Origin of the sequence: Burkholderia perseverans (assembly GCF_022870505.1) — a bacterium.
GTDB classification, from domain to species: Bacteria; Pseudomonadota; Gammaproteobacteria; order Burkholderiales; family Burkholderiaceae; genus Burkholderia; species Burkholderia plantarii.
In genome coordinates this window covers 872,738-928,109 of sequence record NZ_CP045094.1, presented here as the reverse complement: position 1 = coordinate 928,109, position 55,372 = coordinate 872,738, and the positions used below count along the sequence as shown (strand labels likewise).

The window sequence follows — 55,372 nt, the reverse complement described above, 5'->3', positions numbered from 1 at the left end:
AACACCTCGTCGATCGAGGCGCCGGGGCACGGCACCGCCGCCTCGCCGAAGTAGGCGCGCACCGCGTCCTCCGAATAGGTGCCGGCAGGCCCGAGGAACGCGATCTTGCCGTGCGTCTGCAGCTCGCGGCTGGCGCGCATGATCGCCTGCCAGATCGCGTCCACCTGCCCGTCGGCGAGCGGCCCGCCGTTCAGCGAGCACAGCCGCTCCACCACCTGCCGCTCGCGCTCGGGCTGGAACGTCGCCGCGCCGCTGCGCGCCTTGACGCGCCCGATCGCGAGCGAATAGCCGGCCCGCCGGTTGATCAGCGCCACCAGCTGCTCGTCGACGCGATCGATCTCGTCGCGCCAGTGGTCGATGTGATCGCCGCCATCGGCCACGGATACAGAAAGCACGTCCATCCTCTCCCCCGTCCAGGTTCGCCGTCGAAATCGCCGCGGCGCCTAGGCGCGCGCCGCTCCGTTTGCGCGCGCATGCAGCCGCTGCATCTGGTTGAAGATGTTCTTGCGGTGCATCTCCTCGGTGCCGCCCACGCTCGCGAAGCCCAGCGCGTCGCGCGCCAGCACCGCCAGCTCGCCCTCGTGATAGCCGGTGCTGCCGCGCAGCCGCACCAGGCTGATCGCCGTGTCGATCAGGTCGTTGGCGCCCACCAGCTTCGCGATCGAGCAGAGCATCACGCTGCCGTCGCGCCGGTTCAGCAGCTGGTCGAGCGCGGCGTAGGCGAGCCAGCGCGTGCGCTCGATGCCGATGCGCGCGTCCACCACGCGCTTCTGCACGTACTGGTGCGCCGCCACCGGTTCGCCGAAGCTGGTGCGCGCGGCCACGTAGTCGAGCGCCTCCTCGACGTAGGGCTCGGCGATCGCGGCGCTGACCAGGCCGTAATAGAGCCGCCCCAGCGAGATGATGTCGATCAGCTGCTGCAGGCCGCGGCCCGGTTCGCCGAGGATCTGCTCGCGACTCACCGGCGTGTTCTCGTAGCGGATCGGGCCGGTGGGCAGCGCGCGGTTGCCGAACTTCGTGTCGGGCGGCCCGGCGTGGATGCCCGGTGCGTCCTTGTCGAGCATCACCAGCGTGACGCCTTCGCGCGCCGCGCCGGTCAGCTTGGCCACCACCAGCGAGAAGTCCGCCACCGGCGCGTGGGCGATGTTGAACTTGTCGCCGGACAGCACGTAGCCGTCACCGTGCGGCTCCAGCACGGTGCCGATGCTGCGCACGTCGGTGCCGGTGGTGGGCTCGGCGATCGCGGTCACGCCGAGTTCGCCGCGCAGCAGCGCGCCGAAATACTTCTCGCGCTGCGCGGGGCTGCCGTATTCGGTCATGGCGCGGATCAGGCCGGCCTGCGCGATCACGGAGAGCACCAGCGCCGGCGTGCGGATGCCGCTCGCCAGCCCTTCCAGCGCGGCCGTGAACGCCCACCAGCCGCGCTCGTCGCCGCCGAACGCCTGCGGAATCGCGATGCGCCAGAGTCCCGCGTCCTTCAGCCTGCGCCAGCCGTCGTGATCGAACGCGTCGATCGCGGCGCCCTGGCGGGCCTGCGCGATTTCCGCGCCCAGCTTGCGGTAGCGGTCGTGCAGCTGCCGCTCCTCGTCGTTCCATCCCAGTTGCATGGGTCGCCTCCAGTTGCCCGGCGCGCGGCGCCGTTGCGGTGTCGGTGGGTGTCGGTAGATGGGTTCGGTGGTGGCCGGCCGGCGCTCAGACTTCGCCCTGGTAGCCGATGATCTTCTGCTTGAAGTCCTCGGGCACCGGCGTGGTCTTGTTGGTCTCGTAGTCGAACATGACGTGGGTGGACAGGCCGCGCGCCACGATCGTCTTGTCGTCGCGCTCCATCAGGTGCTCGATCTCGAAGCTCTTGGTGCCGAACTTGATGACGCTCGACTTGACCGTCAGCTTGTCGCCGAACAGCGCGGGCGTGACGTACTCGCACTGCGTCTTGACCATGATGTGCGGCAGCTTCTCGCTCTTCGGCAGGTCGAGCAGGTCGAACATGTAGCTCAGGTAGGAATGCTGAAGATAGTCGTAGTAGACCGGGCTGCTCACGTGCCCCATCGAGTCGGTGTCACGGTATTTGACGACGATGGGCGTTTCGTAATGGCGCTTGCTCATGTGGATCTCCGCAGGGTGGGATCAGGGTCTTGGCGCGCGGCGCCGGATGCGCCGCGTGCCGCTCGGTTGTCATCGACGGGATGAACGTTAAGGCCGAACCCGAATCGCAATCCACTGGCAAAGTTCTTAGTTGCTGCTGCGCACCATCTTTCGTATAAACGTCGCATTGCCAAGCAACTTCGCCCACGCCAAGGAGTGCGTCATGGAAAGCGCAACATCCGGCCGGTCGTCCGCGCGACGCCTGCCCTCGCCCGCGGAAATCGCCGCGGCCTGCCCCACCACGGCGCGCGTGCGCACCGTGGTGGAAAACGGCCGGCGCGCCATCGTCGACTGCCTCGAAGGCAGCGACGGCCGGCTCGCCGTGATCGTCGGTCCCTGCTCGATTCACGATCCCGATGCGGCGCGCGACTACGCGCACAAGCTCGCGGAGCAGCGCGAGCGCCTCGCCGACGATCTCGAGATCGTGATGCGCGTGTACTTCGAAAAACCGCGCACCACCACCGGCTGGAAGGGCCTCATCAACGACCCCTGGCTCGACGGCAGCCACGCCGTGGAGACCGGGCTCGGCATCGCGCGCACGCTGCTGCGCGACGTCAACGAACTGGGGCTGCCGACCGCCACCGAGTTCCTCGATCCGCTCACGCACGGCTATTTCTCGGACCTCGTGAGCTGGGGCGCGGTGGGCGCACGCACCACCGAATCGCAGACGCACCGCGAAGTGGCGTCGAGCCTCGCGATGCCGGTGGGGTTCAAGAACGGCACCGACGGCAACGTGCGCATCGCGGCCGACGCGATGATCAGCGCGTCGCGCGCGCACCATCACCTGTCGATCGACGGCGACGGCGCGATCTGCAAGACCGTCTCGCCCGGCAACCCCTACGCGCACATCGTGCTGCGCGGCGGCAGGCAGCCGAACTACGACGCGGCCAGCGTCAACGCCACGGGCTCGCTGCTCGAGAGCGAGAACCTGCGCGGCCGGCTGTTCGTGGACGCGAGCCACGCCAACAGCGCGCGCAAGCATCGCAACCAGATCGCCGTGTGCGGCAACATCGGCGCGCAGCTGGCCGACGGCAGCCGCTACATCGCGGGCGTGATGATCGAATCGAACCTCATGGAAGGACGCCAGGACCTCGGCAACGGCAAGGGGCTCGAGTACGGCAAGAGCGTGACCGATGCCTGCCTGTCGTGGGAGGACACCGTGGAGGTGCTGTCCCAGCTCGCCCGCTCGGCCGGCAAGCGCCGCAAGCTGGCGCGCGCCGAGCCGAGCGGGCTCGCGACGGCCTGAACGCCGGGCCCGCGCACCACGCGCGGGCCCGGTCCGCTCGCGCACGCGCCGCCCGGCGCGCTGAGGCCGCGTGCCTGCCGTCACGCGCGCCGGCTCCGGCCGGCAGCCGCCTTCCCCTCACGCTTTCCCGCCTCCATGCCGCCGGCATGGAGGCCGTCTTCGTTGATCGCGCGCCGCGCGGCAACCGCTTGTCGATCAAACCTGGGCCACCCGCCTGCCCCGCACGCCTCGCCCTCGCGCCCCACGGCGCGCCACCGCGCGAACCGGCCCGAAGCCGGTAAATCCGCCAATCCGCCCAATCCGGCGCCCGCATCGCCACTGCCGCGCGAATGAATTCACAGTGTCTTTTTCTGAACAGAAAATAATTTTCGCATTTCAAATTCGTCAAATTTATATGCCGGATTCAGCATAAAATTACGACGCGTTTTTCTGAATCTGCAATACTGTCAATACTTCACATTCATCATTCCATAGGCTCCACGCTATCGATCGGCACCTGGAGGAGACACCTGGGACAGACTGCGTGCCATGAGCTGCAAACCGCAGCCGCATTGGCTCCGCGCGCTTCTTTAAATGCTTTTCCGCGGGGATGAAGATGGACAGCTGGCGAGAAGATGTGATGTTGCAGCTCGAGCGCGCAACGGATGCCGCGCATGCGTTTTCCATTATTGCGAAAATTGTCGCAAATCTGGGATTTGAATATTGTGCGTTCGGCATGCGAATTCCCATTCCGCTTTCGCGGATGCCGGTATATATGCATAACAATTATCCGATGCAATGGCAGCTCAACTATCGCGAGCAATCGCTGCTGCGGCTCGATCCCACCGTCGATCGCGGCATGCGCTCGACGCTGCCGTTCCTGTGGCCCGCGCTGTCGGCGCACGGCAGCGCGTTCTGGGAGCAGGCCTGGTCCTACGGGCTGCGGCACGGCTGGGTGCAGTCGGCGCGCGATCCGTCGGGCGCGATGGGCATGTTCAGCTTCGCGCGCAGCCATACCGCGATCGACCGGCTCGAACTCGACGCGAAGGAATCGCGCCTCGAATGGCTGTCGCAGATCTCGCACGCGACGATGGCGCGGCTGCTGCTGCCGCATACGCTGCCCGAGGTCCGTCACCAGCTCAACGCGCGCGAGCGCGAGGTGCTGCTGTGGAGCGCGGAAGGCAAGACTTCGGTGGAAATCGCCACGATCCTGAATCTGGCGGAGAGCACGGTGAACTACCACGTCGCGAACGCGGTGAAGAAGCTGCGCGCCTCGAACAAGATGCACGCGGTGGCGAAGGCCGCGATCCTCGGGCTGCTGTTCAGCGACGTCGCGGTGGTCAATCCGCTCGTCGAGCGCGACGCGCCCTCGCGCGAGCCCGCGCCGGGTCATGCGCGCGCGGCCTGCCTCGTGACCGAGGACGACAAGGGCTGATACGCGCGGCTACTTGGCCGGCTGCGCCGCCGCGCGCGGAGTGCGGGCGGCGCCTGGCGCGCGCGGGGTGCGCGGCGTCCGTGTCGCGCGTCCGCGCGGCGTGCGCTCGACGGGCGGCAACGAGGCCGCCTGCAACGACGACGCCAGCGCGGTCGGCGCCGGCACGTGCAGGTCGAGCTCGCGCAGATCGAGCAGGGATGCGTGGCCGTCGTCGGTCATCGGCCTCGACGGCCGGGCCGCAACCGCGTGAGCATCGTTCAGGATGGTCCAGCGTGCTTTCATCGTCGACTCCCGGATAGCTTGCAAGTGAAATACCAGGGCGGGACGCCGCGCTTCGCGCGGTGCCGCGTCGTCGCCCTGCCGAAGACGGCCGCCGCCGGTGGCGGCCGGTGTTCCCCGTGCGCGACACGCGTGCGCGGCCGCGGTCGTGCTCAGCCGGCCCGGGGCGCGGGCGCGCCGCCCGTCGCCGCGGTGCCGGCGCGGCTGCCTGCGTTCGCGCCGACGCCGGAGGCGGCGGCCGGCATGCCGGCCGCGCCGGCCTGCGCATCGGCGGCCGGGAAGGTGGTCTGCCAGCCGCCGCCGAGCGCCTTGAACAGGCCGATCAGCGACACCAGCACGTCGGTGCGGCTCACGGCCAGCGCCTGCTGCGTGCCGAGCAGGTTTTGCTGCACCGTCAGCACGTTAAGGAAATCGGTGGCGCCGGCCAGGTACTGGCGGCGCGCGTTGTCGAGCGCGAGGCGGTTCTGCTCGACGGCCTCGGCGAGCGTGTCGTGCTGCTGCTGGCTGGTGCGGTAGGCGCTCATCGCGTCGTCCACCTCGTGCCACGCGTTCAGCACGGTACGCCGGTAGCCGATCGCCGCCGCCTGCTGCTCGGCGTTGCGCAGCGCGAGCTGGCCCTTGAGCCTGCCGCCCTCGAACAGCGGGATGCTGATGGCCGGCCCCACCCCGAACGCGCGCGAACTCCAGCTGTCGAGATCGCCGAAATGCATGGCCTGCAGATCGAGATTCGCCGACAGCGTCACGCGCGGATAGAAGTCGCCCACCGCCACGCCGATCTGCGCCGTGGCCGCGTGCAGCGTGGCCTCGGCCTCGCGGATGTCGGGGCGCCGCTCGGCAAGCTCCGACGGCAGCCCGACCGGCACCGCCGGCGGCACGGGCGGCAGCGGCGCGGCCTGCCGCAGCTCCGCCTCGAGCGTGCGCGGCGGCGCGCCGAGCAGCAGGCTCAGCGCGTTCACGAGCCGTGCGCGTTCGTGGTCGAGCGGCGGCAGGCGCGCCTCGATGGTCTTCACCTGCGCGTCGGCCTCGGCGAGGTCCAGCTGCGTCGCCACGCCGTCGCGCAGGCGGATCCGCGTGAGCCGCGCGTTGTCGCGCGCGGTGTCGAGATTGCGCCGCACGATGTCCTGCTGCGCCTGCACGCCTCGCAGGCGCACGTAGCTGCCCGCGGTCTCGGCCAGCATCGACAGCAGCACCGCGCGCCGCCAGTCCTCGGCAGCCTGCAGCGACGCGTCGGCGGCCTCGATCCGGCGCCGCACGCGGCCCCACAGGTCGAGCTCCCACGACACGTCGAGGCCGGGCTGCCAGAGGTTGTAGTCGCTCTTGCCGTTCAGGCCCGACACGTCGATCAGCCCGTTCTGGCTCGAGCGCGCGTGCTGGTACGCGGCGCTGCCGTTCAGCGCGGGCAGCGCCTCGGCGCCCGTCACGCGGCGCGCGGCACGCGCCGCGGCCACGCGCGCGCCGGCCGCTTCGACGTCGAGATTGCCCGCGCTGGCGCGCTCGATCAGCGAACTCAGCTCGGGATCGCCGAACTGCCGCCACCAGTCGACGTCGAGCGGACCGGGCACCGGGCGGCTCGCCACCGGCGCTTCCGCGCCACCCGCATCGTGCGCGGCCGTGGTCGAAGAAGCCGGGACGGCGGCCGAGGCACCCGCCGGCGCGACGGCCCCGTCGCCGGTCCAGCTCGCGGGCAGCGCCGCCGTCGGGCGCTGGAAATCGGGGCCGACGGTACAGCCGGCCAGCAATGCGCAGGCGCCGCACAGCAGCGTGATGGCGGTCCTCATCGCGCGGCCACCGCTTCGCCGGCGTTGCCATGCACGTCGTCGGTGCTGATCGACGCTTCCACCGACATCCCCACGCGCAGCCGTTCGAGCGACGGCTGGCCCGGGTCGAGCACGATCTTGACCGGAATCCGCTGCACCACCTTCGTGAAGTTGCCGGTCGCGTTGTCCGGCGCGATCGCGGCGAAGGTCACGCCGGTGGCCGGCGCGACGCTGTCCACCTTGCCGCGCAGCACCACGCCCGGCAGCGTATCGACCTTCACCTCGCTGCGCTGGCCGGGCCGCACGTCGGTCAGCTGCGTTTCCTGGAAGTTGGCGACCACGTAGGCGCGCTGCAGCGGCACCACCGCCAGCAGCGGCGTGCCGGCGCCGACCCACGCGCCCACCCGCACCGAGCGCCGCCCGACCATGCCGTCGATCGGCGCCGTGATGCGCGTCCAGCCCAGGTTCAGGCGCGCCGTCTCGAGCGCGGCGCGGGCCCGTTCGAGCGCCGCCTCGGCGTGCTCGCGCGTGCTCTGCAGCACCGCCACGCGCTGCTTCGCGGCGGCGAGGCTGGCCTCGCCGCGCGTCACGTCGGCGCGCGAGGCGTCCACGCGCGCGCGCGACTGCTGCGCGTTCTGCACGCTGCCGGCGCCGTGCTGCGCGAGGTCCGCGTAGCGCTCGGCGTCGGCGTGCGCGAACGCGTAGTTGGCGCGCAGCGCGGCCAGGTTCGCGCCGGCCTGGTCGATGGTGGCCTGCTGTTCGACGAGGCTCGCCGCGGCGTTGCCGACCGCGGCCTGCGCCATCGCCACGTCCGCCTGCGCGGCGAGGAACGCGGCGTGATAGTCGCGATCGTCGATCTGCGCGAGCAGCTGGCCCTTGCGGACCTGCTGGTTGTCCTCGACGCCCACCGACACGATCTGCCCCGCCACGCGCGGCGCGACCAGGCTGAAATCGGCATCGACATAGGCGTCGTTGGTGGTTTCGCCGGCGGAGCGCGTGAAGCGGAATCCGGCGAGGCCGAGCGCCAGCACGGCCGCGACGACGACGGCAACGAGGTAAGGCTTCCTCTTGAGCGACAGGTTCGACATGGAATACGAATCTCTAGGATTGAGCCACGGGACGCGGCGGGTAGATGCGGGTGGGAATCAGCGGAATCAGCAGGATCAGCGCGAACGACAGCACCGCCATCACGCGCAGCACGTCGGCCGAGGCCAGCACCAGCGCCTGCTCGTGCATGCGCGCCGACAGCAGCGCGAGCAGCGCCTGCGGATCGAGCCCGCTGGCGGCGCCCCAGGCCTGCCGCGTGAGGTCGCCGGCGAGCGGATGGTTGCCCGACTGGTCGGCCAGCACGTTCAGGTGATAGCGCTCGCGCATGGTGGTGAGCCCCTCGGTCACGCCGGTGCCGACCACCACCGAGAAGCCCTTGACGGTGTTGAACCACGACGACGCGAACGGCCCTTCCATCGGCGTCATGCCGTTGGTGGCCAGCATCAGCAGCGGGATCACGGCCATCGGCTGCGCGAAGATCTGCAGCAGCTGCACCGCGTAGAAGTTCTCGCGCACCCACTCCGAGGTGAGATCGGCGCCGACCAGGCACGACAGCCCGATCATCGCGAGGCCGATGCCGAGCACCCAGCGGCAGTCCACGCGCGGGATGTTGCAGAGCGCCGCGACGAGCGGCAGCGCCACCAGCTGCGGCAGCGCCACGCAGAGCGCGAGCGGCACCAGCTGCAGCGGCCGGTAGCCGTGGACCTCGGCCAGATAGGCGGCCGGCACGCCCGGCACCGCGACCAGCACCAGCAGCACGCCGCCGAGCGTGATCAGCGAATGCGTGAGGTTGCGCCGCGAGAGCAGCTGGATCTTGAAGAACGGCAGCGGGTGATACCACTCGTTGACGAGGAACAGCACGAGCAGCACGCCGCCGCCGCCGAACAGCGCGCGGATCAGGCCGGAGTCGCCCCAGCCGAGCCGCGTGCCCTGCTCGAACGCGATCACCAGCATCGCGATGGCCGGCGCGCCGAGCAGCACGCCGCGCCAGTCGAAGCTGCGCAGCCGTTCGAGGCGCAGCGGATCCTGCGGCAGCCCCCAGGCGATCATCGCGATCGAGATCGCCGCGAGCGGCGCGATCTGCCAGAACAGCCAGCGCCAGCCGACGTATTCGGACCAGAGCGCCGCGAGCGGCGTGCCGAGGTTGGGCGCGAAGGTGGCGGTGAGCGCGTAGGCGGCGAGGCCGTAGAGCTTGATGCCGGGCGGCAGGAAGCGCAGCGCCACCGTCATCAGCATCGGCGGCAGGCAGCCGCCCGCGAGGCCCTGCACGAGGCGCAGGGCGTAGAGCGTGCCGACGTCGGGCGCGAACGGCATCACGGCGCCGAGCAGCGCGAACACCGCCACCGCGCCGATCGTGAAGCGGCGCAGCGAGAACGTGCCCGAGCACCACGGCGCGAACATCATCGCGCAGACCTGCGCGGCCTGATAGAGCGCCGACAGCCAGATCGCGCCGTCGCGGCTCACGCCGAGCGCGCCGCGGATGTCGGCCATCGCCGTTTCGGTGACGTGATCGTTGAGCTGCGCGATCACCACGGCCAGCAGCACGCCGCCGAGCCCGGTGATGATGCGCGCGCCGAACGCGGCCGGCGCGGCGGCCTTGGCCGGCTCCGCGCGCGCGGGCGCCGGACTGCCAGCGGGTGTGCCGGCCACGGGCGTACCGGCGGAGGGCGTACCGGCTAGGGGCGCGGCGCCCGCGCCGATCGCGACGTCGTTCATCGCGCCCCCGGCATGCCGGCCGCCGGGGCCGCCCGTCCCTTCACCGCCGCTGCCGCGGCCGCGCGCTTGCTCCCGTCCACTTCGGTTCCCCCGTGATCGATGACCCGACGGAGTTTAGAAGCGGTGCAACAATACGAAAACTGACTTGTCTGCACTCGATGCGTGCGCCAGACGCACGCATCGATACGGGCCGCGCGGTGGCCCGTGCGCGCCGTTCAGCCCGCCGGCGCACCCGCGGCGCAGACCTCGCGCACGACCTGGCGCAGCCAGCGATGCGCGCCGTCGCTCTGGAACCGCGGATGCCAGCCCTGCACCATCACCACCGTCGCGAGCGGCAGCGGCAGCGAGAACGCGCGCGCGCGGATTCCCATCCGCTGCACCGCCCAGGCCACGTGCTCCGGCACCGGCAGGATCAGGTCCGAGGTGCCGAGCATGAACACCCCGGAATGGAACGTCGGCACCACCAGCGAGACGCGCCGCGCGAGGCCCAGCGCGGCCAGCGCCGTGTCGATCGGCCCGCTGGAACGGCCACGCCGCGATACGCTGATCTGGTCGTGGCGCGCGAACCGCTCGGGCGTGATCTCGGCGTCGAAGATCGGATGCGCCTCGCGCGCGAGGCCGACGAACTTGGTCGTGAACAGCGGCTGGACGTGGACGTCCTCGCCCATCGGCCGCATCGCGCTGATGTAGAGATCGACGGCGCCGTCCTGCAGCACCGAGTCCTCCGAGCTGCTCTCGGGCGAGAAGCGCAGCAGCACGTGCGGCGCCTCCCCGCGCACGCGCTCCAGCAGGCTCTGCCCGAACGCGCTGACGAACACGTCGTTGGCATGCAGCGTGAAGCCGCGTTCGAGCGTGGCGAGATTGACGTCCTTTTCGGGCTGCAGCAGCTGCCGTGCGCTCGTCACGGCGCCGCGCACCGATTCGCGCAGCGCCAGCGCACGCGGCGTCGGCACCATCTTGCGGCCGACCTTCACGAACACCGGGTCGCCCACGGTCTCGCGAATCCGGGCCAGCGTGCGGCTCATGGCGGGCGCGCTCAGGTTCATGCGGCGCGCGGCGCCCACCACCGAGCCCTCTTCGAGCAGGACGTCGAGGGCGAACAGGAGATTGAGGTCGGGTGATTGCATGACGGGCGATTATAGGGATATGAATTGATCTTCGCACACGGATAGCCGTGCGCGGCATGCACTGCAGACATGCATCCGGCGGTATTTCCGGCGCGCGGAAAGCAGTGCAACATCGAGGCTGTTCCCTCCTGCCCGTGTCCGCCATGTTCACCAACGTCCTGATCGCACTCGACGGCTCCGCCTCGGGCGAGTGCGTGCTCCGCCTCGCCGCCGCGATCGCCACCGGCGAGACGCGCCTGAGCGTGCTGTGCGTGGTGGACGCCGGCTACCGGCAGGTGGACGCCGCGCCGGATGGCCGCGAGCCCGACGGCCTGCTCTATCCGCGCGCCGTCGAGCAGACCGCGCACGGCGAACGCGTGGTGGCCGAGGCCGTCGCCTATCTGACCAGCCGCGGGCGGCAGGCGACCGGCTGGCTCTGCGACGGGCCGCCCGCCGACACCGTGGTCGCCGAGGCACGCCGGATCGACGCCGACCTGGTCGTGATGGGCCACCGCCACCTGTCGCGCCTGCGCCGCTGGGCCGACCCGTCCACCGCCGACGCCGTGATCGACCGCGCCCCGTGCCCGGTGCTGGTCGATGCCGGCGAGCTTGCCGTGCGCGAGACGCCGGCCCGCGCCGCTGCCGAATGACCCGCCCACCTTCCCCTTCCTCAGGATGAATGCCTCATGCGCACCGTTGCCCTGCCGCCTCGCAGCATGTACTACGGCACGCCCGTCGCGCTGATCTCGACGATCAACGCGGACGGCTCGGAAAACCTGGCCGCCATGTCCTCGTCGTGGTCGCTGCGCGACCGGATCGTGATCGGCATGGGCAGCGCCTCGCAGACCGCCGAGAACATCGCGCGCGATCGCGAGTTCACCTTCAACCTCGCCAGCGCCGCGCTCTGGCGCCAGGTGGAGATCCTCTCCAGCCTGACCGGCAAGCCCGAGGTGCCGGCCCACAAGGCGCCGCAGATCCGCCACGACGCCGACAAATGGGCCGCGTCCGGCTTCACGCGGCGCGCTTCCAGCCAGGTGCGCCCGGCCTGCGTCGACGAATGCCCGCTGCAGATGGAGGCCGTGGTCGAGCACATCCGCGCCGTGGCCGACGAGCCCGAGGGGTTCGCGCTGATCGAGGCGCGCGTGGTGGCGCTGTGGGCGCATGAAGACGTGGTGGCGCCCGATGCGGGCGGCGTCGATGCCGAACAGTGGCGCCCGCTGATCTTCAGCTTCCGCAGCTACCGCAACGCCGGGACCGAACTCGGCCGCATGGCGCGGGCCGTGCGCGGTGCGCCCCAAGCCGCGGCGGCGGCACCATCGGCACCATCGGCACAAGCGGCGGCACCGTCCCAACCCGAGCAGCCGCGCGCCGAGACCGCGAACCGCTGAATCGGCTGAGCCTGCTGACTCCGCCGGCGAGCCGCGCGCCAGCGCGCCCTCGCGGCACGCCCGGTGCCGGCCGCCCGCCCGGGCCACCGTGATTACCGCGCCAGCCGCGCGCGCTCGGCGGCCCGGCCGTCGAATACGTGCAGCGAAAACCGCATCAGCGATTCGCCCGCGAGCACGAACGTCTTGCCTTCCGGCACCAGCCTGAATCCCTTCTTGCGGTAGAGCCGCATCATGGCCGGCGCGGCCACGCCGATCAGCCGCGAGATGCCGCGCGCGCGAGCGGCCTCGATCACGGCCGCGAGCAGCGTCTGCATCGCGTCGCGCCCGTCGCCGGCCTCCGCGGCCGCGCGCTGCGCCACCGCCACGCGCGACAGCTCCCAGACGCGCGGATCGGGCGCCTCGGGCGGCACATCGGGCAGCAGCTTGTGCATCAGGTAGGGCGCCGTGGTCGCGAGCAGGCGCGCACAGGCCCGCACGTCGCCGTCGCGGCTGCGCAGCACCACGTACACGGCGTCGGCGCGATCGAACTCGTCCCATTCGAATTCGTCGTTCGCGGAGACCATCGGCAGGTTCCACTTCAGGTGCTTGACGAACACGCCGTGCCGGAAGCGCCCCAGCTGCGCGAGCAGCGCGGGCTCGAACGATGCACGACTACCGCTGACCGCCTTCATGCCTTGCCTCCGCAACGTATCGGACAGGCGCTCAAAACTATCGCAACCATCGGCGTTTGCAACTGGCAAGGTTTCCAGTGGCGTGCCTGCGGTGCCGTCGCTACGCGCGAGGCATCGTGAAAAATACTTCGGCATCCCGATGATCTGGGTCTCCGGCGATGCTCCGCGTTCCACGCGCGTCCGGCGTCCGGCCGCCGATGCCGGGACACGGACGAATCGTCCGCTGCATGTATGCCAACCGCCGACACGCTCCGGCGCTTTTCCGGGTCATTTTCCAACCCTTTTCCGCATTGGTCCGGATTCGATCGCGCACCCAATCTTTATGTTTTGTTTTACATATATTTGTGCGCTCACGCCCAATACCAAGCACCAAGCGACGACCCGCGGATATCCCGTGTTTTCACGGCGATCCAAGCTGGCACGCTTCGGACTACACTGCGAACAAGCTGCCCGGTTTCATTCAAGGACGCGTTAAAACATTCCCCATCGGAGACACGGCCTCATATGAAAAATATAACAATCCGCCAACTCAAAACTTTCGAAAGCGTTGCGCGCAATTTGAGTTTTTCGCGCGCGGCCGAGGACCTGCACCTGACCCAGCCCGCCGTCTCCATGCAGATCAAGCAGATGGAGGATCAGGCGGGTGTGTCGCTGTTCCGCCATGCCGGCAAGCGGATCTCGCTGACAGAAGCCGGCCAGCTGTTGTTACGTCACAGTAGGGTGATCCTTGCCGATTTGAAAGCTGCCGAGCAATCGCTGGCCACGCTCAGGATCGGCGGCGGCGAGCAGATGCGCGTCGGGCTCATCACCTCCGGCAGCTATTTCTTTCCGCACCTGATCGGTGCGTTCATGCAGGGCGAGACCGGCTTCGAGCTCAACATGACGGTGCGCAGCCGCGACCAGCTGATCGCGCTGCTGCGCAACGACGGCATCGACCTCGCGATCATGGTCCACGCGCCGGACGACGCCGCGATCGTCGCCGAGGCCTTCGCGCCGAACCCGTTCGTGCTGGTCGCCTCGCCCGCCCATCCGCTGGCCGGCGCGCACGACATCCCGTCCGAGCGCATCGCCGGAGAATGCCTGCTGGTCAGGGAGAGCGGCACCGACACGCGCAGCGCCGCCGACGACGCGTTTCGCGGCCGGCCGTTCGCGCCGCGCTTCATGGAGATCGGCTGCGCGGAGGCCATCAAGCAGTCGGTGATGGCCGGCATGGGCATCAGCTTCCTGCCCGCGCAGACCGTTCAGTCGGAACTGCGCGCGGGCTTGCTGGTAATCCTCGACGTGCAGGGCTTTCCGTTGCGGCGCCACTGGTGCGTGGTGCATCGCGCCGACCGGCACCTGCTGCCGGCCGCGCTGCGCTTCCGGCAGTTCCTCCTTGCCGAGGGCGGCGCGCGGCTCGCGCATTTCACGGGAATCGACAAGGTACATACGGGCATGGATCTTCAGCGCCAGTCGCTCGCTGCTCCGTCTGCTCGACCGCTGGTCGCCGGCAGCGCCGCGCTGGACGTGGCGCTGCGCACGCGCGCGCTGCTACGCGACGACAGCCTGCCAGATCAGCATCGCGTTCAGGGCCACGATCACGCCGGTGGCGACGCCGGCGATGACGAGCAGCTTGCGGCCCGCCGCAAATCGACCCATCACTGAGCGGCGCGCGGACAGCACCACCAGCGCGACGAGCGGCACCGGCAGGATCAGGCTCAGCACGATCTGGCTGTCGATCATGGCGCGCATCGGGTTGCAGGTCAGGCAGACGATCACCGCGGGCACCATCGTGACGAGGCGGCGCACCATCACCGGCGTGCGGAAGCCGACGAAGCCCTGCATGATCGACTGGCCGGCCATGGTCCCCACCACCGAGCTGGAGATGCCCGAGGCCAGCAGCGAGACCAGGAACAGCGCGGCCGCGCCGGCGCCGAGCACCGGGGTCAGCGTGTGATAGGCGGCCGTGATGTCGGAGATGCCGGGCGCGTGCTTGCGGAACACCGAGGCCGACATCGCCACCATCGCCAGGTTCACGAAGCCGGCGAAGCCGAGCGCGATCATCACCTCGCGGTTCGAGAAGCGCACCAGGCGGCGGCGCTGGTAGTCGTTGCGGGCCGGCGCGCGGTTCTGCGTGAGGCCCGAGTGCAGATAGATGGTGTGCGGCATGATGGTGGCGCCGACGATGCCCACGGCCAGCATCAGCGCGTCGTTGCCATGCAGATGCGGCACGAAGGTGTGGAAGATCGCGGCATGCCAGTCGGGCGGCGCGATCACGAGTTCGCACAGGTAGCTCAGGCCGATCACCGTGATCAGCGCGGCGATCACGATCTCGAGCGGGCGGAAGCCGCGCTTGTCGAGCGACAGGATGCCGACCGTGACCACGCCCGTGATCGCGAGCCCCCAGCCGATCGCGAGATGGAACAGCAGCGCGATGCCCATCGCGGCGCCCATGAACTCGGCCAGGTCGGTGGCCATCGCCGCGATCTCGGAGCCGATCCACATGCCGATCACGAGCGGCTTCGGGAATTCGTCGCGGCAGACTTCCGCGAGGCTGCGCCCGGTGACGATGCCGAGCTTGGCCGACATCGCCTGGAACAGCATCGCCACCAGCGACGCCAGCAGCACCACCCACAGCAGTTCGTAGCCGTAGGTCGAGCCGGCCTGGATGTTGGTGGCGAAGTTGCCCGGGTCCATGTAGCCGACCGAGGCGATCACGGCCGGCCCCGCGAACGACAGCAGCGCGCGCACGCCGCGGCGCTTGTGGTCGAGCACCTCGCGCATCGCCGTCACGGTGTCGGTGGTCGCCGCGCCGGACAGGGCGTAGCCGGCGGTTCGTTTGATTGCCATCAGCATGATGAGCGCCTCTTCCCGGGGTGGCCGGGTCTCGATAAAGGGTCCCGCCTGCGCCGCGCCGTCGGCGTCGTCGTCACCGTCGTCGCGCGGCAGTCTCGAATCCGGTGGCGCGCCGTGCGGCGGGTTCGGGCCGAACCCGCGCGCAGGCGACGCCGCCGTCACTGCACCGCGTCCACGCTCAGGCGATCACGTCGCGACGGCGCTTCAGGTTGTGGATCGCGTCGAGCGTCTCGTCGTCCACGCGCAGATGTTCGCGCAGCAGCTGACGCGGCACGCTGGCGAGCCACTGCGAGAGCGTGACCTCCGAGAAGTGGTCCGACTTGAAGATCTCGAGGAATACCAGATCCTCCTTGCCGGTGTTCTTGATGTAGTGGCCGAGGTTCTTCTCGACGTAGCCGATGTCGCCGGGGCTGAAGTCGACGGTCTGCGCGGCCGGCCCGGTGTTGAACACCGTCATGCGGCCGTTGCCCTTGATGAAGTACTGCCACTCGTCGTTGTCCGGGTGCCAGTGCAGCTCGCGCAGGCCGCCCGGCTTGACCGTCACGAGCGCCGCGGCCACCGTCTTCGAGACCGGGAAGTTGTGGCTGTCGACGATCCGCACCTCGCCGCCCGAGGTCGAGAGGGTCGGCGCCATCGCGCTCATGCGGAACACGAACGGATGATCGGGGCGGCCGTCCGGCGACGCCGCGTAGGCCTGGTCGGCGGCGAGCGGGCCGGCCTTGGCGCCCTGGTAGATCCACAGCTGTTCGAGCGGGATCTCCTTGAACTTCTCGGCCGGCACGCCGAAGTTCTGCGCGAGGATGTCCGGCGGCGTGTGCGCGAGCCAGTCGGACACCATCAGCGTGTTGAATTCGCCGGCCGCGCCGTTGTCGAACGCCAGCACGAATTCGCCGCCGTTGTCGCCCAGCCCCTGCAGCGAGTGCGGCAGGCCCGGCGGGAAATACCAGATGTCGCCGCTCTGCACGTCGGCCACTTCGGCGCGGCCCTTGGTGTCGATGGTGGTGATGCGCACCTGGCCGCTGACCATGATCGCCCACTCGGCCTGCTGGTGCCAGTGCAGTTCGCGCACGCCGCCCGGCCCGAGCCGCATGTTCACGCCGGCGATGTCCTTCGACACCGGGAACGCCTTGGTGGTCACCTCGCGCGCCCAGCCGCCCGCCTGGATGCGCTTGTGCGCGAGGTTGAACGAGGCCCACGGGATCGGCATGCCGCCGACGTCGGTGGCGGGCGGGTTGTTGAACGACGGCAGCACGTCGCGCAGCTGCGGGTTCTGCGGCCCCGGCTCGGAAATCGCGATCGGCGTCGAGTTGATGGCGCCCTGCGCCGGCGTGTCGGGATTGCCGAACTCGGCCGCCTTCGCGGCCGCCGCCGCCCCCAGCGCCACCGCACCGGCGGCCGCGCCGACCAGGACGCTACGACGTTTCAAATCGGTCATGCTCTGTTCTCCTGAATAGTTCGTCTTGATGGTTCCGGCCGTCGCGGCGCACCTCGGCACACACCTCGGAACGCGACGCGGAACACCGGCGGAGGCGGCGGGGCGCCGTGCCGGCGTGAGCCGTCTCGTGCAGCACGAACGGCTCACCGCGGCAGCGGCGCCCGCCATCCGCTCCGTGACGCCAATACTAGGGAGCCGCGCCGCCGATGAACAATCACGATTTGTTGGCGAATCCATCAGCAGCTTTGATGGATGGCCGGCGCGATTGCGCTTAGGATCGGCGCACGCGCTGGTTTCGGTCCGGCGCCCGACGCGCTCACCGGCGCATTCACCAATCACGCAAGGAGTGGATCATGGGTAGCCTCAGCATCACGCACTGGCTGATCGTTCTGGCAATCGTCTCGCTCGTGTTCGGGACGAAGAAGATCCGCAGCCTCGGCTCGGACCTCGGCGGCGCCATCAAGGGTTTCAAGGAAGGCATGCAGGACGGCGACGCGCCGGCAGGGGCCGCGCCGGCCACCGCCGACGCGAAGGCCGCGACGACGCTCGACGCGCAGACGGGCCGGCCGGTTTCGCAATGAGACGGCGCGCGAGCGCGACCCGGCGCTCGCGTGCGCGGCGCGCGGCGGCACGGCCGGGCCGCGCGCGCAGCCGCATCCGGACCCGACCGGGCCTGATCCGGGCCGCGACCCCGACCGCCTCCGGCCGGCTTCCGGAGCGCGCCGGGGGCCACACTCACGCCGCCCCTCCGGCCCGCCTCCACCCGCCCGCGCCGCCTCCCGCCCCGCGCCGTCACCGCCGCCCGGCCTCGCGCGCCCGCTCCGCGTGCCCGGGCCTTGACCGCCACGGCCCCGCGTCGCCGGATTTCCAAGGCAGCCGCGCGCGCGTGACGTAAAATAGCGCTTTTCTCCCGTCTCCCCCTTTTCTGATATGACGCTCGCCTCCACGCCCGACATCATCGCCGAGCTGAAAGCCGGCCGGATGGTGATCCTCGTCGACGAAGAAGATCGCGAAAACGAAGGCGATCTGGTCATCGCGGCCGAATTCGTCACGCCGGAAGCGATCAACTTCATGGCGCGCTACGGCCGCGGCCTGATTTGTCTGACCCTCACGCAGGAGCGCTGCAAGACGCTGAACCTGCCGCTCATGACCTACCGCAACGGCACGCAGTACGGCACCGCGTTCACGGTCAGCATCGAGGCGGCCGAGGGCGTGACCACCGGCATCTCGGCGGCCGACCGCGCCCACACGATCGCCACGGCCGTCAAGCGCGACGCGCGCGCCGACGAGATCGTCCAGCCCGGCCACGTGTTCCCGATCATGGCCCAGCCGGGCGGCGTGCTGGTGCGCGCCGGCCATACCGAGGCCGGCTGCGATTTCACGGCGCTCGCGGGCCTCACGCCGGCCGCGGTGATCTGCGAGGTCATCAAGGACGACGGTTCGATGGCGCGCCTGCCCGACCTGATCGCGTTCAGCAAGGAACACGGCATCAAGATCGGCACGATCGCCGACCTGATCCACTACCGCAGCCGCACCGAATCGATCGTCGAGCGCGTGGCCGAGCGCACCATGCAGACCGCGCACGGCGCGTTCCAGGCCGTGCTCTACCGCGACAAGCCCACCGGCTCGCCGCACATCGCGCTGGTGCGCGGCACGCCCACGCCCGACCGCGAGACGCCGGTGCGCGTCCACGAGCCGCTCTCGGTGCTCGACCTGCTCGAAACCAGCAGCTCGACGCACTCGTGGACGCTCGACGCGGCCATGAAGGAGATCGCCGAGCGCGATCTCGGCGCGATCGTGCTGCTGAACTGCGGCGACACGAAGGAGCATCTCGTCGACGTGTTCCGCGCGTTCGACGAGGAGGAAAAGGCCGCGGTGCTCAAGCGCCGCCCGGTCGACTTCAAGACGTTCGGCATCGGCGCGCAGATCCTGCGCGACGTCGGCGTCGGCAAGATGCAGGTCCTCGCGAACCCGCGCAAGCTCGGCAGCATGTCGGGCTGGGGTCTCGAGGCGACGGGCTTCGTGCCGATGCCGGGCGGCGCGGCCTCGGCGGTCTGACCGCCCCGGCCCGGCGCTCGCCCGCTCACCCTTTGGCTGCCGCTCCTTACTCACGCTGAATCCAACCACGGAACGAACATGGAAATCGGACAATATCAACCGAATCTCGAAGGCGAAGGCCTGCGTATCGGCATCGTGCAATCGCGCTTCAACGAGCCGGTCTGCAACGGCCTCGCGGACGCCTGCGTCGAGGAACTCGAACGCCTCGGCGTGGCCGGCGAGGACGTGCTCCTCGTGACGGTGCCCGGCGCGCTGGAAATCCCGCTCGCGCTGCAAAAGCTCGCGGAAAGCAACCAGTTCGACGCGCTGATCGCGCTCGGCGCCGTGATCCGCGGCGAAACCTATCATTTCGAACTCGTCTCGAACGAGAGCGGCGCCGGCATCTCGCGCATCGCGCTCGACTTCAACACGCCGGTCGCGAACGCGGTGCTGACCACCGAGAACGACGAGCAGGCCATCGCGCGCATGACCGAGAAGGGTCGCGACGCGGCCCGCACGGCCGTGGAGATGGCCAACCTCACGATGACGCTCGACCAGCTCAACGAGGATGAGGACGAGGAAGACGAGGACGAAGACGACGAAGAGGAACGCGCATGAAGAAGAGCGCACGCCGACAATCGCGCGAACTGGCGACGCAAGGCCTGTATCAGTGGCTGCTGTCGAACGCGTCCACCGGCGAGATCGACGCGCAGTTGCGCGGCGCGCAGGGTTACGACAAGGCCGATCGCGAGCTGCTGGAGACGATCCTGTATGGCGTGATCCGCGAACACGTGGATCTCGCCGCCGTGCTCACGCCGTGCCTCGATCGCCCGATCGAGCAGCTCTCGCCGGTCGAGCGCGCGGTGCTGCTGATCGCCACGTTCGAACTCAAGCACCAGATCGAGACGCCGTACCGCGTCGTGATCAACGAGGCGGTCGAGCTAACCAAGACGTTCGGCGGCTCCGACGGCTATAAATACGTGAACGGCGTGGCCGACAAGCTCGCCCTCAAGCTGCGCCCCGACGAGGCCGCCGCCCGCCGCAACGCGTGATCCACGCGGGCGCCGCGCGGCGCTCGCGCTTCTTTCCTTTCCGGTCCCGGACATGAATACTGCCGCCGAACCGCTGATCCGGCTGGCTTCGCGCGTCGACGCGATCCAGCCGTTCTACGTGATGGAAGTCGTCAAGCAGGCCGCGCTGCTCGAACAGGCGGGGCGCGACGTGATCCACATGAGCATCGGCGAGCCCGATTTCACCGCGCCCGAGCCGGTGGTCGAGGCCGCCGCCGCCGCGATGCGGCGCGGCGTGACGCAATACACGAGCGCGCTCGGCATCACGCCGCTGCGCGAGGCGATTGCCGCCCACTACGCGCGCGCCTACGGGCTCACGATCGCGCCGGAGCGGATCGTCGTCACGGCCGGCGCGTCGGCCGCGCTGCTGCTGGCCTGCCTTGCGCTGGTCGGCCGCGACGACGAGGTGCTGATGCCCGACCCGTCCTACCCGTGCAACCGGCATTTCGTGGCGGCCGCCGAAGGCCGGCCGGTGCTGGTGCCGAGCGGCCCCGAGGCGCGCTTCCAGCTGACCGCCGCGGACGTCTCGGCGCGCTGGGGCGAACGCACGCGCGGCGTGCTGCTGGCCTCGCCGTCCAATCCGACCGGCACCTCGCTCGCGCCCGACGAACTCGGCCGCATCCTGGCCGCCGTGCGCGCGCGCGGCGGCTTCGCGATCATCGACGAGATCTACCAGGGGCTCAGCTACGACGGCCCGCCCGTCTCAGCGCTGTCGTTCGACGACGACGTGATCACCGTCAACAGCTTTTCGAAGTACTTCAACATGACCGGCTGGCGGCTCGGCTGGCTGGTGGTGCCGCCGGCGCTGGTCGGCACCTTCGAGAAGCTCGCGCAGAACCTGTTCATCTGCGCGTCCACGCTGGCCCAGCACGCGGCGCTCGCCTGCTTCGAGCCGGCCACGCTGGCCGTCTACGAGGCGCGCCGCCTCGAGTTCATGCGCCGCCGCGACTACATCGTGCCCGCGCTCGAATCGCTCGGCTTCGAGGTGCCGGTGATGCCCGACGGCGCGTTCTACGTCTACGCGCGCTGCGGCGGCGTCGCCCATCCGGCCGCCGGCGACAGCGCGAAGCTCGTCGACGCGATGCTGCACGAAGCCGGCGTGGTGCTGGTGCCGGGCATGGACTTCGGCCTGCACGCGCCGCGCGAGTACATCCGGCTGTCCTACGCCACCGCCTACGAGCGGCTCGAGGAAGCGGTCGCGCGGCTCGGCGCGATGTTCGGCCGCTAACCGCTTGCCCCGCCGCACGCGCCGGCGGCCAGCGCGGCACCCCGCGGCAACTCGATACGCGACACCAAAAAGAACAGGGCACCCGAGGGTGCCCTGTTCGCATTGTTCGTTCCGTGGCGGGATCGGGCCGCCCGATCAGGTCCCGACTTCCGCCGCGCCGTCGTGCTTCACGCCCGTATCGGCGCTCGCGTCGGCCTGCGGCGAGGTCTTCGCGTCGGCCGGCACGGTCGCCTTGATCGTGATCGGGTGCGCGCCGTCGAGCGTCGCCTGCACGCGCTTCTGGCCCGTGACCGGCGTGGACGACGAGCCCGACGCGGTGGTCACCGGCGTCGGCAGCTGCGGCGCGTAGATCGACACGTTGCGGCCGCGCGCGACGTCGCGCAGCCGGCCGCGCTCGGCCAGCACCTTCGCGCTGTAGCCACCATCGTCGGTGCCCGTCACGCCGTTGTAGAGGCGCAGGCCGCCCGGCAGCGAGCCGCCGCGCGCGATGCAGTCCTTCAGCACCAGCGCGCCGACCTGGATGTTGACCACCGGGCGCAGCGCCGCGTTGGTGCCGCCCGCGTATTCGAACTTGTCGGAATGGATCTTCGACATCACCTGCATCAGCCCTTGCGCGCCGACACCACTTTCCGCGTAGGGATTGAAGCCCGATTCGATCGCCATCACCGACAGCAGCAGCATCGGATCGAGGCCGATGTCGTGGCCGGTCTGGAACGCGGCCTTCACGAGCTGGCCGACCGGTTCCTGCGCGACGTGGTAGCGGCGCGCGAGGTAGGTGGCGACGAGCGCCTGCTCGCGGTTCGAGAACACGCGATCGTCGCGCGCGTCGGCCGCGACGCGCTGGGTCGGGATCAGCTTCGCGAGCGTGACCGGCGACTGGCCGTTGCGGATCGCGTCGTCGGCCGCGGTGACGTCGCCGGCGGCCGTGCCGGACGGCGAATAGGACACCGGCGAGACTGGCGAAGCCTGGCCGTCGGCATCGACGTCGTCCTCGGTGTTGCCGGGGCCGAACGCGGGCAGCGGGTGTCCGGACAGCAGCCGCGCCGGCCCCGCCTTGACGGCGGCCGACAGCACGGGCATCAGTTTTGCGGCCAGCGTGCCGCGAGCGTTCGGCAGCATCCAGAGCGCGAACGCGACGACGACGGCCAGACCGCCGACGACGCTGAAGAGATGGTGGCTGACACGCGTCCCCCGGCGGAGCACTTCACGCAGCAACTGCGCATGCCGTTCGGAGGGACGCCACGATAACCAAGCGTTCATTCAGATCTCCCATGAACATGACTCGTGCGGCTCGCTCGACTCGGTAGCGAGAAGGACGCGTGGCCGCGGAATCAGGACGTTGCGCACCCGGATCGGGCGACGACGTCGGAGAAACGGTATGTGTACCGTTCGGGGCCACGGCGGCTTGAGGTCAGTACCCGGCGGGCAGACTGACGCGCGGTGGCTCCCACGCAAAAAACCAGCGTCGCGAAGGCGCTGGCTCGGACGACAAACTACCGTCATGTGCCGTACAGGTCGCGGCGGACGGCGACGCGAAGCGTCTGGAAGACCGAAGACTGGTTGTCAGCCAGAGGGTCCGGCGAACAATGTGAGCGGATTCTAGGGAGGGTTTTATAGATCGTCAACACTATAAAGTCTCGAAATCATAACAAAAGGTAATCATTTATTACGGCGCGGCGCGAAAAGCCGCGCACCGTCTGGCTTTCATGGGGGTTTAACAAATTCGCGGATCACGCTGCCCGGAGCCACCCCGGGTAAAATCGGTGCTCGATTTCCGGCGCCCCGCGCCGCCATCGCGCCCGATTTCCGGGCGCCGGCAATACTCTGATGAAATACAAAGACTTACGCGATTTTTCCCAGCGCCTCGAAGGTCTTGGCGAACTGCGGCGGGTCACCCAGCCGGTGTCGCCCGAGCTCGAAATGACCGAGCTGTGCGATCGGGTACTGCGCGCCGGCGGCCCGGCCCTGCTGTTCGACGCGCCCGACGGCTATCGGTTTCCGGTGCTCGGCAACCTGTTCGGCACGCCGCGGCGCGTGGCGCTCGGCATGGGCGTGGACGCCGACGCGGCCGACGACGCCACGGCGCTGACCTCGCTGCGCGACGTCGGCCGCCTGCTGTCGGCGCTGAAGGAGCCCGATCCGCCGAAGCGCCTTGCCGACGCCGGCAAGCTGCTGTCGCTGGCCAAGGCCGTGTGGGACATGGCGCCGAAGACGGTGTCCGCGCCGCCGTGCCAGGAGATCGTCTGGGAGGGCGACGACGTCGACCTGCACAAGCTGCCGATCCAGACCTGCTGGCCCGGCGACGTCGGCCCGCTGCTGACCTGGGGGCTCACCGTCACGCGCGGCCCGAACAAGACGCGCCAGAACCTCGGCATCTACCGCCAGCAGCTGATCGGCCGCAACAAGCTGATCATGCGCTGGCTCGCGCATCGCGGCGGCGCGCTCGATTTCCGCGAATTCGCGCTCGCCAATCCCGGCAAGCCCTATCCGGTGGCCGTGGTGCTCGGCGCCGACCCGGCCACCACGCTCGGCGCCGTCGCGCCGGTGCCCGACACGCTGTCCGAGTACCAGTTCGCCGGGCTGCTGCGCGGCGCGCGCACCGAACTCGCGAAGTGCCTGACGCCGGGCGTGGACGGGCTGCAGGTGCCGGCGCGCGCCGAGATCGTGCTCGAGGGCTTCATCTACCCGCAGACCGGCACGCCCGAGCCCGCGCCCGCCGGCGCGCCGCCGCGGCCGGCCGGCACGCGCGGCGCGGCGGCCTACGAACACGCGCTCGAAGGCCCGTATGGCGACCACACCGGCTACTACAACGAGCAGGAATGGTTCCCCGTGTTCACCGTCGAGCGCATCACGATGCGTCGCGACGCGATCTACCACTCGACCTACACCGGCAAGCCGCCCGACGAACCCGCTGTGCTCGGCGTCGCGCTCAACGAAGTGTTCGTGCCGCTGCTGCAGAAGCAGTTCGCCGAGATCACCGACTTCTATCTGCCGCCCGAGGGCTGCAGCTACCGGATGGCGATCGTGCAGATGAAGAAGAGCTACGCGGGCCACTCGAAGCGCGTGATGTTCGGCGTCTGGAGCTTCCTGCGGCAGTTCATGTATACGAAGTTCATCGTGGTGGTGGACGAGGACGTGAACATCCGCGACTGGAAGGAGGTGATCTGGGCGATCACCACGCGCGTCGATCCCGTGCGCGACACCGTGCTGGTCGACAACACGCCGATCGACTACCTCGATTTCGCCTCGCCCGTGGCCGGCCTCGGCTCGAAGATGGGCATCGACGCCACCAACAAGTGGCCTGGCGAGACGCAGCGCGAATGGGGTCGCCCGATCGAGATGGAAGCGGCCGTGAAGGCGCGCGTCGATACGCTCTGGAACGAGATCGGGCTCGGCTGAGCCCGATCTCGTTCCGAGGCCCGCCGGCCGCTGATGCGCTGCTTCCGCTTCGCCGGCTGGCGAAGTGGCGCCGCGCTCATCGCGGCGCGCGCCGTTTCAGCCGGTTACGAATTCGCCCCGCCCCGGCGGACGGGCTACCGGGCTCGAACCGGCCCGGTCACGCGCTCGCTCGCCGTGCTCTTTTCCTCCCTTCCCGCTCAAAAAACAAACGGCGCGACACGGTTTCCCGTGCCGCGCCGCGATGGGGCGCACCGGCCTGCCGGTGCTTACCAGTGGCGGCCGTAGTAGCCGTGGCCGTAATAGCCGCGATGGTGCCAGTACGGGCGGCCGTAGTAGCCGCCGACGACGACCGGGGGCGGGCCATAGTAGGCAGGCGCCGGAGCATAGACGACGGGCGGCGGCGGCGCATAGACGACGGGCGGCGGCGCGGCGTAGACCGGATAGGCCGGCGCGATCGGCAGGCCGATGCCGACGCCGATCGAAACGTGGGCCTGGGCGGCGCTCGCGACCCCGAGGCCGAGCGCGGCGGCAGCGATGAGCGGAATGAGCTTTTTCACTTCGGTTCTCCTGGCGGCACTTCGTCGGCCGGCCACATGGACAGCGACGGATGCCTTGCTGTATGGGTTCAATGTAGCGAAATCCCTTCCCGCGAACCATCCACATTTGTTGCAAATTGCAATTGCAGCTTGCCCCATGGACACGCCCGGCGCGGCTTTTCACGGGGCGGGACGGCCCGCCGGGGCCGCCTGCCGGACCTCGGCCTTGCGATCAATCAAGCGAATCGGTCAGCTTTTCCGATAGTTAATCCTGAAGCGGCGGCGGGACAGGTAATGATTGATTACAAATTCCGCGCGAAGTTGCCGCCGTCGCCCGGCGATTTCGTCGGGTTTTGTAGCGAGTCGGGCGGATAACGCGGCAAATACGGGATACTGGCGGCTGACCGATTCATCCCGTGCCGCACTGCCATGACTGCAATGTCGCTTCCGTCCGTTCCCCGTCTCGGCTTCATCGGCGCCGGCCGGCTCGCCCGCTGTCTCGCGCGCCGGTTCGCGCAGGCCGGCTTTCCGGTGGTCGCGATCGCGAGCCGCTCGCCGGCATCCGCGCAGGCGCTCGCCGCGCGGATCGACGGCTGCATGGCCGTCGCGAGCGCGCAGGCCGTCGTCGATGCCGCCGATCTGATCTTCGTGACCGTCTCCGACGACGGCATCGGCCCGGTGGCCGCGTCGCTGCGCTTCGATCCGGCGCGCGCGCCGGCGCAGGCGCTGGTTCACTGCAGCGGCGCGTCGAGCGTCGAACTGCTGGCGCCCGCGCGCGCTCAGCAGGCGCAGACGGGCGGCTTCCACCCGCTCTACCTGTTCGGCGGCGGCGACGCCGACCTGACCCGCATCGAAGGCTGTTCGGTCACGATCGAGGCCGACGGCACGCTACGCCCCGTGCTCGATGCGCTCGCCGCCGCGCTCGGCTGCCAGCCGCTGGCGATTCCGTCCGGCGGCCGGATGCTCTATCACGCGGCCGCGAATTACGCGGCGAGCTTCGCGCTCTGCGGCCTGGCCGAAGCCGTCGCGCTGTGGCGCCAACTCGGCATGGACGAGGCCGACGCGCTGCGCGCGCTGCTGCCGATGCTGTCCGGCACCATCGAGACCGCGCGCGACAAGGGGCTCGCCGACGCGCTGGCGGGGCCGGTATCGCGCGGCGACGCCGGCATCGTCGAGCGGCAGCTCGCGCTGCTCGACGAACTCGGCGACGATCACGCCGTGCTCTACGCGCTGATGACGCGCCGCGCCGTGGGGCTCGCCAGGCGCCGCGCGGCGCCGCCCGCCGGTCTCGACGCGCTGGCCGGCAGCGTCGACGCGCGGCTCGCTTCGCAGCTGGTCCGGCCTGCCCCCACGCGCCGCGAGCCGTGATAAGGTGACGCCCGATGCAGGCCACCTTCGCACGGCGGCCGCACGCTACCCGACAGTCATACTAAGGATTTCAACGATGCTCGGCGAAATCGCCCGCTTTCTGCTCAACACCCTGTTCACGCTGTTCGGCGCCGCCCTGCTGCTGCGCGCCTGGATGCAGGCGGTGCGCGTCCCCCCCTACAACCCCGTCACGCAGGCCGTGCTGCAAGCCACCAACTGGATCGTGCTGCCGCTGCGCCGCGTGATCACCGGCACGCGCGGCATCGACTGGGCCAGCGTGGTGGCCGCGTTGCTCACCGCGTTCGTCTACGTGCTGCTGATGATGTCGCTGGCCGGCATCGACGCGCTGTCGATCCTGCCCACGCTCGTGATCGTCGCGCTGCTGACGCTCGTGAAATGGGCGCTGAACCTGGTGCTGTGGATGACGATCTTGATGGCGCTGCTGTCGTGGCTCAATCCGCGCTCGCCGGCCATGGAGATCCTGTTCCCGCTGACCGCGCCGCTGCTCAACCCGCTGCGGCGCGTGCTGCCGAGCCTCGGCGGCATGGATCTCTCGCCGATCCTGTTGTTCGTGATCGTGCAGGTGCTGATCATGATCGTCACGCGCGCGGCGATCTCGATGACGCTGTTTACGCTCTGAACGGCTGACGCCCCGCCGCCCGGGCTCCCCTGGATTTTGCGGCGGCGGCCGGCATCGCCTGCGCGGTGCCGGCGCGCGACGTCGATGTCACGCCGGCAGCAGCAACGCGCGCGCCGTCAGGATACCGAGCAGCGTCAGCGTGAACGAGCCGATCAGATGCACGAACGCCACGATCGCCGCCCAGCCCAGCCGCCCGTCCACCACGTGCTGCATCACCTCGGCCGAATAGGTTGAAAAGGTGGTGAGCCCGCCCATGAATCCCGTGATCACGAACAGCCGCCACTCGGGCGGCAGGCCCGTCTTCGTATTGAACACGACGATCGCGACGCCGATCAGATACCCGCCGATCAGATTCGAGGCGAGCGTGCCGAGCGGAAGCTGCGGCATGACCATGTTCAGCGCGAGACTCAAGCCCCAGCGCAGCAGCGCGCCGAGGCCGGCGCCGATGAAGATCGCGGCGATCGAGAATAGCAAGAGGGCTCCTGGATAGACGGTGAGCGGAGGCTGGCCGGCGCCTCCGGGCGCGAAGGCGGGACCGGCGCGGCATCGGTCGCATTACTTTAGGCGCTGCAAGCCGGGTAAGGCAATGTCCCGGCAACAAACGCGATCGCGGCGGGCCGCGGCACGACAAGTCATTTCTATCGGGTTCGGACACACGGAACTTGCACGACGACAAGTTCGAAACGGCGTCGAGCGCCTATTGTGGATGGGTTGTCGCCGTGCCGCCGCGGCGGCAATCCCTCATGCCGTGTTTCGACCGTCATGTCAGGCGCGTGGCCGCACGCAGCCTGCAGCCGGGCCGGCATGCCCTCCCCTTGTCCATGCCCCCTATGCTCATCCTGATCATTACCGCGCTGCTGCCCGTGTACGTCGGACTTCTGCTGGGCTACTTCGCCGGCCGCCGCAAGCTGGTCGACAACCTCAACGTCAAGAGCCTCAACGTGCTGCTGATGCAGTTCGCGCTGCCGCTCACGCTGTTCATCTCGATCGCGCGCACGCCCCACGACGTGATCGTGCAGAACGGGCGGCTCGCGCTCGTCATCGCGCTCGGGCTGCTGATCGTCTACCTGCCGGTGTTCTTGCATCAGCGCCGCGCCTGCGGGCAGGACCTCGGCACGGCCTCGGTCCAGACGCTGACCACCGCGTTTCCGAATTTCGCGTCGATCGGCCTGCCGCTGCTGATGCCGTTCTGGGGCGCCGAGGCCGGGCTGCCGGTGGCGATCTGCATCGCGGTCGGCTCGGTGACGATCTCGCCGCTGACGCTCGCGTTCCTCGACATGCATACGTCGGCCGAGGGCCAGCCCGATTCGCGCGATTCCGCGCTCGGGAAGTTCCTCGTGGCGCTCCGGCATTCGGTGCAGAAGCCGATCTTCATCGGCCCGCTGCTCGGGTTGATCGTGGCGCTGTCCGGCCTGCGCGTGCCGCCGATCGTCGGCACCGCGCTCGCACCGATGACTGCCGCCACCGCGGGCGTCGGACTCTTTCTGACCGGGCTGATGCTGTCGGCGCAGCCGATCCGCATCAGCGGCAATGTCGTGCTCGGCACGGTGATCAAGAACCTGGTGCAGCCCGCGATCGTCTGGACGCTGGCCACGCTGTTCCGTCTGCCGCCCGTCATCAAGGCCGAAGCCGTGCTGCTGACGGCGATTCCGGCCGGCTTCTTCGGTCTGGTGTTCGGTGCCAGCGCGAACGTGCGGCCGGCGGTGTCGGGGACGACGCTGGTGGTGTCGTCGCTCGTGAGCATCGTCACGCTGTCGGTGGCGATTTATCTGTTTGCGCCGGTCCGGTGAGGGAGGCGAAGTGAAACGCCCCGGATCGGGGCGTTTCCACACGCACGGCGATTGTCCTGGTCATGCCGATTTTTGCTCGAAGACGCCGCGCGGTCGGAAGTAGCTGAACGGTTCGACGTTCGCAATGAAGTCAACCTTGGAGTTGTGAACGTAGTGGGAAAAGAAATTGACGATGCTGTCGGGAGCGTTCGTCAACCAGGCATCGAGCCGCCATTGCTCGGGCTTGAACGTGTAGAAAAACACCCGCTCTTCGGCGGTGCCGCGATTGGTCACGACGATATCGCGATGTGTCTTCAATGCCTCGGCATAGGCTGGCGCCTCGATGTCGATCGTCCCCCACATGGCGTGCTTGATCGAACTGCTGTTGAACGACGTCTGGCCGGCCAGTGGCTGCTTTTTTCGTGAAAGCGTTCCGTTGCTTTCGTAGTACGACTTCATGTGGCACCGCATATCGGCTTCAACCGAGCTTCCCGTCGGATTTGCCGCGCTCATGTAGGCTTGATAGTTCTTCTGTGTTTCGGGCTTGACGGTGAAGCGATCGAAGATAGGAGCGAGGGTGCGCTTGATGTCCGCCATCGACAGCAGGCGCACGCCCGCCTTCAGCGCTTCCTGGTGCATGTCGGTCATCGGAATACGGGCATAGTTCCCGTCCAGGTTCTGCTCGTTTGGCCCATATCCCCCGCCGATGTCGGAATGCACACCGGGGTAGACCTTTTCGGTCCAACCGGACTTGTACTTGCCGCCTTCGCGAATCAAGTCTACCGGAAACGAATAACGAAGCTCGTTGGCGGCGACGTAATGCACGCAACGTTCGACACAGGCGGGAATTCGCAGGTCCCGTTGTTCCAGCGGAAGCGTGATGTTGTGCGCGGGCATCCCGAACGACGCCACCGTGTCGAATATGCCCAGGAACGTGAAACGGACCGGAAAGCCATTCAATGCCAGCGAGCCGTCTGCCTGCTTCCTGCATTGCCCGACCAGCATGTTCACGAACGCACGGGAAAGCGCCGCGCCGCGGGAGAAGCCTATTACCGAGATGTTGATGACCTTGATAAGGCGATGCGCCCCGATTGCCTTGTTCAAATCATTCAGGCTGGCATCCTTGTTCTTATCGACGTATTGCTTGACCTCGCCGCCCATCTTCTTCGCGTTGTTGACCACCGCCTGGCGCAACGCCTGATTCATGCGGTCTTCGCCATCGAGCAGACGACGGTCTCCGCCGGCGCCGAACGCACCGCCGAGGGCATGGTCCTCGAGCCACACATCGGGCTTGTCGACCCAGGACACCTCGCCGTTGAAGGGGGTGCCGACGCCACTGATGTAGAACCGGTAGATCCCTTTCGATGGATCGTTCATCGCGGCATCGAACAACCTCGCGACGTTGCTCCATCGTTGCCCGGCTGCATCCGCGTCGCGGTTGTTCCCGGTACCGTCAAAGAAGAAAGCCAGATGAAGAACGTCGGAGCAATCCTGCTTTGCCGTCGGAGGCGTCTTCGGTACGTCGCGCGTAGCGGCCGATATGATTTGCGTCGTCGACGAGGACTGTGGCTGCGACGACGTCATTTTTTATCCTCCGGTTCCGGCCGCTCGTCGACGTATTCCTTCGATGCTTCGGCAAAAGCCGTTCCATTGGGATACACATGCATGGTGAGGACCTTGGAATTGTCCGGCAATGCCTGCAGAACGGCAGTCGCATGAATTCTCTCGCCCAATCTCGGCATTCCTTCAGAGCCTCCGAGAGAATATTCGATCGTTATCGGGCCGGGCTTGACCTTGATACAACAAACAACCGACCCACCCGCGCCACCAGGGTGATAGCCCATATAAGCCCCCCCCGCATATTGACCATTGACGGCAACGTCATAGATCGCACGTGGCCAGTAGTTGTAGATCGACACATCCAGATTCATGGTTCTCTCCGAGCAGGCCACCAGCGGCAGCAACGACAGCAAGCCAACGAGCAGACGGCAAGCCGCCGCATTGAGTGCAATTCCGGGTCTCGTTTTCATTTCGCCATTCGGTAGTAGATCGTCAATGAGCCGCGTCGATTGTCGGGATATCGCTCGGAAATTTTTTCATGAATTCGTGGAAGCTCATGGCCTTGCTCCTGACCTGCTCCAGCAAAACGGCAACTTCCGGTAGCGTGTCAAATGCATCGCCATAAGCAAGCGCGACGCAGCAAAAATTGACGAGGTCGCCGGTCCCCTCCAGTCCATATTTTCGGGCATTCAGGATCTGCGAGTATACGAATGCGTACTGCTCCGATTCCGGTATCCGTAGCAGCAGGCCCGGTATGTTGAGCCTGATGTAGTACAGGATGCTGTCCGGCACGCTGGCCTCGACCAGCGCATCGACCTGCCGTTGGTCGAGGTTCAGGGGCGGATGGATTTCCAGCCTCGGTATGGCAGCGCCGCCGCTCCAGTCGAGGGATCGAAGATGGCCGGCACGGTCCCAGTACCACCATGCCAGGACAGGGCCGAGAAATGCCTGCCGTTGTCCGGCAGCCAGCACCGGGCCGCGGACAGGCTGCATATCGTCTCCGCGCGCACCGGCCAGGACCGCGAGAATAGCCGGGTCCCAGAAGGCCAGCGCCATGATCGTCCGGTCCGGCAGCACGACATCGACGAATGCACTCAAGTGCCTCGCGAGCATCTCCAGCGGCAGGGCGGAAATCAGCAGCGTCGCGCACGGAACCTTCGACGCATGACGATCCAGCCATGCTCCCGCGCGATGAAAATTCGCCTCGTCGATCTCGATCAGATGCGGGGCGACGGCGATCACGTCAGCCGCGCCGTCAAGCAGACAGACGGCGCGCGCGGAATCGAATTGCAATGCGCCCGGCAAGGTTCCGTCCTGAGCGGGATCCGCCAGGACATAAGCCTGGGCGCTCAGCGCGCGTGCCATTGCGAATACGGTCGAGGCTTCCGTCATTTCACGACCTTTTCCTTGTCGACAAACGCCGCTCGGGTAGCCGCTCTGCGCCGCAGGCATTCAGCGCATGCCGAGCGCGGTGCGCGTACCTGACCGCGCACCGTCTTCCGCACGGGCTCGGCCATGACATGAATCTGCACGCTTGAAGCGGCCTCGGGGGCCACCGTAACGAAAGGCATGTCACACCCCCTTCGTGATCAGCGCGGCTCGGGACGCAGCGCGTTTCAACAGGCACTCGACGCAGATCGACTGCGGCAGGCCTGGAAGCGGATACGGCAAGCTCGCGGGACCGGCGAACGCGTGCTGGGCTCCCTTGACGTCGATCGTTCCCGGAGCGTGAATGTCGGTGTTGCCATCCTTGATCCGGATATAGGCGCCGCCCGAGGTGAGCAGGATCTCCTGCCTGGCGGCGACCTCGATACTCGCGGTGGCCGACAGGATCTTGAGCGCTTTCTGGGCCGTGACTTCGATGTCATCCGAATGCGCCTGGATCTCCACTTTGCCCTTCGCCGCGAACCACTTCATCCCCGCGTTCTGCACGAACAGGCTAAGTTTCTCCGCAACGCTCGCCATCAGCGACTTCCCGCTGACCAGGAACATGCCCTGGCCGCTCACCAGATTCGTTTGTCCATCGCTCGACACATGCAAGGAGTCCTGCGTCGACAATGCGATACCGGACGGGCTCGCCATCAGCATGACCGGTGCCTTGAACGCATTCGCGCTGCCGGTCCCGCCGCCTGCCGTCCGTCCTCCCGCCTGCGAACCCGACACGCTGCCTTGTATCGCCCCGCTGAACGCCTTCAGCGCATCGCTCCCATCCCCCAGGCTTTCCGCCTGGTGAGTCTGGCTTGCCTCCGACATTGCCTCGACCATGCTATCGGCATCGACGATCTGCCGTTGCGCCTCGCGCACGTCCAGCGGCTGGCTGCCGGCCGGCTTCGCGTACGTCGTGACGTAGAGACCGCGGCTGGCGCGCACCGCGCCGTAATCGTCGGTACGCAGGTCGAAGCCGCTGCCCAGATAGCCACCGCGCGTGTTGCCGCTTTGATCGATCAGATACCCAAGATGCAGCAGGCTGTTGGCGCTGCTGCTCATCAACTGGACGCGGCTCTGGCCGGTCGCGTCGTCCATCACCATCTGGTTGTAGCCGCTGCCGCCGTACTCCTTCGAGCGATGTCCCGAAAGAATTCCGTTGCCGTGCCACTGGGGTTTGACCTTGCCGTTGTACACGCGATGCAGCACGATCGGCCGGTCGCAGTCGCCGCCCAGATAGCCGATCAGCACCTCCTCGCCGATGCGTGGCATATGCACGCCGCCATAGCCGCCGCCCGTGTCCGATTGCGCGACACGCACCCAGCACGACGCCCCCGCGCCTCCCTCGTTCTGCCGGTCCCAGACGAACCTCACCTTCACCCGGTTCAGTTCGTCCGTATAGACCTCCTCACCCGACGGACCGACGACGATCGCCGTCTCCAGGTGCATCTCCGGCTTCCCGTGTTCGAACCGGCTGCGATACGGCACCGTGGTGCGCTGCGCTTCCACCTCGGCCAGATAGAAACCCACCGAGCCGTCATCGTGAACCACCGATCCGCACGAATACCCGGCCTTCGCGCGTGTCAACGCAGCCTGCAGGCTGTGCGGAAAACCGGCCTCGTGATCCGATAGCGGCAGGTTGTTCTCGATGTAGCGCCGGACCTTGATCGCCGCGAACTCGCGTTGCCCGGCCGGATCGCGATCATGCTCCGGATGACCGCTCAATTCGAACCGCAGGCCCGCATCGATACCCCGCACGCCACCCGCCGCGAAAAAACGCTTCGCCCGCGACTCCCATTCTTCCAGCCGCATTCTGGAAAGATGGTCCCCACGATCCTGAACGCCGTAGGTGTACGCGCCCGTGTATTCGTAAACCTCCGCCTGCTCCGGCAAATTTCCCTGGCCCGCCATCGTCGGCAGCGAAGTCCCTTTCGGATTGGCAGCCGATGACGGCGCCTTGTAGTCGAACGTGCGCGTCGTATGCACCGCACTCTGCAAGGTCCGCGAGCCCGCCCACTGCGTAAACGCACCCGCTTTGCTGCCGGTGCCGGACCGGGAAAACACGACGGGATTGACCGATATCTCATCGAGCGAATGAACGTCGTCGGTCACGACCAGCGTATGCGACCTGCCGTCCTTGCCTTGCCGCCAGAAGCCGAACAGCCCTTCCTCCTCCATCAGGCGATGCACGAAGTTCCAGTCCGATTCGCTCTGACGGCAATACGAGCGCGGCGGCAAGGGCTTCGACAGCACAAACTGGAATTGCCCGTTCGCTTGCGGATGCGCATTGAAGACGTCCGTGAGGATGGCGTCGGCGCCCTGATCCTGCCAATACCGCATGTCGCGGCGAAATCGAAGGAAATGCATCCACGAGGCGAAGGCCAGCTGATAACTGGTCTGGCTGCCTTCGGCGCCGAGCCGGCGAGCCGTATGGATATAGCCGTTGATCGGCAGACAGGACTTGTCGTCCTGCTGTATCCACAGCGTCATGGGCTGGGCCATCAGCGTCTTCAGCTCGATGTCGTTCGCGGTCGATACCATGTCGAGCGTGACGCCGAAGTCCCGGCCAAGCTCGGAACAGGTGATAGCGCGGCGAGGGACGAGCGCGTTGTCGGGCAGCGATGGCATGTCTGTCTTCAGGAGACGATCCTGCTGAATCAGTCCGCCTCGAAGCGCCTCACTCCAATCGGTCGAATTCATGTGCTGCCCGGTTCTTGTTTATGGCAAGCCCCGCGGGGCTTTCTCTCAGGGGTACGGCCGCCCTTCGCCCAACCCGGCGCGGACAGGCACCGGGAAGCGGTAATAATCCGCGGCCGGCAATTGCACGACAAACCAGGCGTTGAAGCTCGCCGCTATGATATTGCAATCGGCGGCAAGTGAATGCAGGCTGTTGTCGCTTGAGGATTTTCCGAAAGGCTTTAGACGAAACATGCCATGCTTTCTTCCAACCAGCTTCGCGTGCGAAGACTCAGGGTGCAATTCGCCGGTCGCCGGATCATTCTTGCCCGCGGCCGATCTTTCGATCATCAAGGCGGCATACGCGTCTTTCAATAAAAGAAATCCGAATGAAAGAATGAGAAAGCGGCATGCTCCGCTATGGAAAATCAGCGCGGCCGACGACGATTACCTGAAAATCATGAATTGTTGGAAAAATCGCACCAACGCCGTCCGGAATTGACGATTCCTCGTCGGCGCATGATTGCAGTTCGGCTGTATGAAACTGTATGAAAAACGAAGACGGCCTGCGGCAAGGCAAACTCGAAACCGCTTGAACGACGGCTGCACCGCGGACCTGGAAGCCGCATGCCTGCCCGACACGATCCATCGGCACCGGGCTCGTGTCGCTGGCGCCGGCCTGCGGAACCTCGCACTTGCTCTGCCCACCCACCTCACTGTACAATCACGCGCTCTGCGGGCGTCGTATAATGGCCATTACCTCAGCTTCCCAAGCCCCAGCGCGTTAATTAAAACCACTATCCACGCGCGTTCTCACGTCACGATTTCTCCCAGCTCCACGAGAAACCACTGTCCCTGCGGGGCTCACAGCGACGCCAGTTTTCACGCCAGCACCGACATCAGGAAGCTGACGATATAGCTCACGTGGACGCATGAAATTGACCAATTTCACCTGCCCGACATATGCGAGGTAGCAGGCGTCGATCGAACGCCTCCGAACGCTCGTTAGAAAAACAGCGGACCAAAGCTACTTTTGCATTAGTTCACGAGCATTGGGCGTCTTGCATCTCACTCATTCAGAAGTCCACGCACACCTTGGCTCCTCCCCCCGAAGCTCGTCAGTGCGCGTTGGGATGCTCTGTTGCACTTCACCACACGTCACGACGCATCACGAGGTCTCACGAGGTCTCGCGAGGTCTCGCGAGGTCTCGCGAGGTCTCACGAGGTCTCACGACTCTTCACAACAGGAAATATCATAGAGAAGTCCCCAAAATTCCAAAAAACTAATTTTTACCTTATAAATCAATGACTTATATGAAATGAAAACAAGGAAAATCGTGATGAAATCTCTGATCAATCATGGTCAAATCGATCAAGAATTAGACAACTGACGGCGCGCCGCCCTGGAATTCGTTTGCAAACGCCAAAAACCAATGGTAGATTTGCTGCTATCGATCACTCCCGTCTGGTAGATCACATGGCTAGCAGCAAAGAGAAGCTCGCAACACCGCCCGTCATCTCCTACGGGTCATTCGTCGGGTTCTTGAATAAGCTTCGAGACGCAGGCACGGTCCCGGCACGCATCGACAAGACGGTGATGCCGAAAGCCTCCGGATCACAGCAATCGGGAACCATCGCTGCACTCCGCTTTCTTGGCTTTATCGATGACGTCGGCAAACCCAGAGATCACTTCAAGCCGTTTGTCCTCGCCGATGACGATGCTAGGAAATCTACGCTCGGCCCCATCCTGCGTGAGTCATACGCCTTCCTCTTCAACGACGCTGAATTCGACCTGAGCCACGCAAGCGGCGGTCAAATGACCGACAAGTTTCGTGAACTCGGGATTAGCGGAAGTACGCTGACGAAGACCATCGCGTTCTTCATTCCGGCTGCAAAAGAGTGTGGAATCCAGGTATCGCCGCACGTCAAAGCTCCCCCAGCCCCCAAAAGCAACGGCGGCAGCAGGAAATCACCTAAAGCCGTTGAAGAAGAACAACGACCGAGTGACACCAGCGGAAAGTTGCCTCAGGAAGTCGACGATCCAGAGGTCGAACGATTTGAAATCCCTCTTCCCGGGAAGCAGCAAGGTGCAAAGATTATCGTCCCCAAAGGCCTCGACGCAGACGACTGGGTGATGCTGCAAACGATGCTCGCAGCGTATATCAAGCGGTGGAAGGGCTTCACGCCCGAAGGGAAAGAATGAAAAGAAGATGAATCGGCCCCGGTTACATAGCTCGCAGTAGCCCGGCCGAAAAAACAACGCCCCCAACACCTCGATCTCTGGCAGGAGATCGAAACGTTGGGGGCGCCGGCGAGCAAAAGACAGCGCGTTAAGGCGTGCCTCTGTCGCCCACAGTTATCTCGCGGATAACCCTTGTAGTCTACGCGACAAGGGAGCTGGGGGCAAGAATCGCTTTCAACCTCCTTACACGGAGGGTTTATGCTCAACCTCGCTCGCGAGCAAGCAAAGACCGTCTTCGTGCGTAACTACACGCGGATTCGCTTCGGCAATCTGGAACATGTGTGCGCGCACTGGCGGTCGGCGCCCGGTCAGCTGAGTTTCAATTTCGACTGATCAACACCCAAAGTAGCGGGCTCCTCTCCTAAGGGAGTTCGCTACTTTTTGCCTGCCGGGGGAGGAACATCACTTCTTACTCTGCGGTTCGTGCTTGTCCTTAGAACCGCTAACACAAGTCATCCACGAATCTGGAGCAGATGACTGCGGCAGCCAGGACAAGCAGAGCGGCATGAATATCGAGACGCCGTTCGAAGCGAATTCGAAGCTTGCCGAATCCGGCGAACTAGGCATGTGTGCGCTCGACGACCCAACGATGCCGTCCCAGCCGTTCGCTACTTTCGATACCACGCCGGGCGATACGGGCCTTGATGCCCCGCTGTTTCAGATAACGTCGACAACGCGCAAAGTCATACCCTTTGTCAGCATGCAGTTTGGTCGGCCGCTTGCGCGGCTGACCATTCAGGCCAGCCACGGCAGGAATGGCATCCAGCGTGGATCGAATGCCATCGAATCGTGCCGGTTGGCTCCCGTGATCGTGACAGCCAGCGGGATGCCGCGTGCATCTACGACGATGTGTCGTTTCGATCCGAGCTTGCCGCGGTCCGTCGGGTAGGGGCCGGTTTCCTGGCCCCCCGGGGGTTGGAGACGCTGGCTCCATCGAGGCTGGCGCGCTCCCAATCGATCTGGTCATGCTCACGCAGCCGACGCAGCATCGCCAGATGCAGCCGATGCCATACACCGGCCGCTTGCCAGTCTCGCAGACGTCGCCAACACGTCATACCACTGCCGAAACCCAGCTCTTGCGGGAGGTCTTCCCACGGGATGCCGGTTTGCAGCACATACAGGATGCCGTTGAGCGCAGCTCGGTCATCGACTCCCTTGGGCGAGGGAGTGAATTCCGGAATCAAAGGTTCCAGCGCCACCCACAACTCGTTGCTGATTTTGCGTCTTGCCATATCGCAGACGATACGACTTCTGCTGCCTCATGTCTAGGTTGTGTTAGCGGTTCTAAGTGCATTGCACGCCCGCCCGCTCCGACCTCGCGACGCCACCGCGCCAACATCGATCCATGCCAGATTCGATGCCAGCAGCCAGAATCCGACGCTTGCCCTCCCCGGCCAACCCCCTGTACAATCACGCGTTCTGCGGGCGTCGTATAATGGCCATTACCTCAGCTTCCCAAGCTGATGACGTGGGTTCGATTCCCATCGCCCGCTCCACCTCGGCAGTCCATCGAGGTCCCGGATCTCTCCGCAGTCCGTCGTCCCTCCCGCAGTCCCCGCATCCCTTGGTTTCGCAGAATCTGTCGCTGCCGTCTAAGCGATCGCCCCCTCGCGTCCCGCCATCCTCCGAATCCCCTGCGGCGGATGCCCGAGAATCCGGATGAACGCGCGCCGCATCCGCTCCGGGTCGCCGAAGCCGACGCTGGCGGCAATCAGTTCGATCGGCTCCACGCCTTCCTCGACGCGCGGCCGCGCCACCTCCACCCGCAAGCGCTCGACGGCCTTCGCCGGCGTTTCCCCCGTCTCCGCGAGAAACAGGCGCCCGAACTGCCTCGGGCTCAGGCACGCCACCGACGCGAGCAATTCGGTGGGCAGCGCCTCGTCCAGATGCTCGCGCATGTAGGTCAGCACCTCGCGCATCCGGTCCGACGACGGCGCCATGTCCGCCATCGCCGAAAACTGCGACTGGCCGCCCGGCCGCCGGTGATAGACCACCAGCATGCGCGCCACGGCGTGCGAGACCGTGCTTCCCAGATCGGCCTCGATCAGTGCCAGCGCCAGGTCGATCCCGGCCGTGATGCCGGCGGAGGTCCAGATGCCGCCGTCGTGCGTGAAGATCCGGTCGGGCTCGACCCTGACCTGTGGAAACTGCCGCTGCAGCGCCGCCGCGTGCTTCCAGTGCGTGGTGGCGCGCCGCCCGTCCAGCAGGCCGGCGGCGGCGAGGATGAACGCGCCGGTGCAGACGCTCGCGATGCGGCGCGTCCCCTTGCGCGCGGCGCGCGTCAGCTGCGCCGACATCAGCGGCAGGGTGGCGGGATGGCCGGACACGTCCCCGCCCACCACGACGAGCGTGTCATACGGCGCCGCCCGGATCCTGCGCGTCGCCACCTCGAGCCCCGATGAACTGACGATGCCGCCGCCATCGAGCGACACCACGTGGCAACGATAGGCGCCGGCGCCGCCGGACTTGCCCGCGACGTCGAAGGCGGCCAGCGGCCCGCTCAGATCGAGGATCTGGAAGCCCTTGAAAACCAGAAAGGCGATGTCCCGGCTGGCGGCGCCCGGGCGCGTGACGGCGTTGCGCATATTGCTCCATGAAGGCTCGCCGCCGACCGGTTACCAGCGATTGCTATCGCTCGGACCGCCGGCGCGACACGCCATGATGGCGCGGAAATCGCCCGTCGTGAAGCATCGTTTCCCTCGAAATTCGCCAATCCATACCAATGGCGAAAAACGAGGGAAGTTCGTCCTTTCGCCATTCCCGCGCGATGGCGACAATGCGCTGCCCGACGATCTCTGGAGCAGCAAGCAATGGCATTCCGCGATTCGCCCCGCCACGCCCGGCCCCGGTGGTGCGCACCATGACGACCCGACCCGAACCCGCACCACCCGCGCAGGCGGTGTCCGCACGCCGTTCCAACGCATTCGTGCTGGCCGTCGCGCAGGGGCTCTTCACCGCGGCGATCGCCATCGATCTCACGCTGACGGGCCTGACCGGCTACCAGCTCGCGCCGGACAAGTCGCTGGCCACGCTGCCGTTCGCGACGATCACCGTGTCGGGCGCCATCGCGACGCTGTTCGCCTCGCTGCTGATGCAGCGCATCGGGCGCCGCCGCGGCTTCGTGATCGGCGCCGTGACCTGCGCGCTGGGCGGCGCGATTTCGGTCTGGGCGGTGTGGCACGCGGCGTTCTGGCTGTTCTGCCTCGGCACGGCGGCGGTCGGCGTGTTCCAGGCGTTCGCCCAGTACTACCGGCTCGCCGCCGCGGATTCGGTGGAAGGCGACGACAAGGCGCGCGCGATCTCGCTGGTGCTGGCGGGCGGCGTGATCGCCGCGATTCTCGGGCCGATGCTGGCGGCCTGGAGCAAGACGCTGCTGCCGGCGCTGTTCGCGGGCTCCTACCTGATGGTGGCCATCCTCGGCATGGCGTCGGCGCTGTTGCTGGCCGCCGGCTATCGCGACACGCCGCCGGACGGCGCCACGCTCGATGCCGACGCGCCGGCGCGCCGCCTGCGAACCGTGTTCCGCCAGCCGATTTCACTCGCGGCGCTGGCCAACAACGTGATCGGCGGGATGGTGATGATGTTCGTGATGACGGCCGCGCCGCTCGCAGCGGTGGCCTGCCATCATTCGATCGACGACGGCGCCAGCATCATCCAGTGGCATCTGGTCGGCATGTACGGCCCGTCGTTCTTCGCGGGCCGCCTGATCAAGCGCTTCGGCATGCCGGCGGTGCTGTTCGCGGGCATGGCCCTGAGCGCGGCGGCGGCCGTGATCGCCTCGCTCTCGGCCGCGCTGCCGGCGTTCTACGTCGCGCTGCTGAGCCTCGGGATCGGCTGGAACTTCATGTACGTGGGCGGCACCACGCTGCTGGCCTCGTCGCACACGCCGTCCGAGCGCGCCCGCGTGCAGGGCACGGCCGAGCTGGTCCGCTATCTGTTCACGGCGCTCGCCACGCTCGGCGCGGGGCCGGTGCTCGAACGCTTCGGCTGGGTCGACCTGAATCTCGTCACGTTCCCGCTGCTGGCGATCGCCGCCGCGATGACGCTGGCCTGGGTGCGCACGCAGCGCGGCACGCGCGCGGCGGCGGCGGCGGCAAAATCGGCCTGAGAGCGGCGCGCCGCGGCGGCGGTAACAGCGGCCGCCCAATCTGGACAAGCGCTCCCGTCCGTGCTACCTTACATGCCCTTTTTCGGCCTGCCCTTGTGGCCCGAAACTCGCGCGAAGCCGCCTCACCGAAGGCGGCTTTTTCATACCGAGCCGCCATCGAACGGTAGCGGGCCGCCGTCCGGCCCGCGAACGCGGCACCGGCGCGCGATTCGCCCACACTGACCACCATGATTCACGATTCCGACCCAACCGGCCTGCCGCCGTCCGGCGCCGCCGACGATGCCCGCGAGCCCGACCACGACGCCGCCGGTGCGCCGTCCGACGACACGAACCCGCTCCACCTGCGCCGCATCCGCAGCTTCGTGACGCGCGCCGGGCGCGTGTCCACGGGGCAGCGCCGCGCGCTCGACGAATTCGGCCCGCGCTACGTGGTGCCCTACGCGCCCGAGCCGCTGGACTGGGCGACGGTGTTCGGCCGCGAGGCGCCGCGCATCCTCGAGATCGGTTTCGGCATGGGCGCCTCGACGGCCGAGATCGCCGCGCATCGCCGCGACGACGATTTCCTCGGCGTGGAAGTCCACGAGCCGGGCGTGGGCGCGCTGCTGAAGCTGATCGGCGAGCAGGACCTGAGCAACATCCGCATCATCCAGCACGACGCGGTCGAGGTGCTCGAGAACATGCTCGCGCCGGACAGCCTCGACGGCGTCCACATCTTCTTCCCCGATCCGTGGCACAAGGCGCGCCATCACAAGCGCCGCCTGATCCAGCCGCCGTTCGTGGCCCAGCTCGTGTCGCGGCTCAAGCCCGGCGCCTACCTTCACTGCGCGACCGACTGGCAGAATTACGCCGAGCAGATGCTCGACGTGCTCGGCGCCGAGCCGCAGCTCGAAAACACCGCCGACGGCTACGCGCCGCGCCCCGACTATCGCCCCGTCACGAAGTTCGAGCGGCGCGGCCTGCGGCTCGGGCACGGCGTCTGGGATCTGGTGTTCCGCAAGCGCGCGGGTTGAGCCCAAAGGCCCGAAGGCCTGAACGCAAAAGCGGCAACGCATCGATCGCGATGCGTTGCCGCTTTTTCATGGCGCCGGCCCCATCGGCCGCCGCGGCTCAGCTCCAGTTCAGCCAGCCGCTGTAGCCCACCAGCAGCACGACGAGCCCGAATACGATCCGGTACCACGCGAACACGGTGAAATCGTGCGAGGCCACGTAGCGCAGCAGCCAGCGCACGCAGGCGAACGCGCTCACGAACGCGGCCACCAGCCCGATCGCGAACAGCCCGATCGAATCGGCCGAGAACGCATGCCAGTCCTTCACGGTTTCGTAGAGCGTCGCGCCGAAGATGATCGGGATCGCGAGGAAGAACGAGAATTCGGTGGCCACGCGCCGGTCGAGCCCGGCCAGCATGCCACCGATGATGGTGGCACCGGAGCGCGACACGCCGGGAATCAGCGCGCAGCATTGCGCGAGGCCGACCTTCAACGCGTCGAGCGGGGTCAGCGCGTCGATCGACATCACGCGCGCCGGCTCGCGGCGCTCGCGCTGGCGCGCCTCGGCCCACAGGATCACGGCGCCGCCCGCGACCAGCGCGAACGCAACCGGCACCGGCGAGAACAGCACGCGCTTGATGGCCTTCTCCAGCAGCAGCGCGAGCACGATCGCGGGCAGCGTGGCGATCACTACGTTGAGCGCGAAGCGCCGCGCCTCGGGCCGCGACGGCAGCCCCGCCACCACGGTGCCGATGCGGCGCCGGTATTCCCAGCAGACGGCCAGGATCGCGCCGAACTGGATCACCACGTCGAAAGTCTTCGCCTGGTCGGCGTTGAAGTCGAGAAAGCTGCCGGCGACGATCAGGTGGCCGGTGCTCGAGACGGGCAGAAATTCGGTCAAGCCCTCGACCACGCCGAGTATCAGCGCCTTGCAGATCAGTATCCAGTCCATCGGTGGCCCGTTCGTCAGAGTTGCGGAAAACGGGGCCGCCATCCGGTACTGTGATCCGGCATGCGGCCCGCCCGGCCGCACGCCCGAATTCGTCACTTCTCGACGATTTCGACGCGTATGCCGTTTGTAAGGATCGTAATTGTACCGGGTTCGTAGCTCACGCCGGCGAATTGCAGCTGCTCCGGCTTGAACGTGTAGATCGGATAGTTGGTCAGCAGCTGCGTGGCGAGCAGCCCGGCGGCCTGGCCGACCTGCGCGGTGTAGGCCTGGGCGTCGCCGTCGAGGTTGACGCTGTCGACGGCCGGCGCGCGCAGCACCACCGACAGGCTCGCCGGATCGTAAGCCAGCTGTGCGGAAACGGTAAACGTGCCGCTCACGGGCTCGCGCAGGAACGGACTCGCGAAGCGCGCGTCGAGCTGCACGGCGATCCGGTTCTGCTCGGGCAGCATGCCCACGGCCGGATTCGCGAGCGCGACCTCGAACACCTGCGAGACGGTGTGCTGGTACGGGAATTTGCGCGCCACGGCCCGCTGCACGTCCGATTTCGAGAACGTGTAGTGGTTCGGGATGAACGGGAAAGTCGGCGTCGCGCCGCAGGCGGCCAGCGACACCGACACGCCGAGGGCCGCGAGCGCGGCAAGCGCGAGGCGGCGCCGGCCGCGCGTCCGGGAAAACGTCATGCGGATTCTCCTGCTGCTGGCGAGCCGGGGCGCGTCGCGGCCTCGAGCCGGGTCAGCCACGCGAGCGCCTCGCCGCGCGAGCCGCCGCACATCTCGTCGTCGGGCTGCAGGCCCGAGCAGCAGGCGGGCCGCTCGGGCTGCCCGAAGATCGCGCAGCGCAGATCGTCGCCGAGCTGCGCGCAGCGCTGGCCCGCGGGCTTGCCCGCCGGCATGCCGGGGATCGGGCTCGAGATCGACGGCGCGATGCAGCAGGCGCCGCAGCCTTCGCGGCAGGCATGCGCGGCGGCGGCGCGCGCGGGCGCCGCGGGATCGGGATTGACTGACGGGTTCACGTCACGGGTTCGCGTCACTGGCTGAGACTGGGTCAAACGGGCAGCGGGATCATCACCCCGCCGCGCGAACCCGCATTGTGCCATCTCAAACTTCCACGAGATCGGACGACCTCGATCGCGCGTCGCGCCACTAGACTGAACCGCGTCGCCCGTCGCCTGTCGATTCCAATCATGACGTCCTGCTCCCCATCCTCATTGTTCCGGCCCGATCTGCTCGCGAAATACGCGGTCAACGGCCCGCGCTACACGTCGTATCCGACCGCGCTGCAGTTCGACGAGGCGTTCGATCCCGACCACTACGCGCGCGCGGCGGCCGATCCCGGCGCGGCGTCCAGCGAGCTGTCGCTGTACGTCCACATCCCGTTCTGCGCGACGGCCTGCTTCTACTGCGGCTGCAACCGGATCGCGACCAACAACCGCGCGCATGCGGTGCCATACCTCGAACGGCTCAAGCGCGAGCTGGCGCTGCAGGCCGGGCGCTTCGACCCGGACCGCGTGATCACGCAGCTGCACTGGGGCGGCGGCACGCCGACCTTCCTGTCCGATGCGCAGACGGCCGAGCTGATGGCCGCCACGCGCGCCTGCTTTCCGATCGCGCCCGACGACGAGGCCGAGATCTCGATCGAGATCGACCCGCGCACGGCCGTGCCGGCCACGCTCGCGCATCTGCGCATGCAGGGCTTCAACCGCCTGAGCCTCGGCGTGCAGGACGTCGATGCCGAGGTGCAGCGCTCGATCAACCGGGTCCAGCCGATCGAGCGCACCGCCAGCCTGATTTCGGCGGCGCGGCTGGTCGGCTATCGCTCGATCAGCGTCGACCTGATCTACGGGCTGCCGAAGCAGAGCGTGGCCACCTTCGCGCGCACGCTCGACACCGTGATCGAACTCGCGCCGGACCGGATTTCCGTGTTCGGCTACGCCCACCTGCCGACGCTGTTCAAGATGCAGCGCCGCATCGACGACGCGCAGCTGCCGCCGCCGGCCGAGCGCGTCGCGCTGCTCGGCCTCGCCATCGAGATGCTGACGCAGGCCGGCTACGTCTACATCGGCATGGATCATTTCGCGCGGCCCGGCGACGAGCTGGTCGCCGCGCAGCGCAACGGCACGCTGCAGCGCAACTTCCAGGGCTACAGCACGCGCGCGGACACCGACCTGATCGGCGTGGGCGTGTCGTCGATCGGCAAGGTCGGCGACGTCTACGCCCAGAACGCGAAGGACCTGGCCGGCTGGAGCGCGGCGCTCGACGCGGGCCGGCTGCCGATCGTGCGCGGCGTGCGGCTGTCGGTGGACGACCGGCTGCGCCGCGACGTGATCATGCGGCTCATGTGTAACCTGACGCTGCCGTTCGCCGAACTGGAGGCTGCCTACGGGATCCGCTTCGCCGAACGCTTCGCGCCCGAACTCGCCGCGCTCGGCGAATTCGAACGCGACGGGCTGCTCACGATCGAACGCGATCGCCTGACGATCCATCCGGCCGGGCGCCTGTTCGTGCGCAACATCGCGATGACGTTCGACGCCTATCTGTCGAACGCCAGCGCCGGGCGCTGCTCGCGCACGGTCTGAGACCGGCGCGGCGCCCGACGGGTACGCGCTCGGGCAGGCCCGGGCACGCGGGCGGGCGCCGCGGCCCGCCATCTGCGCTACAGTGATGGTTTCCCTGCCGCTCTCCGCTCCACCACGATGCGCACGACCAAAGCGACCCTCGCGGTCGAACGCCTGAAGACCCGCACCGGCAACACGCGCTATGCCGCCGTCAGCGTGCCGGGCGACCTGTTCTACCTGACCGACCGCTCGAGCGGCACCGCCGAGAAGCTCTGCGCGCCGCTGCCGCCCGATGAGTTCGTCGCGTTCGTCAACGCCATCGCGCCGCCGGCGCCGCGCAAGGCAAGCAAACTCGACGTGGCGTTCGAGGAAAAGATCCGCAACGCCAAACGCTGACGCCCCGCAGCGCGGCCGCCCTGTTCCGGCGCTGAAATCGGCCGTCGTTTGGTACAATCGCCGCGTTAATCTCCCCGCTGACGGCCGCCCTGCGGCATGACCACCATGAACATCGAAAATGCGCGCTTCAACATGATCGAACAGCAGATCCGGCCGTGGGACGTGCTGGATCAGGAGGTCCTGAGCCTGCTGTCGGTCGTCAAGCGCGAACACTACGTGCCCGCCGTGTACCGCGATCTCGCGTTCGCCGATCTCGAACTGCCGCTGCCCGGCGGCCAGAAGATGCTGGCGCCGCGCGTCGAGGCGCGCATGCTGCAGGAACTCGCGGTGAAGAAGCACGAGAGCATCCTCGAAATCGGCGCCGGCTCCGGCTACATGGCCGCACTGCTCGCCCACCGCGGCCAGCACGTGGTGACGGTCGACATCGATCCCGATCTCGTGCAGTTCGCGGCCGACAACCTGCGTAACAACGGCGTGACGAACGCCGAGGTGGTGCTCGGCGACGCCGCGCGCGGCCTGCCCGAGAAAGGCCCCTACGACGTGATCTGCGTGTCGGGCGGCCTGCCGGTGGTGCCGCAGGAACTGCTCGAGCAGCTGAAGGTGGGCGGCCGGCTCGCGGCCTTCGTCGGCTCGCGGCCGGTCATGAAGGCGCAGATCATCACGCGCATCGACGACAAGCAGTTCCGCGTCGCCGACGTGTTCGAAACCTACATCGACCACCTCGTCAACGCGATGGAGCCGTCGCGCTTCCGTTTCTGATTCCCGCCTACCGCTCACGCCCATGCCGATGCAGATCCTGACCGCCCCCGCGCTGGCCGCCTGGCTCGCCGATTCGTCGCGCCCCGCGCCCGTCGTGCTCGACGTGCGCGAACCGTGGGAGGTCGCGACCGCGAGCCTCGCCGGCAGCGTGTCGATCCCGATGCAGCAGATCCCCGCGCGCAGCGAGGAACTCGACGACGAAGCCGAGATCGTCTGCGTCTGCCATCACGGCATGCGCAGCGCGCAGGTCGCGATGTTCCTCGAATCGCGCGGCTTCACGAAGCTCTACAACCTGCAGGGCGGCATCGACGCGTGGTCGCGCGACGTCGACCCGTCCGTGCCGCGCTACTGATCCCGCGCCGTTGCGCCGCGCCGCGGCGCCTCGCACGGTAGTCGATCCCGCGACGCCGCGGCCCTGACCGGCCGCGGCGTCGGCGTTTTCGGGCCACGCCTTTCAGGCTGGGCCGCACTTTCCCGCCTCGCCGTCATGTCGAGCGCCCCGCGCCGCGTTCGCGTGCAGTGTTTCCGGGCGCCATGCCGGCCGCCCGCCTCCGCCGTCCCGCTCTCCCCGCCGTCCCACCGCCCGCTCGACGACGCATCTCGGTGCGCGCCATGCCACGCGGACGTGCGCGCCGCGCGGGCCGTACCGCGCCGCATGACCCCGCATCGTGCATCGCGCCTCGATGCACCAGGTTCGCCCGCGCCGCTGCACCGAGACGGCCCACCCGCCCCGCCCGCCTGCCTCGTCGCGGCGCCGCCGAAGCGCCGCTGAAACCGCGCCGGCACGGGGTTTGCCGGCCTCTGGCACATGCCTTGCGTAGTCCCTCCCGACAGCGCCGGCCGGCGCACACATGCCAACACGTCAAGGGGATATCGATGAAGCGTCGCAGTCTGTTGAAGGTCGGTTCGATGGCGGGTGCCCTCACGCTCGCGGGGCGCGTGCCGTTCGCGCGCGCCGCCGAAGGCACGGGTCCGATCAAGGTTGGCATCCTGCATTCGCTGTCGGGCACGATGGCGATCTCCGAGACCTCGCTGAAGGACACCGCGCTGATGACGATCGCGCAGATCAACCAAGCCGGCGGCGTGATGGGGCGCCAGCTCCAGCCGGTGGTGGTCGATCCCGCCTCGAACTGGCCGCTGTTCGCCGAGAAGGCCCGCGGCCTCCTCACCCAGGACAAGGTCGCCGTCGTGTTCGGCTGCTGGACCTCGGTCTCGCGCAAGTCCGTGCTGCCCGTGTTCGAGGAACTGAACGGCCTGCTGTTCTATCCCGTCCAGTACGAAGGCGAGGAGATGTCGCGCAACGTGTTCTACACGGGCGCCGCGCCGAACCAGCAGGCGATCCCCGCCACCGAGTACCTGATGAGCGCCGAGGGCGGCGCCGCCAAGCGCTTCTTCCTGCTCGGCACCGACTACGTCTACCCGCGCACCACCAACAAGATCCTGCGCGCGTTCCTGAAGTCCAAGGGCGTGCAGGACGCCGACATCCAGGAGGTCTACACCCCGTTCGGCCACAGCGACTACCAGACCATCGTCTCGAACATCCGCACCTTCTCCCAGGGCGGCAAGACCTGCGTGATCTCCACCATCAACGGCGACTCCAACGTGCCGTTCTACAAGGAACTCGGCAACCAGGGCCTCAAGGCCACCGACGTGCCGGTGGTGGCGTTCTCGGTCGGCGAGGAGGAGCTGCGCGGCATCGACACCAAGCCGCTGGTCGGCAACCTCGCCGCCTGGAACTACTTCATGTCGCTGCGCAACCCGGAAAATACGACGTTCAAGGCGATGTTCGCGGACTGGGTGAAGAAGAACAACCTGCCCGGCGGCGCCAAGCGCGTCACCAACGACCCGATGGAGGCCACCTATGTCGGTATCCACATGTGGAAGCAGGCCGTCGAGAAGGCCAAAAGCGTCGACGTCGACAAGGTGCGCACGGCGATGGTCGGCCAGAAGTTCAACGCACCGTCGGGCTTCGTGCTGGAGATGGACGGCAACCACCACCTGCACAAGCCGGTGATGATCGGCGAGATCCGCGCCGACGGCCAGTTCAACGTGGTCTGGCGCACCAAGACCACGATCCGCGCGCAACCGTGGAGCCCGTACATCCCCGGTAACGCCGGCAAGCCCGACGTGGTCAGCTCGATCGGCGACTTCCTGCGCCGCCGCCGCGCCGCCGCGCTCGCGTAACAGTCGCGTAAAAGCACTGCCCCGGGACCGGCTGCATGCCTCCGCACGCCGCCGGTCCCGCGATGTCCTCGCTCGACGGATCCCTCCCATGACTCTGCGCTCCTTCACGCGCATGCTGCTGGTTTGCGCGGCATGCGCCCTCGGCAGCCCCGCCGCCTTCGCGCTCGAGGCCGCCGACACGGCCGCGCTGGCCGGCGACGACTTCGACGCGAAACTCGCCGCGATCGACCACCTCGCCGCGGCCGGCGACGCGCCCTCGGTCGCGCTGCTGCACGCGCTGGCCGACGGCGCCGCGCTCGCCACCGACAGCGGCAAGCTCCTGCTGCAGGCCGACGACGGCAGCACCCGCGACGCGCTCTCGGGCGCCGTGGTGCCGCCCGGCGACGCCCAGCCCGTCACGCTCAACAACCTGCTGCGCAGCAAGGTCGCCAACGCGCTGTCCGGCCTCGACCTCGCCTCGCCCGACCTCGCCACGCGCACGGCTGCCGTCGACGCGCTGCTGAAGAATCCCGACGCCTCCGACAAGCCGCTGATCGACCGCGCCCGCGCCAAGGAAACCGACTCGACGCTCAAGCGCCGGCTCGACGCGCTGTGGGCCATCGCCGCGCTGCACGACGCCGATCCCGCCAAACGCCTCGAAGCGGTGCAGCTGGTGGCCGCGCGCCACGACCTCGACATGATCGAGCAGTTGCGCCCGCTGGTGGCCAAGCAGGCCAACGGCGCCTATGCCGAACCCGATGCACGCGTGCGCGACGCGGCCCAGCAGGGGCTCGACGCGCTGCATGCGCTGCAGGAGCGCGGCGAGATCGCCAGCACGCTGTTCGCGGGGCTCTCGCTCGGCAGCGTGCTGCTGCTCGCCGCGCTGGGCCTGGCCATCACCTATGGCCTGATCGGCGTGATCAACATGGCGCACGGCGAATTCCTGATGATCGGCGCCTACGCCACCTACGTGGTGCAGACGCTGTTCCAGCGCTACGCGCCCGGCGCCTTCGACTGGTATCCGCTGGTGGCCGTGCCGGCCTCGTTCGCGGCCGCGGCCCTCATCGGCATCGTGCTCGAACGCACGGTGCTCCGGCACCTCTATGGCCGCCCGCTCGAGACGCTGCTCGCCACCTTCGGCGTGAGCCTGATCCTGATCCAGGCCACCCGCATGATCTTCGGCGCGCAGAACGTGCAGGTGGCCAACCCCGCCTGGATGAGCGGCGGCGTGACGGTGATGCAGAACCTGATCCTGCCGTACAACCGGATCGTGATCCTGGCGTTCTCGCTCGCCGTGGTGGCCGTCGCCTGGGGCGTATTGACGAAGACGCGGCTCGGCCTGTTCGTGCGCGCCGTTACGCAGAACCGCCGGATGGCGGCCTGCGTCGGCGTGAAGACCGCGCGCGTCGATTCCTACGCGTTCGCGTTCGGCGCCGGCATCGCCGGCCTGGGCGGCTGCGCGCTCTCGCAGATCGGCAATGTCGGCCCCGACCTCGGCCAGAACTACATCATCGATTCGTTCATGGCGGTGGTGCTCGGCGGGGTCGGCCAGATCGCCGGCACGGTGGTGGGCGGCTTCGGCCTCGGCCTGGTCAGCAAGGCGATCGAACCGTTCTGGGGCGCCGTGCTGGCCAAGATCGTCGTGCTCGTGATGATCGTGCTGTTCATCCAGAAACGCCCGCAGGGCATGTTCGCCCTGAAGGGCCGCAGCGCGGAGGCTTGACCTGATGACTTCGATCACCTCTTCCTCCCTTGCGCCGGCCACGGTGCCCACGCCCTCGCCCGCCGGCGCGCCCGGCTTCGCGCTCGGCCTGCCGCCGCGCGCGGCGCTGCTCTCGCGCCGCGCCTGGCTCGCGCTCGTCGCGCTGTGCCTCGCGATCGGCATCGGCGTGCCGCTCGCGGCGCTCGTCGCGCCCGAGTCGAGCGCGTTCCACCTCTCGGCCTACGCGATGACGATCGCCGGCAAGTTCATGTGCTACGCGATCGGCGCGCTCGCGCTCGATCTCGTGTGGGGCTACTGCGGGATTCTGAGCCTCGGCCACGGCCTGTTCTTCGCGCTCGGCGGCTACGCGATCGGCATGTACCTGATGCGCGAGATCGGCCACGACGGCGTGTACGGCAGCAACCTGCCCGACTTCATGGTGTTCCTGAACTGGAAGCAGCTGCCGTGGTACTGGAGCGGCTCCGATCATCTGATCGTCGCGCTCGCGCTGGTGGTGCTCGTGCCCGCCGTGGTCGCCTGGGTGTTCGGCTTCTTCACGTTCCGCTCGCGCGTGAAGGGCGTGTACCTGTCGATCATCACGCAGGCCATGACGTTCGCCGCGATGCTGCTGTTCTACCGCAACGAGACCGGCTTCGGCGGCAATAACGGCTTCACCGACTTCAAGCGCCTCGCCGGCTTCGGCATCACCACGCCCGGCACGCGCACGGTGTTGCTGCTGCTGACGTTCGCCACGCTGGTGCTCGCGTTCGTGGCCGCGCGCGCGATCGTCACCTCGAAGCTCGGCCGCGTGGTCACCGCCGTGCGCGACGGCGAAACGCGCCTGATGTTCCTCGGCTACAGCCCGCTCGCCTACAAGCTGTTCGTGTGGACCGTGTCGGCCGTGCTGTGCGGCATCGCCGGCGCGCTCTACGTGCCGCAGGTCGGCATCATCAATCCCGGCGAGATGTCGCCGGGCAACTCGATCGAGATGGCGATCTGGGTGGCCGTGGGCGGGCGCGGCACGCTGATCGGGCCGATCCTCGGCGCGTTCGCCGTGAACGGCGCCAAGAGCTTCTTCACCGCCTACTTCGCCGAATACTGGCTGTTCTTCCTCGGCCTGATCTTCGTGCTGGTGCCGCTCCTGATGCCGCGCGGCATCGTCGGGCTGGTCGAGTCCCTTCTGAAACGCGGAGCGCGCCGATGAGCCATAACGTGGCAACGCAGGATGACACGCTGACCGTGAGCGGCGTGGCCTCGATGGGGCGCGTGGTCGAGCCGGGCACGATCGACACCTCGCACGGCACGATCCTCTATCTGGAAGACATCGAGGTCAGCTTCGACGGCTTTCGCGCGCTCAGGAAGCTGTCGCTGGCGATCGACGCGGGCGAGCTGCGCTGCGTGATCGGCCCGAACGGCGCCGGCAAGACCACCATGATGGACGTGATCACCGGCAAGACCAAACCCGACTCGGGCAAGGTGTTCCTCGGCCAGACCATCGATCTCGCGCGGATGAACGAGCCCGAGATCGCGCGCATCGGCATCGGCCGCAAGTTCCAGAAGCCGACCGTGTTCGAGGCGCACCCGGTGTGGGAAAACCTCGAACTGGCGATGAAGGCCGACAAGGGCTGGCTCGCCTCGCTGCGCGCGCGGCTCGATCGCGCGGCGCAGGCCCGCATCGAGGCCACGCTCGAACTGATCAAGCTCGAGGACAGCGCCTATCGGCTCGCCGGCGAACTCTCGCACGGCCAGAAGCAGCGGCTCGAGATCGGCATGCTGCTGATGCAGCAGCCCGCGCTGCTGCTGCTCGACGAGCCGGCCGCCGGCATGACCGATCACGAGACGATGGAACTCGCGCAGCTGCTCAACACGCTGCGCGGCACCTGCTCGATGATGGTGGTGGAGCACGACATGGAGTTCGTCGCGGCGCTGGCCGGCGAGACCGGGCGCGTGACCGTGATGGCCGAGGGCGCGGTGCTCGCGCAGGGCACGCTCGAGCAAGTCAAGCGCGACGAGGCCGTGATCGAGTCGTACCTCGGACGCTGACGAAGATGCACGGATAAGGATGCAAGACGAGCCATGCTGAAGATCGAATCGCTGAACCAGTACTACGGCGGCAGCCACATCCTGCGCGACGTGAACCTGAGCGCCGAGGCCGGCAAGCTGACCGTGCTGCTCGGGCGCAACGGCGTGGGCAAGACCACGCTGCTGCGCTGCCTGATGGGCGTGGTGGCCGCCAAGCGCGGCACCATTGCCTGGCAAGGCCGCACGCTCGACGCGCTCGCCCCGCATGCGCGCGTGGCGGCCGGCCTCGCCTACGTGCCGCAGGGCCGCGATATCTTTCCGCGCCTGACCGTGGAAGAGAACCTGCTGGTGGGCGCGGCCAGCCGCAAGGCGCCGTCGAAGGTGCCGGAGCGGATCTACCAGCTGTTTCCGGTGCTGAAGGACATGCGCGCGCGGCGCGGCGGGGACCTGTCGGGCGGCCAGCAGCAGCAGCTCGCGATCGGCCGTGCGCTGATGAGCGAGCCGCAGCTGCTGATCCTCGACGAGCCGACCGAGGGCATCCAGCCGTCGATCATCCAGGACATCGGCCGCACGCTGCGGCAGCTCGTTGACGAGACCGGGATGACGGTGCTGCTGGTGGAGCAGTACTACGATTTCGCACGCTCGATCGCCGATCATTACTGGGTGATGAGCCGCGGCGAGATCGTGGCGGGCGGTGCCGGCAGCGAAATGGAGCAGCACGGCGTGCGCGAGATGATTGCGGTCTGAAGGGTGCGACGAGGAAGGAAAGACAGCCGGCGCGGGCCACTTGGCGGCCGCGCCGGTGTGCGAGGCAGGATGCCTCAGGCGACGGTCTGGATGACCTCGAAGCCCTCGAACTCGGGATGGCCGAGATAGAGCGGGCGATTGGCGCCGCCCGCGTTGCGGTGCGCCGCGCGGAACGCCTCGGACTGGGTCCAGGCCGTGAAGGCGGCCTCGTCGGCCCAGATCGTGTGGCTCGCATAGAGCACGTGATCGTCGCGCACGGGGCCGCGCAGCAAATGGAACTCGACGAAACCCGGCACCTGCTTGAGCTGCGAGTCGCGCTCCAGCCAGACCTGTTCGAAATCCTTCTCGGAACCCAATGCCACCTTGAAACGATTCATTGCGATATACATACGCTCGATTCCTGTTGGCCGGCGATTCGCGCGGCGGTTGACGACGCCCTCGGGCGGACCGCGAAAGTGTACCGTGCCGCCCGGCGCGACGTGCGCGACAGCCGGCCACCGCCGGGCGTGAGGTAGCATGACGGCGTGCCGCGCGGCGCCGATGTCCGATCCACCCAATCCACGTTGAGCCTCGTCGGCCCGCCCGCCGCGCCGTCCGATGCCCCGATTCACCGCCTGACCACCCGACGCTTCCCCAGTTCGATGTCCGCCCACGATCCGCACGCCCGCCCTGCCCCCGATGCTCCCGCTGCCCCCGACGCTTCCGGCACGTCCGCCCCGGCCCCGCCCGCCGCGAAGAAATCGTGGCGCGCGATGCTCGAACTCGGCTTCGAGCGGCAGCAGGCGCGCACGGCGCTCGTGCATCGCCGCCACGACGGCCCGCTGCGAATCCAGCGCCCGCTGTACCCGGAAGGCGACGCGATCTGCCACGCCGTGATCGTGCATCCGCCCGGCGGCGTGGCGGGCGGCGACCGGCTCGACATCGCGGTGCGCGTGGGCGCCGGCTCGCAGGCGGTGATCACGACGCCGGGCGCGACCAAATGGTACAAGTCGAACGGACTCGACGCGCGGCAGCGCATCGCGATCGAGGTCGGCGACGGCGCGACGCTCGACTGGCTGCCGCAGAACAACCTGTTCTTCGATGCCGCGCAGGCCTCGCTCGAGTTCTCGCTCACGCTCGGCGAGCGCGCCAGCGTGCTCGGCTGGGACGCCTCGCAGCTCGGCCGCCAGGCGGCCGGCGAGACCTGGTCGCTGGGCCGGATCGCGTCCTATGCGCGCATCGGCACCGCGGCCGGCGAGCCGCTCTGGATCGAGCGCGCCCATCTCGGCGCCAGCGAGCCGCTGCGCGTCACCGCGCAGGGCCTCGCCGGCTTCCCCGTCTACGGCACGCTCTGGGCGATCGGCGACGCCTGCACCGAGGCGCTCGCCGAATCGCTCGCGCCGGCGCTGCCGTTCGACGCCACGCTGCGCGCCGGCGCCACCTGCGTCGCGCCACGCGTGATCCTGATCCGCGCGCTGTCGGCCTCGATGGAGCCGCTGCAGCAGCTGTTCGTCTCGCTCTGGATGCAGCTGCGCCCGATCGTGCATGGCCTCGAGGCCCGCCCGCTGCGCCTCTGGCAGACCTGAGCGCACCGCGCACCCGCGCGGTGCGAACGCGCGGCGCCGCCCGGCCGTCCGCGCACCAGGACAGTGAAAATCCGCCCGAAATCGCCCGCTGCAACGCACTGCTGCATGGCACACGGCTTGCATCCTGAAACGTTCCGACGCGATGCGCGACCACGATGCTACGATCGTTGACCGCGTGCCCCACGCACGAACGAATTATTACGTCAAGCCAAATATCGGGCTTTCATGAAGCTGACTCCACGAGAAAAAGACAAGCTGCTGATCTTCACCGCCGCGCTGCTCGCCGAGCGCCGCCGCGCGCGCGGCCTGAAGCTCAACTATCCGGAGACGGTCGCGTTCATCACCGCGGCGCTGATGGAGGCCGCGCGCGACGGCAAGACCGTCGCGGAGGTGATGCACTACGGCACCACGCTGCTCACGCGCGAGGACGTG

At 67.9% G+C, this 55,372-nt stretch carries 53 protein-coding genes, 1 tRNA gene and 1 pseudogene (2 of these 55 cut by a window edge); 30 read left to right on the top strand and 25 right to left on the bottom strand.

Annotation, left to right across the window (positions count from 1 at the left end):
* The 3 genes from pheA to BpN12_RS18720 all read right to left on the bottom strand — a co-directional run.
* Positions 1–401: the beginning of a prephenate dehydratase gene (gene pheA / locus BpN12_RS18730; protein WP_425306351.1), read on the bottom strand. 757 nt of this gene lie to the left of the window's left edge; the window shows 401 of its 1,158 coding nt (coding positions 1–401); the start codon lies at positions 399–401; the stop codon falls past the left edge of the window.
* A 42-nt stretch (positions 402–443) separates the two neighbouring features.
* A complete protein-coding gene (locus BpN12_RS18725; RefSeq protein ID WP_246796995.1) occupies positions 444–1,607 on the bottom strand; it encodes an acyl-CoA dehydrogenase family protein in 1,164 nt (387 codons plus the stop codon).
* A gap of 85 nt (positions 1,608–1,692) precedes the next feature.
* A complete protein-coding gene (locus BpN12_RS18720; RefSeq protein WP_246796994.1) occupies positions 1,693–2,103 on the bottom strand; it encodes an acyl-CoA thioesterase in 411 nt (136 codons plus the stop codon).
* Between the two features lie 202 nt (positions 2,104–2,305).
* On the opposite strand from BpN12_RS18720, the gene BpN12_RS18715 reads away from it, so the two are divergent.
* Positions 2,306–3,388: a 3-deoxy-7-phosphoheptulonate synthase gene (locus tag BpN12_RS18715; protein WP_246796993.1), complete on the top strand. Its 1,083-nt coding sequence runs from the start codon at positions 2,306–2,308 to the stop codon at positions 3,386–3,388.
* Between the two features lie 589 nt (positions 3,389–3,977).
* Entirely contained in the window at positions 3,978–4,802 is an 825-nt protein-coding gene (locus BpN12_RS18710) for an autoinducer binding domain-containing protein (RefSeq protein ID WP_342346215.1), read from the top strand.
* Between the two features lie 9 nt (positions 4,803–4,811).
* On the opposite strand, the gene BpN12_RS18705 is transcribed toward BpN12_RS18710, so the two are convergent.
* From BpN12_RS18705 to BpN12_RS18685, 5 genes are all read right to left on the bottom strand, one after another.
* Positions 4,812–5,084, bottom strand: coding sequence for a hypothetical protein (locus tag BpN12_RS18705; protein ID WP_246796991.1), 273 nt, complete (start codon positions 5,082–5,084; stop codon positions 4,812–4,814).
* Positions 5,085–5,233: 149 nt separating this feature from the next.
* Positions 5,234–6,859 carry an efflux transporter outer membrane subunit gene (locus BpN12_RS18700; protein WP_246796990.1) on the bottom strand — a complete coding sequence of 542 codons (1,626 nt, stop codon included), beginning with the start codon at positions 6,857–6,859 and terminating at the stop codon, positions 5,234–5,236.
* On the bottom strand, positions 6,856–7,926 hold the full coding sequence (locus tag BpN12_RS18695) for an HlyD family secretion protein (RefSeq protein ID WP_246796989.1): 1,071 nt from the start codon (positions 7,924–7,926) through the stop codon (positions 6,856–6,858). The genes BpN12_RS18700 and BpN12_RS18695 overlap by 4 nt, the downstream gene beginning before the upstream one ends.
* 13 nt (positions 7,927–7,939) lie before the next feature.
* Positions 7,940–9,601, bottom strand: coding sequence for an MFS transporter (locus BpN12_RS18690; protein WP_246796988.1), 1,662 nt, complete (start codon positions 9,599–9,601; stop codon positions 7,940–7,942).
* Positions 9,602–9,816: 215 nt separating this feature from the next.
* A complete protein-coding gene (locus BpN12_RS18685) occupies positions 9,817–10,728 on the bottom strand; it encodes a LysR family transcriptional regulator (RefSeq protein ID WP_246796987.1) in 912 nt (303 codons plus the stop codon).
* A gap of 143 nt (positions 10,729–10,871) precedes the next feature.
* Here BpN12_RS18685 and BpN12_RS18680 point away from each other — a divergent pair, with 143 nt between their 5' ends.
* Together BpN12_RS18680 and BpN12_RS18675 are read left to right on the top strand one after the other, a co-directional pair.
* Positions 10,872–11,357 carry a universal stress protein gene (locus BpN12_RS18680; RefSeq protein WP_246796986.1) on the top strand — a complete coding sequence of 162 codons (486 nt, stop codon included), beginning with the start codon at positions 10,872–10,874 and terminating at the stop codon, positions 11,355–11,357.
* A 36-nt stretch (positions 11,358–11,393) separates the two neighbouring features.
* Positions 11,394–12,095 carry a flavin reductase family protein gene (locus tag BpN12_RS18675; RefSeq protein ID WP_246796985.1) on the top strand — a complete coding sequence of 234 codons (702 nt, stop codon included), beginning with the start codon at positions 11,394–11,396 and terminating at the stop codon, positions 12,093–12,095.
* A gap of 92 nt (positions 12,096–12,187) precedes the next feature.
* On the opposite strand, the gene BpN12_RS18670 is transcribed toward BpN12_RS18675, so the two are convergent.
* Positions 12,188–12,766 carry an acyl-homoserine-lactone synthase gene (locus tag BpN12_RS18670; protein WP_246796984.1) on the bottom strand — a complete coding sequence of 193 codons (579 nt, stop codon included), beginning with the start codon at positions 12,764–12,766 and terminating at the stop codon, positions 12,188–12,190.
* Positions 12,767–12,997: 231 nt separating this feature from the next.
* Here BpN12_RS18670 and BpN12_RS18665 point away from each other — a divergent pair, with 231 nt between their 5' ends.
* Positions 12,998–14,410 (top strand): LysR family transcriptional regulator, encoded by a 1,413-nt coding sequence (locus BpN12_RS18665; protein WP_246796983.1) that lies wholly within the window; start codon positions 12,998–13,000, stop codon positions 14,408–14,410.
* Here the strand turns inward: BpN12_RS18665 and BpN12_RS18660 are convergent.
* Together BpN12_RS18660 and BpN12_RS18655 are read right to left on the bottom strand one after the other, a co-directional pair.
* Positions 14,297–15,601, bottom strand: coding sequence for an Nramp family divalent metal transporter (locus tag BpN12_RS18660; protein WP_246796982.1), 1,305 nt, complete (start codon positions 15,599–15,601; stop codon positions 14,297–14,299). The two genes, BpN12_RS18665 and BpN12_RS18660, sit on opposite strands and share 114 nt — an antisense overlap.
* Positions 15,602–15,779: 178 nt before the next feature.
* Positions 15,780–17,036 (bottom strand): cupin domain-containing protein, encoded by a 1,257-nt coding sequence (locus tag BpN12_RS18655; protein WP_246796981.1) that lies wholly within the window; start codon positions 17,034–17,036, stop codon positions 15,780–15,782.
* A gap of 353 nt (positions 17,037–17,389) precedes the next feature.
* Between BpN12_RS18655 and tatA the strand changes: the two genes are divergently transcribed.
* From tatA to BpN12_RS18630, 5 genes are all read left to right on the top strand, one after another.
* Positions 17,390–17,617: a Sec-independent protein translocase subunit TatA gene (gene tatA / locus BpN12_RS18650; protein WP_246796980.1), complete on the top strand. Its 228-nt coding sequence runs from the start codon at positions 17,390–17,392 to the stop codon at positions 17,615–17,617.
* Between the two features lie 349 nt (positions 17,618–17,966).
* Positions 17,967–19,094: a bifunctional 3,4-dihydroxy-2-butanone-4-phosphate synthase/GTP cyclohydrolase II gene (gene ribBA / locus BpN12_RS18645; protein WP_246796979.1), complete on the top strand. Its 1,128-nt coding sequence runs from the start codon at positions 17,967–17,969 to the stop codon at positions 19,092–19,094.
* Between the two features lie 78 nt (positions 19,095–19,172).
* Positions 19,173–19,691 carry a 6,7-dimethyl-8-ribityllumazine synthase gene (gene ribH, locus BpN12_RS18640; RefSeq protein ID WP_042624068.1) on the top strand — a complete coding sequence of 173 codons (519 nt, stop codon included), beginning with the start codon at positions 19,173–19,175 and terminating at the stop codon, positions 19,689–19,691.
* A complete protein-coding gene (gene nusB, locus BpN12_RS18635) occupies positions 19,688–20,125 on the top strand; it encodes a transcription antitermination factor NusB (RefSeq protein ID WP_042624067.1) in 438 nt (145 codons plus the stop codon). Before ribH ends, nusB begins: the two co-directional genes overlap by 4 nt.
* Positions 20,126–20,177: 52 nt before the next feature.
* Positions 20,178–21,371 (top strand): pyridoxal phosphate-dependent aminotransferase, encoded by a 1,194-nt coding sequence (locus tag BpN12_RS18630; RefSeq protein WP_246796978.1) that lies wholly within the window; start codon positions 20,178–20,180, stop codon positions 21,369–21,371.
* Positions 21,372–21,506: 135 nt separating this feature from the next.
* On the opposite strand, the gene BpN12_RS18625 is transcribed toward BpN12_RS18630, so the two are convergent.
* On the bottom strand, positions 21,507–22,631 hold the full coding sequence (locus tag BpN12_RS18625) for a transglycosylase SLT domain-containing protein (RefSeq protein ID WP_246796977.1): 1,125 nt from the start codon (positions 22,629–22,631) through the stop codon (positions 21,507–21,509).
* A 567-nt stretch (positions 22,632–23,198) separates the two neighbouring features.
* Here BpN12_RS18625 and BpN12_RS18620 point away from each other — a divergent pair.
* Positions 23,199–24,770, top strand: coding sequence for a UbiD family decarboxylase (locus BpN12_RS18620; RefSeq protein WP_246796976.1), 1,572 nt, complete (start codon positions 23,199–23,201; stop codon positions 24,768–24,770).
* A 266-nt stretch (positions 24,771–25,036) separates the two neighbouring features.
* Here the strand turns inward: BpN12_RS18620 and BpN12_RS18615 are convergent, their stop codons facing one another.
* Positions 25,037–25,327, bottom strand: coding sequence for a hypothetical protein (locus tag BpN12_RS18615; protein ID WP_246796975.1), 291 nt, complete (start codon positions 25,325–25,327; stop codon positions 25,037–25,039).
* 417 nt (positions 25,328–25,744) lie between these two features.
* Here BpN12_RS18615 and BpN12_RS18610 point away from each other — a divergent pair, with 417 nt between their 5' ends.
* Positions 25,745–26,674, top strand: coding sequence for a Rossmann-like and DUF2520 domain-containing protein (locus BpN12_RS18610; RefSeq protein WP_246796974.1), 930 nt, complete (start codon positions 25,745–25,747; stop codon positions 26,672–26,674).
* 76 nt (positions 26,675–26,750) lie between these two features.
* Positions 26,751–27,314, top strand: a complete 564-nt coding sequence (locus BpN12_RS18605; RefSeq protein WP_198250096.1) for a YggT family protein — start codon at positions 26,751–26,753, stop codon at positions 27,312–27,314.
* Between the two features lie 87 nt (positions 27,315–27,401).
* On the opposite strand, the gene crcB is transcribed toward BpN12_RS18605, so the two are convergent.
* Positions 27,402–27,788 (bottom strand): fluoride efflux transporter CrcB, encoded by a 387-nt coding sequence (gene crcB / locus BpN12_RS18600; protein WP_246796973.1) that lies wholly within the window; start codon positions 27,786–27,788, stop codon positions 27,402–27,404.
* Between the two features lie 356 nt (positions 27,789–28,144).
* Between crcB and BpN12_RS18595 the strand changes: the two genes are divergently transcribed.
* Positions 28,145–29,104, top strand: coding sequence for an AEC family transporter (locus tag BpN12_RS18595; protein ID WP_246796972.1), 960 nt, complete (start codon positions 28,145–28,147; stop codon positions 29,102–29,104).
* A gap of 60 nt (positions 29,105–29,164) precedes the next feature.
* Here the strand turns inward: BpN12_RS18595 and BpN12_RS18590 are convergent, their stop codons facing one another.
* The 5 genes from BpN12_RS18590 to BpN12_RS18570 form a co-directional block, all read right to left on the bottom strand.
* Positions 29,165–30,667, bottom strand: coding sequence for a T6SS phospholipase effector Tle1-like catalytic domain-containing protein (locus tag BpN12_RS18590; protein WP_246796971.1), 1,503 nt, complete (start codon positions 30,665–30,667; stop codon positions 29,165–29,167).
* Complete coding sequence (locus BpN12_RS18585; RefSeq protein ID WP_246796970.1) at positions 30,664–31,113, bottom strand: DUF3304 domain-containing protein; 450 nt, start codon at positions 31,111–31,113, stop codon at positions 30,664–30,666. Before BpN12_RS18585 ends, BpN12_RS18590 begins: the two co-directional genes overlap by 4 nt.
* 22 nt (positions 31,114–31,135) lie before the next feature.
* A complete protein-coding gene (locus BpN12_RS18580; RefSeq protein WP_246796969.1) occupies positions 31,136–32,035 on the bottom strand; it encodes a DUF4123 domain-containing protein in 900 nt (299 codons plus the stop codon).
* 180 nt (positions 32,036–32,215) lie between these two features.
* Positions 32,216–34,768: a type VI secretion system Vgr family protein gene (locus tag BpN12_RS18575; RefSeq protein ID WP_246796968.1), complete on the bottom strand. Its 2,553-nt coding sequence runs from the start codon at positions 34,766–34,768 to the stop codon at positions 32,216–32,218.
* Positions 34,769–34,813: 45 nt separating this feature from the next.
* On the bottom strand, positions 34,814–35,119 hold the full coding sequence (locus BpN12_RS18570; protein WP_246796967.1) for a hypothetical protein: 306 nt from the start codon (positions 35,117–35,119) through the stop codon (positions 34,814–34,816).
* A 1,102-nt stretch (positions 35,120–36,221) separates the two neighbouring features.
* Between BpN12_RS18570 and BpN12_RS18565 the strand changes: the two genes are divergently transcribed.
* Complete coding sequence (locus BpN12_RS18565; protein ID WP_246796966.1) at positions 36,222–36,947, top strand: DUF5343 domain-containing protein; 726 nt, start codon at positions 36,222–36,224, stop codon at positions 36,945–36,947.
* Between the two features lie 237 nt (positions 36,948–37,184).
* Positions 37,185–37,319: a hypothetical protein gene (locus tag BpN12_RS33320; protein ID WP_280529155.1), complete on the top strand. Its 135-nt coding sequence runs from the start codon at positions 37,185–37,187 to the stop codon at positions 37,317–37,319.
* A 109-nt stretch (positions 37,320–37,428) separates the two neighbouring features.
* Here the strand turns inward: BpN12_RS33320 and BpN12_RS18560 are convergent.
* Positions 37,429–38,218: pseudogene (locus BpN12_RS18560) on the bottom strand (IS5 family transposase).
* A 189-nt stretch (positions 38,219–38,407) separates the two neighbouring features.
* Here BpN12_RS18560 and BpN12_RS18555 point away from each other — a divergent pair.
* A tRNA-Gly gene (locus tag BpN12_RS18555) sits at positions 38,408–38,482 on the top strand.
* A 96-nt stretch (positions 38,483–38,578) separates the two neighbouring features.
* Here BpN12_RS18555 and BpN12_RS18550 read toward each other — a convergent pair.
* Positions 38,579–39,571 (bottom strand): GlxA family transcriptional regulator, encoded by a 993-nt coding sequence (locus tag BpN12_RS18550; protein ID WP_246796965.1) that lies wholly within the window; start codon positions 39,569–39,571, stop codon positions 38,579–38,581.
* 275 nt (positions 39,572–39,846) lie between these two features.
* On the opposite strand from BpN12_RS18550, the gene BpN12_RS18545 reads away from it, so the two are divergent.
* Entirely contained in the window at positions 39,847–41,094 is a 1,248-nt protein-coding gene (locus BpN12_RS18545) for an MFS transporter (protein WP_246796964.1), read from the top strand.
* Between the two features lie 227 nt (positions 41,095–41,321).
* Positions 41,322–42,104: a tRNA (guanosine(46)-N7)-methyltransferase TrmB gene (gene trmB / locus BpN12_RS18540; protein WP_246796963.1), complete on the top strand. Its 783-nt coding sequence runs from the start codon at positions 41,322–41,324 to the stop codon at positions 42,102–42,104.
* 97 nt (positions 42,105–42,201) lie between these two features.
* On the opposite strand, the gene BpN12_RS18535 is transcribed toward trmB, so the two are convergent.
* The 3 genes from BpN12_RS18535 to BpN12_RS18525 form a co-directional block, all read right to left on the bottom strand.
* Complete coding sequence (locus BpN12_RS18535; protein WP_246796962.1) at positions 42,202–43,032, bottom strand: undecaprenyl-diphosphate phosphatase; 831 nt, start codon at positions 43,030–43,032, stop codon at positions 42,202–42,204.
* 92 nt (positions 43,033–43,124) lie between these two features.
* A complete protein-coding gene (locus BpN12_RS18530; protein WP_055138124.1) occupies positions 43,125–43,712 on the bottom strand; it encodes a DUF1439 domain-containing protein in 588 nt (195 codons plus the stop codon).
* Positions 43,709–44,044 carry a YkgJ family cysteine cluster protein gene (locus BpN12_RS18525; RefSeq protein ID WP_246796961.1) on the bottom strand — a complete coding sequence of 112 codons (336 nt, stop codon included), beginning with the start codon at positions 44,042–44,044 and terminating at the stop codon, positions 43,709–43,711. Before BpN12_RS18525 ends, BpN12_RS18530 begins: the two co-directional genes overlap by 4 nt.
* Before the next feature lie 171 nt (positions 44,045–44,215).
* Between BpN12_RS18525 and hemN the strand changes: the two genes are divergently transcribed.
* The 9 genes from hemN (at position 44,216) to urtE (ending at position 53,375) form a co-directional block, all read left to right on the top strand.
* On the top strand, positions 44,216–45,607 hold the full coding sequence (hemN, locus tag BpN12_RS18520) for an oxygen-independent coproporphyrinogen III oxidase (protein ID WP_246796960.1): 1,392 nt from the start codon (positions 44,216–44,218) through the stop codon (positions 45,605–45,607).
* 117 nt (positions 45,608–45,724) lie between these two features.
* Positions 45,725–45,982 carry a hypothetical protein gene (locus BpN12_RS18515; RefSeq protein ID WP_070108351.1) on the top strand — a complete coding sequence of 86 codons (258 nt, stop codon included), beginning with the start codon at positions 45,725–45,727 and terminating at the stop codon, positions 45,980–45,982.
* A gap of 105 nt (positions 45,983–46,087) precedes the next feature.
* A complete protein-coding gene (locus BpN12_RS18510) occupies positions 46,088–46,741 on the top strand; it encodes a protein-L-isoaspartate O-methyltransferase family protein (RefSeq protein WP_246796959.1) in 654 nt (217 codons plus the stop codon).
* A gap of 28 nt (positions 46,742–46,769) precedes the next feature.
* Positions 46,770–47,093 (top strand): rhodanese-like domain-containing protein, encoded by a 324-nt coding sequence (locus BpN12_RS18505; protein WP_042626413.1) that lies wholly within the window; start codon positions 46,770–46,772, stop codon positions 47,091–47,093.
* A 524-nt stretch (positions 47,094–47,617) separates the two neighbouring features.
* Positions 47,618–48,925: an urea ABC transporter substrate-binding protein gene (gene urtA / locus BpN12_RS18500; protein ID WP_246796958.1), complete on the top strand. Its 1,308-nt coding sequence runs from the start codon at positions 47,618–47,620 to the stop codon at positions 48,923–48,925.
* Between the two features lie 88 nt (positions 48,926–49,013).
* Complete coding sequence (gene urtB, locus BpN12_RS18495) at positions 49,014–50,627, top strand: urea ABC transporter permease subunit UrtB (RefSeq protein WP_425306287.1); 1,614 nt, start codon at positions 49,014–49,016, stop codon at positions 50,625–50,627.
* Positions 50,628–50,631: 4 nt separating this feature from the next.
* On the top strand, positions 50,632–51,810 hold the full coding sequence (urtC, locus tag BpN12_RS18490; RefSeq protein WP_246794148.1) for an urea ABC transporter permease subunit UrtC: 1,179 nt from the start codon (positions 50,632–50,634) through the stop codon (positions 51,808–51,810).
* 53 nt (positions 51,811–51,863) lie between these two features.
* Positions 51,864–52,649, top strand: coding sequence for an urea ABC transporter ATP-binding protein UrtD (gene urtD, locus BpN12_RS18485; RefSeq protein ID WP_246797932.1), 786 nt, complete (start codon positions 51,864–51,866; stop codon positions 52,647–52,649).
* A gap of 33 nt (positions 52,650–52,682) precedes the next feature.
* The gene (gene urtE, locus BpN12_RS18480) at positions 52,683–53,375 is read left to right on the top strand and encodes an urea ABC transporter ATP-binding subunit UrtE (RefSeq protein ID WP_246794146.1); all 693 of its coding nucleotides are present in this window, start codon (positions 52,683–52,685) and stop codon (positions 53,373–53,375) included.
* A 74-nt stretch (positions 53,376–53,449) separates the two neighbouring features.
* Here urtE and hmuQ read toward each other — a convergent pair whose 3' ends face one another.
* Positions 53,450–53,764, bottom strand: coding sequence for a heme-degrading protein HmuQ (gene hmuQ, locus BpN12_RS18475; RefSeq protein WP_042624041.1), 315 nt, complete (start codon positions 53,762–53,764; stop codon positions 53,450–53,452).
* A gap of 252 nt (positions 53,765–54,016) precedes the next feature.
* On the opposite strand from hmuQ, the gene BpN12_RS18470 reads away from it, so the two are divergent.
* Positions 54,017–54,940 carry an urease accessory protein UreD gene (locus BpN12_RS18470; protein ID WP_246796957.1) on the top strand — a complete coding sequence of 308 codons (924 nt, stop codon included), beginning with the start codon at positions 54,017–54,019 and terminating at the stop codon, positions 54,938–54,940.
* 225 nt (positions 54,941–55,165) lie between these two features.
* Positions 55,166–55,372: the 5' portion of an urease subunit gamma gene (locus tag BpN12_RS18465; protein ID WP_025098768.1), read on the top strand. It continues 96 nt past the right edge of the window; 207 of the gene's 303 nt are visible here — the first part of the coding sequence; the start codon lies at positions 55,166–55,168; the stop codon falls past the right edge of the window.

What these genes read in the sequence shown, in the direction of transcription:
- BpN12_RS18680 (WP_246796986.1), top strand. Translation starts at nt 10,872, where the DNA reads ATGTTCACCAACGTCCTGATCGCACTCGACGGCTCCGCCTCGGGCGAG.
- BpN12_RS18620 (WP_246796976.1), top strand. Translation starts at nt 23,199, where the DNA reads ATGAAATACAAAGACTTACGCGATTTTTCCCAGCGCCTCGAAGGTCTT.
- urtD (WP_246797932.1), top strand. Translation starts at nt 51,864, where the DNA reads ATGGGGCGCGTGGTCGAGCCGGGCACGATCGACACCTCGCACGGCACG.
- urtE (WP_246794146.1), top strand. Translation starts at nt 52,683, where the DNA reads ATGCTGAAGATCGAATCGCTGAACCAGTACTACGGCGGCAGCCACATC.
- BpN12_RS18630 (WP_246796978.1), top strand. Translation starts at nt 20,178, where the DNA reads ATGAATACTGCCGCCGAACCGCTGATCCGGCTGGCTTCGCGCGTCGAC.
- ribBA (WP_246796979.1), top strand. Translation starts at nt 17,967, where the DNA reads ATGACGCTCGCCTCCACGCCCGACATCATCGCCGAGCTGAAAGCCGGC.
- BpN12_RS18675 (WP_246796985.1), top strand. Translation starts at nt 11,394, where the DNA reads ATGCGCACCGTTGCCCTGCCGCCTCGCAGCATGTACTACGGCACGCCC.
- BpN12_RS18550 (WP_246796965.1), bottom strand. Translation starts at nt 39,571, where the DNA reads ATGCGCAACGCCGTCACGCGCCCGGGCGCCGCCAGCCGGGACATCGCC.
- BpN12_RS33320 (WP_280529155.1), top strand. Translation starts at nt 37,185, where the DNA reads ATGCTCAACCTCGCTCGCGAGCAAGCAAAGACCGTCTTCGTGCGTAAC.
- BpN12_RS18515 (WP_070108351.1), top strand. Translation starts at nt 45,725, where the DNA reads ATGCGCACGACCAAAGCGACCCTCGCGGTCGAACGCCTGAAGACCCGC.
- BpN12_RS18605 (WP_198250096.1), top strand. Translation starts at nt 26,751, where the DNA reads ATGCTCGGCGAAATCGCCCGCTTTCTGCTCAACACCCTGTTCACGCTG.
- BpN12_RS18535 (WP_246796962.1), bottom strand. Translation starts at nt 43,032, where the DNA reads ATGGACTGGATACTGATCTGCAAGGCGCTGATACTCGGCGTGGTCGAG.
- BpN12_RS18625 (WP_246796977.1), bottom strand. Translation starts at nt 22,631, where the DNA reads ATGAACGCTTGGTTATCGTGGCGTCCCTCCGAACGGCATGCGCAGTTG.
- trmB (WP_246796963.1), top strand. Translation starts at nt 41,322, where the DNA reads ATGATTCACGATTCCGACCCAACCGGCCTGCCGCCGTCCGGCGCCGCC.
- urtB (WP_425306287.1), top strand. Translation starts at nt 49,014, where the DNA reads ATGACTCTGCGCTCCTTCACGCGCATGCTGCTGGTTTGCGCGGCATGC.
- BpN12_RS18715 (WP_246796993.1), top strand. Translation starts at nt 2,306, where the DNA reads ATGGAAAGCGCAACATCCGGCCGGTCGTCCGCGCGACGCCTGCCCTCG.
- BpN12_RS18505 (WP_042626413.1), top strand. Translation starts at nt 46,770, where the DNA reads ATGCAGATCCTGACCGCCCCCGCGCTGGCCGCCTGGCTCGCCGATTCG.
- BpN12_RS18565 (WP_246796966.1), top strand. Translation starts at nt 36,222, where the DNA reads ATGGCTAGCAGCAAAGAGAAGCTCGCAACACCGCCCGTCATCTCCTAC.
- BpN12_RS18545 (WP_246796964.1), top strand. Translation starts at nt 39,847, where the DNA reads ATGACGACCCGACCCGAACCCGCACCACCCGCGCAGGCGGTGTCCGCA.
- BpN12_RS18580 (WP_246796969.1), bottom strand. Translation starts at nt 32,035, where the DNA reads ATGACGGAAGCCTCGACCGTATTCGCAATGGCACGCGCGCTGAGCGCC.
- BpN12_RS18700 (WP_246796990.1), bottom strand. Translation starts at nt 6,859, where the DNA reads ATGAGGACCGCCATCACGCTGCTGTGCGGCGCCTGCGCATTGCTGGCC.
- ribH (WP_042624068.1), top strand. Translation starts at nt 19,173, where the DNA reads ATGGAAATCGGACAATATCAACCGAATCTCGAAGGCGAAGGCCTGCGT.
- BpN12_RS18705 (WP_246796991.1), bottom strand. Translation starts at nt 5,084, where the DNA reads ATGAAAGCACGCTGGACCATCCTGAACGATGCTCACGCGGTTGCGGCC.
- nusB (WP_042624067.1), top strand. Translation starts at nt 19,688, where the DNA reads ATGAAGAAGAGCGCACGCCGACAATCGCGCGAACTGGCGACGCAAGGC.
- BpN12_RS18665 (WP_246796983.1), top strand. Translation starts at nt 12,998, where the DNA reads ATGCCAACCGCCGACACGCTCCGGCGCTTTTCCGGGTCATTTTCCAAC.
- BpN12_RS18660 (WP_246796982.1), bottom strand. Translation starts at nt 15,601, where the DNA reads ATGCTGATGGCAATCAAACGAACCGCCGGCTACGCCCTGTCCGGCGCG.
- BpN12_RS18595 (WP_246796972.1), top strand. Translation starts at nt 28,145, where the DNA reads ATGCTCATCCTGATCATTACCGCGCTGCTGCCCGTGTACGTCGGACTT.
- BpN12_RS18530 (WP_055138124.1), bottom strand. Translation starts at nt 43,712, where the DNA reads ATGACGTTTTCCCGGACGCGCGGCCGGCGCCGCCTCGCGCTTGCCGCG.
- BpN12_RS18725 (WP_246796995.1), bottom strand. Translation starts at nt 1,607, where the DNA reads ATGCAACTGGGATGGAACGACGAGGAGCGGCAGCTGCACGACCGCTAC.
- BpN12_RS18610 (WP_246796974.1), top strand. Translation starts at nt 25,745, where the DNA reads ATGTCGCTTCCGTCCGTTCCCCGTCTCGGCTTCATCGGCGCCGGCCGG.
- BpN12_RS18710 (WP_342346215.1), top strand. Translation starts at nt 3,978, where the DNA reads ATGAAGATGGACAGCTGGCGAGAAGATGTGATGTTGCAGCTCGAGCGC.
- BpN12_RS18685 (WP_246796987.1), bottom strand. Translation starts at nt 10,728, where the DNA reads ATGCAATCACCCGACCTCAATCTCCTGTTCGCCCTCGACGTCCTGCTC.
- BpN12_RS18655 (WP_246796981.1), bottom strand. Translation starts at nt 17,036, where the DNA reads ATGACCGATTTGAAACGTCGTAGCGTCCTGGTCGGCGCGGCCGCCGGT.
- tatA (WP_246796980.1), top strand. Translation starts at nt 17,390, where the DNA reads ATGGGTAGCCTCAGCATCACGCACTGGCTGATCGTTCTGGCAATCGTC.
- BpN12_RS18690 (WP_246796988.1), bottom strand. Translation starts at nt 9,601, where the DNA reads ATGAACGACGTCGCGATCGGCGCGGGCGCCGCGCCCCTAGCCGGTACG.
- hmuQ (WP_042624041.1), bottom strand. Translation starts at nt 53,764, where the DNA reads ATGTATATCGCAATGAATCGTTTCAAGGTGGCATTGGGTTCCGAGAAG.
- urtC (WP_246794148.1), top strand. Translation starts at nt 50,632, where the DNA reads ATGACTTCGATCACCTCTTCCTCCCTTGCGCCGGCCACGGTGCCCACG.
- BpN12_RS18695 (WP_246796989.1), bottom strand. Translation starts at nt 7,926, where the DNA reads ATGTCGAACCTGTCGCTCAAGAGGAAGCCTTACCTCGTTGCCGTCGTC.
- hemN (WP_246796960.1), top strand. Translation starts at nt 44,216, where the DNA reads ATGACGTCCTGCTCCCCATCCTCATTGTTCCGGCCCGATCTGCTCGCG.
- BpN12_RS18670 (WP_246796984.1), bottom strand. Translation starts at nt 12,766, where the DNA reads ATGAAGGCGGTCAGCGGTAGTCGTGCATCGTTCGAGCCCGCGCTGCTC.
- BpN12_RS18720 (WP_246796994.1), bottom strand. Translation starts at nt 2,103, where the DNA reads ATGAGCAAGCGCCATTACGAAACGCCCATCGTCGTCAAATACCGTGAC.
- BpN12_RS18510 (WP_246796959.1), top strand. Translation starts at nt 46,088, where the DNA reads ATGAACATCGAAAATGCGCGCTTCAACATGATCGAACAGCAGATCCGG.
- BpN12_RS18590 (WP_246796971.1), bottom strand. Translation starts at nt 30,667, where the DNA reads ATGACGTCGTCGCAGCCACAGTCCTCGTCGACGACGCAAATCATATCG.
- BpN12_RS18470 (WP_246796957.1), top strand. Translation starts at nt 54,017, where the DNA reads ATGTCCGCCCACGATCCGCACGCCCGCCCTGCCCCCGATGCTCCCGCT.
- BpN12_RS18575 (WP_246796968.1), bottom strand. Translation starts at nt 34,768, where the DNA reads ATGAATTCGACCGATTGGAGTGAGGCGCTTCGAGGCGGACTGATTCAG.
- urtA (WP_246796958.1), top strand. Translation starts at nt 47,618, where the DNA reads ATGAAGCGTCGCAGTCTGTTGAAGGTCGGTTCGATGGCGGGTGCCCTC.
- BpN12_RS18585 (WP_246796970.1), bottom strand. Translation starts at nt 31,113, where the DNA reads ATGAAAACGAGACCCGGAATTGCACTCAATGCGGCGGCTTGCCGTCTG.